The organism is Allobosea sp. OK403 (assembly GCF_900113835.1).
In the GTDB taxonomy this organism is placed as follows: domain Bacteria; phylum Pseudomonadota; class Alphaproteobacteria; order Rhizobiales; family Beijerinckiaceae; genus Allobosea.
Window position 1 is genome coordinate 1 of record NZ_FOQV01000001.1, and the last position, 56,754, is coordinate 56,754.

General features: G+C 66.0%; 50 protein-coding genes and 1 pseudogene (1 of these 51 only partly in view). 25 read left to right on the forward strand and 26 right to left on the reverse strand.

Annotated elements, in window-relative coordinates; all coding sequences use genetic code 11:
• The 3 genes from BMZ97_RS31690 to BMZ97_RS00020 all read right to left on the reverse strand — a co-directional run.
• On the reverse strand, positions 1–834 hold an 834-nt coding region (locus tag BMZ97_RS31690; protein ID WP_175525373.1), incomplete at its 3' end, for a hypothetical protein.
• 166 nt (positions 835–1,000) lie between these two features.
• On the reverse strand, positions 1,001–1,627 hold the full coding sequence (locus BMZ97_RS00015) for a transglutaminase-like cysteine peptidase (RefSeq protein WP_092164249.1): 627 nt from the start codon (positions 1,625–1,627) through the stop codon (positions 1,001–1,003).
• 596 nt (positions 1,628–2,223) lie between these two features.
• Entirely contained in the window at positions 2,224–3,132 is a 909-nt protein-coding gene (locus BMZ97_RS00020) for a LysR substrate-binding domain-containing protein (protein WP_092164250.1), read from the reverse strand.
• 97 nt (positions 3,133–3,229) lie between these two features.
• Here BMZ97_RS00020 and BMZ97_RS00025 point away from each other — a divergent pair, with 97 nt between their 5' ends.
• The 12 genes from BMZ97_RS00025 (at position 3,230) to BMZ97_RS00080 (ending at position 16,926) form a co-directional block, all read left to right on the forward strand.
• Positions 3,230–4,540 carry an aspartate aminotransferase family protein gene (locus tag BMZ97_RS00025; protein ID WP_092164251.1) on the forward strand — a complete coding sequence of 437 codons (1,311 nt, stop codon included), beginning with the start codon at positions 3,230–3,232 and terminating at the stop codon, positions 4,538–4,540.
• 475 nt (positions 4,541–5,015) lie between these two features.
• Positions 5,016–6,203, forward strand: a complete 1,188-nt coding sequence (locus BMZ97_RS00030) for an ABC transporter substrate-binding protein (protein ID WP_092166410.1) — start codon at positions 5,016–5,018, stop codon at positions 6,201–6,203.
• Between the two features lie 57 nt (positions 6,204–6,260).
• Positions 6,261–7,133 carry a branched-chain amino acid ABC transporter permease gene (locus BMZ97_RS00035; RefSeq protein WP_092164252.1) on the forward strand — a complete coding sequence of 291 codons (873 nt, stop codon included), beginning with the start codon at positions 6,261–6,263 and terminating at the stop codon, positions 7,131–7,133.
• Between the two features lie 160 nt (positions 7,134–7,293).
• A complete protein-coding gene (locus tag BMZ97_RS00040) occupies positions 7,294–8,280 on the forward strand; it encodes a branched-chain amino acid ABC transporter permease (RefSeq protein ID WP_092164253.1) in 987 nt (328 codons plus the stop codon).
• Entirely contained in the window at positions 8,277–9,047 is a 771-nt protein-coding gene (locus BMZ97_RS00045) for an ABC transporter ATP-binding protein (RefSeq protein ID WP_092164254.1), read from the forward strand. Before BMZ97_RS00040 ends, BMZ97_RS00045 begins: the two co-directional genes overlap by 4 nt.
• Positions 9,040–9,780 (forward strand): branched-chain amino acid ABC transporter ATP-binding protein, encoded by a 741-nt coding sequence (locus tag BMZ97_RS00050; protein WP_092164255.1) that lies wholly within the window; start codon positions 9,040–9,042, stop codon positions 9,778–9,780. Before BMZ97_RS00045 ends, BMZ97_RS00050 begins: the two co-directional genes overlap by 8 nt.
• Positions 9,781–9,854: 74 nt before the next feature.
• On the forward strand, positions 9,855–10,823 hold the full coding sequence (gene nac / locus BMZ97_RS00055; protein ID WP_092164256.1) for a nitrogen assimilation transcriptional regulator NAC: 969 nt from the start codon (positions 9,855–9,857) through the stop codon (positions 10,821–10,823).
• Between the two features lie 190 nt (positions 10,824–11,013).
• Positions 11,014–13,077, forward strand: coding sequence for a hydantoinase/oxoprolinase family protein (locus BMZ97_RS00060; protein WP_092164257.1), 2,064 nt, complete (start codon positions 11,014–11,016; stop codon positions 13,075–13,077).
• 11 nt (positions 13,078–13,088) lie between these two features.
• Complete coding sequence (locus BMZ97_RS00065) at positions 13,089–14,789, forward strand: hydantoinase B/oxoprolinase family protein (RefSeq protein ID WP_244546169.1); 1,701 nt, start codon at positions 13,089–13,091, stop codon at positions 14,787–14,789.
• A gap of 18 nt (positions 14,790–14,807) precedes the next feature.
• Positions 14,808–15,611: an SDR family oxidoreductase gene (locus BMZ97_RS00070; protein ID WP_092164258.1), complete on the forward strand. Its 804-nt coding sequence runs from the start codon at positions 14,808–14,810 to the stop codon at positions 15,609–15,611.
• A 16-nt stretch (positions 15,612–15,627) separates the two neighbouring features.
• The gene (locus BMZ97_RS00075; RefSeq protein WP_092164259.1) at positions 15,628–16,329 is read left to right on the forward strand and encodes an HpcH/HpaI aldolase family protein; all 702 of its coding nucleotides are present in this window, start codon (positions 15,628–15,630) and stop codon (positions 16,327–16,329) included.
• A gap of 285 nt (positions 16,330–16,614) precedes the next feature.
• Complete coding sequence (locus BMZ97_RS00080; protein WP_175525374.1) at positions 16,615–16,926, forward strand: hypothetical protein; 312 nt, start codon at positions 16,615–16,617, stop codon at positions 16,924–16,926.
• Positions 16,927–16,957: 31 nt separating this feature from the next.
• On the opposite strand, the pseudogene BMZ97_RS31435 reads toward BMZ97_RS00080, so the two are convergent.
• A pseudogene (locus BMZ97_RS31435) lies at positions 16,958–17,149 on the reverse strand (IS5/IS1182 family transposase); the annotation flags it as partial.
• 221 nt (positions 17,150–17,370) lie between these two features.
• Positions 17,371–18,393 (reverse strand): LacI family DNA-binding transcriptional regulator, encoded by a 1,023-nt coding sequence (locus BMZ97_RS00090; RefSeq protein ID WP_092164260.1) that lies wholly within the window; start codon positions 18,391–18,393, stop codon positions 17,371–17,373.
• A 162-nt stretch (positions 18,394–18,555) separates the two neighbouring features.
• Here BMZ97_RS00090 and BMZ97_RS00095 point away from each other — a divergent pair, with 162 nt between their 5' ends.
• The 7 genes from BMZ97_RS00095 (at position 18,556) to BMZ97_RS00125 (ending at position 24,643) form a co-directional block, all read left to right on the forward strand.
• Entirely contained in the window at positions 18,556–19,446 is an 891-nt protein-coding gene (locus tag BMZ97_RS00095) for a dioxygenase family protein (protein ID WP_092164261.1), read from the forward strand.
• Between the two features lie 10 nt (positions 19,447–19,456).
• On the forward strand, positions 19,457–20,203 hold the full coding sequence (locus BMZ97_RS00100; RefSeq protein WP_092164262.1) for an SDR family NAD(P)-dependent oxidoreductase: 747 nt from the start codon (positions 19,457–19,459) through the stop codon (positions 20,201–20,203).
• Positions 20,204–20,222: 19 nt separating this feature from the next.
• Positions 20,223–21,131, forward strand: a complete 909-nt coding sequence (locus tag BMZ97_RS00105; protein WP_092166414.1) for a beta-keto acid cleavage family enzyme — start codon at positions 20,223–20,225, stop codon at positions 21,129–21,131.
• A gap of 25 nt (positions 21,132–21,156) precedes the next feature.
• The gene (locus BMZ97_RS00110; RefSeq protein WP_092164263.1) at positions 21,157–22,173 is read left to right on the forward strand and encodes a quinone oxidoreductase family protein; all 1,017 of its coding nucleotides are present in this window, start codon (positions 21,157–21,159) and stop codon (positions 22,171–22,173) included.
• 5 nt (positions 22,174–22,178) lie between these two features.
• Positions 22,179–22,529 carry a cupin domain-containing protein gene (locus BMZ97_RS00115; RefSeq protein ID WP_092166416.1) on the forward strand — a complete coding sequence of 117 codons (351 nt, stop codon included), beginning with the start codon at positions 22,179–22,181 and terminating at the stop codon, positions 22,527–22,529.
• 31 nt (positions 22,530–22,560) lie between these two features.
• Positions 22,561–23,517, forward strand: coding sequence for a Bug family tripartite tricarboxylate transporter substrate binding protein (locus BMZ97_RS00120; protein ID WP_092164264.1), 957 nt, complete (start codon positions 22,561–22,563; stop codon positions 23,515–23,517).
• A gap of 112 nt (positions 23,518–23,629) precedes the next feature.
• Positions 23,630–24,643 carry an ABC transporter substrate-binding protein gene (locus tag BMZ97_RS00125; RefSeq protein ID WP_092164265.1) on the forward strand — a complete coding sequence of 338 codons (1,014 nt, stop codon included), beginning with the start codon at positions 23,630–23,632 and terminating at the stop codon, positions 24,641–24,643.
• 169 nt (positions 24,644–24,812) lie between these two features.
• Here the strand turns inward: BMZ97_RS00125 and ggt are convergent, their stop codons facing one another.
• The 4 genes from ggt to BMZ97_RS00145 all read right to left on the reverse strand — a co-directional run bounded on the left by ggt (position 24,813) and on the right by BMZ97_RS00145 (position 30,425).
• Complete coding sequence (gene ggt / locus BMZ97_RS00130; protein ID WP_092164266.1) at positions 24,813–26,408, reverse strand: gamma-glutamyltransferase; 1,596 nt, start codon at positions 26,406–26,408, stop codon at positions 24,813–24,815.
• A 106-nt stretch (positions 26,409–26,514) separates the two neighbouring features.
• Positions 26,515–28,101, reverse strand: coding sequence for an ABC transporter substrate-binding protein (locus tag BMZ97_RS00135; protein ID WP_092164267.1), 1,587 nt, complete (start codon positions 28,099–28,101; stop codon positions 26,515–26,517).
• Positions 28,102–28,205: 104 nt separating this feature from the next.
• Entirely contained in the window at positions 28,206–28,928 is a 723-nt protein-coding gene (locus tag BMZ97_RS00140) for a GntR family transcriptional regulator (RefSeq protein WP_092166418.1), read from the reverse strand.
• Positions 28,929–29,261: 333 nt separating this feature from the next.
• On the reverse strand, positions 29,262–30,425 hold the full coding sequence (locus BMZ97_RS00145) for an FAD-dependent oxidoreductase (RefSeq protein WP_092164268.1): 1,164 nt from the start codon (positions 30,423–30,425) through the stop codon (positions 29,262–29,264).
• A gap of 74 nt (positions 30,426–30,499) precedes the next feature.
• Here BMZ97_RS00145 and BMZ97_RS00150 point away from each other — a divergent pair, with 74 nt between their 5' ends.
• The 3 genes from BMZ97_RS00150 (at position 30,500) to BMZ97_RS00160 (ending at position 32,194) form a co-directional block, all read left to right on the forward strand.
• A complete protein-coding gene (locus BMZ97_RS00150; protein ID WP_092164269.1) occupies positions 30,500–30,955 on the forward strand; it encodes a MarR family winged helix-turn-helix transcriptional regulator in 456 nt (151 codons plus the stop codon).
• Between the two features lie 83 nt (positions 30,956–31,038).
• Positions 31,039–31,503, forward strand: coding sequence for an Rrf2 family transcriptional regulator (locus tag BMZ97_RS00155; protein ID WP_092164270.1), 465 nt, complete (start codon positions 31,039–31,041; stop codon positions 31,501–31,503).
• On the forward strand, positions 31,493–32,194 hold the full coding sequence (locus BMZ97_RS00160) for a class I SAM-dependent methyltransferase (RefSeq protein WP_092164271.1): 702 nt from the start codon (positions 31,493–31,495) through the stop codon (positions 32,192–32,194). The genes BMZ97_RS00155 and BMZ97_RS00160 overlap by 11 nt, the downstream gene beginning before the upstream one ends.
• 205 nt (positions 32,195–32,399) lie before the next feature.
• Here BMZ97_RS00160 and BMZ97_RS00165 read toward each other — a convergent pair whose 3' ends face one another.
• The 9 genes from BMZ97_RS00165 to BMZ97_RS31080 all read right to left on the reverse strand — a co-directional run bounded on the left by BMZ97_RS00165 (position 32,400) and on the right by BMZ97_RS31080 (position 41,996).
• On the reverse strand, positions 32,400–33,371 hold the full coding sequence (locus tag BMZ97_RS00165; protein ID WP_092164272.1) for an ABC transporter ATP-binding protein: 972 nt from the start codon (positions 33,369–33,371) through the stop codon (positions 32,400–32,402).
• Positions 33,368–34,450, reverse strand: a complete 1,083-nt coding sequence (locus BMZ97_RS00170; protein ID WP_244546170.1) for an ABC transporter ATP-binding protein — start codon at positions 34,448–34,450, stop codon at positions 33,368–33,370. The genes BMZ97_RS00165 and BMZ97_RS00170 overlap by 4 nt, the downstream gene beginning before the upstream one ends.
• Complete coding sequence (locus BMZ97_RS00175) at positions 34,447–35,991, reverse strand: gamma-glutamyltransferase family protein (protein WP_092164273.1); 1,545 nt, start codon at positions 35,989–35,991, stop codon at positions 34,447–34,449. The genes BMZ97_RS00170 and BMZ97_RS00175 overlap by 4 nt, the downstream gene beginning before the upstream one ends.
• On the reverse strand, positions 35,991–36,887 hold the full coding sequence (locus tag BMZ97_RS00180; protein ID WP_092164274.1) for a polysaccharide deacetylase family protein: 897 nt from the start codon (positions 36,885–36,887) through the stop codon (positions 35,991–35,993). The genes BMZ97_RS00175 and BMZ97_RS00180 overlap by 1 nt, the downstream gene beginning before the upstream one ends.
• A gap of 11 nt (positions 36,888–36,898) precedes the next feature.
• Entirely contained in the window at positions 36,899–37,684 is a 786-nt protein-coding gene (locus BMZ97_RS00185) for an SDR family NAD(P)-dependent oxidoreductase (protein WP_244546171.1), read from the reverse strand.
• A gap of 228 nt (positions 37,685–37,912) precedes the next feature.
• Entirely contained in the window at positions 37,913–38,764 is an 852-nt protein-coding gene (gene nikC, locus BMZ97_RS00190; protein WP_092164275.1) for a nickel transporter permease, read from the reverse strand.
• On the reverse strand, positions 38,761–39,687 hold the full coding sequence (locus BMZ97_RS00195; protein ID WP_092164276.1) for an ABC transporter permease: 927 nt from the start codon (positions 39,685–39,687) through the stop codon (positions 38,761–38,763). The genes nikC and BMZ97_RS00195 overlap by 4 nt, the downstream gene beginning before the upstream one ends.
• Before the next feature lie 6 nt (positions 39,688–39,693).
• The gene (locus tag BMZ97_RS00200) at positions 39,694–41,202 is read right to left on the reverse strand and encodes an ABC transporter substrate-binding protein (protein WP_092164277.1); all 1,509 of its coding nucleotides are present in this window, start codon (positions 41,200–41,202) and stop codon (positions 39,694–39,696) included.
• Positions 41,202–41,996: a GntR family transcriptional regulator gene (locus BMZ97_RS31080; protein WP_175525376.1), complete on the reverse strand. Its 795-nt coding sequence runs from the start codon at positions 41,994–41,996 to the stop codon at positions 41,202–41,204. Before BMZ97_RS31080 ends, BMZ97_RS00200 begins: the two co-directional genes overlap by 1 nt.
• A 570-nt stretch (positions 41,997–42,566) precedes the next feature.
• On the opposite strand from BMZ97_RS31080, the gene tagH reads away from it, so the two are divergent.
• Entirely contained in the window at positions 42,567–44,030 is a 1,464-nt protein-coding gene (tagH, locus tag BMZ97_RS00210) for a type VI secretion system-associated FHA domain protein TagH (protein ID WP_175525377.1), read from the forward strand.
• A gap of 175 nt (positions 44,031–44,205) precedes the next feature.
• On the forward strand, positions 44,206–44,715 hold the full coding sequence (locus tag BMZ97_RS00215) for a PAAR domain-containing protein (RefSeq protein ID WP_092164280.1): 510 nt from the start codon (positions 44,206–44,208) through the stop codon (positions 44,713–44,715).
• Positions 44,716–45,060: 345 nt separating this feature from the next.
• Here BMZ97_RS00215 and tssH read toward each other — a convergent pair whose 3' ends face one another.
• From tssH to BMZ97_RS00255, 8 genes are all read right to left on the reverse strand, one after another.
• Positions 45,061–47,823 carry a type VI secretion system ATPase TssH gene (gene tssH / locus BMZ97_RS00220; RefSeq protein WP_092164281.1) on the reverse strand — a complete coding sequence of 921 codons (2,763 nt, stop codon included), beginning with the start codon at positions 47,821–47,823 and terminating at the stop codon, positions 45,061–45,063.
• On the reverse strand, positions 47,820–48,863 hold the full coding sequence (tssG, locus tag BMZ97_RS00225; RefSeq protein WP_092164282.1) for a type VI secretion system baseplate subunit TssG: 1,044 nt from the start codon (positions 48,861–48,863) through the stop codon (positions 47,820–47,822). Before tssG ends, tssH begins: the two co-directional genes overlap by 4 nt.
• Positions 48,860–50,821 (reverse strand): type VI secretion system baseplate subunit TssF, encoded by a 1,962-nt coding sequence (gene tssF, locus BMZ97_RS00230; RefSeq protein ID WP_092164283.1) that lies wholly within the window; start codon positions 50,819–50,821, stop codon positions 48,860–48,862. Before tssF ends, tssG begins: the two co-directional genes overlap by 4 nt.
• Positions 50,822–51,061: 240 nt before the next feature.
• Positions 51,062–51,607: a type VI secretion system baseplate subunit TssE gene (gene tssE / locus BMZ97_RS00235; protein ID WP_244546172.1), complete on the reverse strand. Its 546-nt coding sequence runs from the start codon at positions 51,605–51,607 to the stop codon at positions 51,062–51,064.
• Between the two features lie 125 nt (positions 51,608–51,732).
• Positions 51,733–52,218, reverse strand: coding sequence for an Hcp family type VI secretion system effector (locus tag BMZ97_RS00240; protein WP_092164284.1), 486 nt, complete (start codon positions 52,216–52,218; stop codon positions 51,733–51,735).
• A 131-nt stretch (positions 52,219–52,349) separates the two neighbouring features.
• Positions 52,350–53,843, reverse strand: a complete 1,494-nt coding sequence (tssC, locus tag BMZ97_RS00245; protein ID WP_092164285.1) for a type VI secretion system contractile sheath large subunit — start codon at positions 53,841–53,843, stop codon at positions 52,350–52,352.
• A 77-nt stretch (positions 53,844–53,920) separates the two neighbouring features.
• Positions 53,921–54,442 carry a type VI secretion system contractile sheath small subunit gene (gene tssB, locus BMZ97_RS00250; RefSeq protein WP_092166424.1) on the reverse strand — a complete coding sequence of 174 codons (522 nt, stop codon included), beginning with the start codon at positions 54,440–54,442 and terminating at the stop codon, positions 53,921–53,923.
• A gap of 80 nt (positions 54,443–54,522) precedes the next feature.
• Positions 54,523–55,818, reverse strand: a complete 1,296-nt coding sequence (locus BMZ97_RS00255; RefSeq protein ID WP_175525378.1) for a type VI secretion system protein TssA — start codon at positions 55,816–55,818, stop codon at positions 54,523–54,525.
• Positions 55,819–56,148: 330 nt separating this feature from the next.
• Here BMZ97_RS00255 and tssI point away from each other — a divergent pair, with 330 nt between their 5' ends.
• A protein-coding gene (tssI, locus tag BMZ97_RS00260) for a type VI secretion system Vgr family protein (protein ID WP_092164287.1) crosses the window boundary here: on the forward strand, positions 56,149–56,754 show its 5' portion. 1,278 nt of this gene lie beyond the right edge of the window; 606 of the gene's 1,884 nt are visible here — the first part of the coding sequence; the start codon lies at positions 56,149–56,151; its stop codon lies beyond the right edge, outside the window.

Here is a 56,754-nt window from a genome sequence, read left to right on the forward strand (position 1 = left end):
GGCGGCCATGGCGGCGGCGGTCACGATGGCGGTGGCAAAGGTGGCGGCGGCCATGGCGACGGCGGCCACGATGGCGGTGGCAAAGGTGGTGGCGGCCATGGCGGCGGCGGTCACGGTGGCGGTGACCACGGCGACGGCGGCCATGGTGGCGGCGGCCATGGTGGCGGCGGTCATGGCGGCGGCGGCCATGGCGACGGCGGCCACGGTGGCGGTGGTCAAGGTGGTGGCGGCCATGGCGGCGGCGGTCACGGTGGCGGTGGCAAAGGTGGTGGCGGCCATGGCGGCGGCGGTCACGGTGGCGGTGACCACGGTGGCGGTGACCACGGCGACGGCGGCCATGGTGGCGGTGGTCAAGGTGGCGGTGGTCACGGCGGTGGCGGTCACGATGGCGGCGGCAAAGGTGGCGGCGGTCATGGCGGCGGCGGCCATGGTGGCGGTGGTCACGGCGGTGGCGGCCACGGTGGCGGTGGCCAAGGTGGCGGCGGCCATGGCGACGGCGGCCACGGTGGCGGTGGCCAAGGTGGTGGTGGCCAGGGCGGCGGCGGCCAGGGTGGCGGTGGCCAAGGTGGCGGCGGCCAGGGCGGCGGCGGTCACGGTGGTGGTGGCCAAGGTGGCGGTGGCCAAGGTGGCGGCGGCCAGGGCGGCGGCGGTCACGGTGGCGGTGGCCAAGGTGGCGGCGGCCAGGGCGGTGGCGGCCAAGGTGGCGGCGGTCACGGTGGTGGTGGCCAAGGTGGCAGCGGCCATGGTGGCGGTGGCCAAGGTGGCGGCGGCCAGGGCGGTGGCGGCCAGGGTGGCGGTGGCCAAGGTGGTGGCGGCCAGGGCGGCGGCGGCCATGGCTGAAAGCCGCAACTGCATCCGGTCAGGCTGGGGGCCTGACCGGATCACGCATTCCAATCACGCACGTTGATCACAGCCTCGGCCGGCAGCCGACGCAGACCAAGGCGAGCATGTCATCAGATGTCCGGCTTCCCGAAACAGGCATTCTCGACGATCAGGCCGCTCAGGGCCCATGCGGGCGCCGTGTTGCAGCGGTTACGCTGATCGTACCGCCATCGATCGACTCCCAGGCGCGCGGATTGGCTTGCGACATGCGGGTGAAGAACAGGTATCCGGTTTGCGACCAAGGCAGGACGCGGGAGGTCTTGTTGTCGAGAATGAGATCCCCCTCGGAGGTCGTCACCATCAGCACCGCGTGCCCCTCGCCGGCGGGCGTGGCGACGACCGCGATCAACAGGGTCGACGATGGCCAGCCACGCTCGATCAGCAGCTTGCGCTTCAGCAGCGCGAAATCCTCGCAATCACCCCGCCCGTCGGTCGGGATGATCCAGACATCCTCGCGGCCATAATGATCCCAGTCGGATACCTCGGATATCGTGGAGTTCACCCGCGCATTGATCTCCTGAAGGTCGCGCTGGTGTTCCGGTGTCAGCAGAACCTGCCGAGTCAGGGCGCCGGACCGGCGGCATTCCGCCGGGTAGTTGGCGCAGAATGTCAGGAATGCCGGCGGTGGCGAGGCCGGCCCGCGGGTCCTGGCCACGAGCTGATCGGCCTGGGCAGAACCTGCCAGGGTTCCGGCGAACAGAGCGACACCGAGAGTCCATGTCGCGACGGAGGCAAAGGTCGTCATAGCCGAAACCACATGGTCATGGTCCGCCTTGCGGGTTGCGAGATCGCGGGAAGGCTGCTGAAGGATGGCGGCCTTTGCTTAAGAAAGAAGGCAATTCTGTGATGAGAATTCGCGGGAGATTCGCATCGGCCGCATAAGTGCTTTGCGCAATTCGGCTCGCCCGCCAAGGCTGAAGACACCGCCGTCAACAGTGCGGTCCGCGGCGCAGCATCGCGTGCCGGGTGAGCCGCTCGCGTCAACGCACGGGTTTCGTTCGCCAAAATGGAGGGCTCTCCGAAGGCGGGCCCTCAGCCGCGAACATCGGGCGGCGGTTCACTCTTGGACGAGGAACTGCGGGTACCGGAAGCATCGACGCGTTGCAGGCCGGCCAGCGATCGCTTGCCTCCAACTTGTCCTGACACTGGAGCGTTTTCGAGCGAAGTGGATACCGGTTCGCGTGAAGAAAATGCGTTAAAACAATGAGCGTCGGCGTGCCGTCGCCCCGGTGAACGCTGCACGTCCGAAGCCGCTCCCGAATTGTCTGCGGTTTTATTCTGCTTATGCATCTGATTTTATTGATATAACTGGCGCGCAGAGCTCCCCGTTGACGTCTGCCTTTATAGTCCGCGCCAGGCCGGAGACGGAGATCCGGTGCGGGATATCGGGCGCGCATCGCCTGCAAGGGTAGGCAGCACGGCCGCGATGTGGTCGCCCAAGGCTCTTGCGGCGGATGATGGCCTAAGCTCCGCGAACTCCAGCGCAATCCCGATCGCGGGAAGCGCCGGCAATCCCGCCGAGACGATGTGCAGATCCGGCGGAACCGCGGTTTGCGTCAGGACGCTGATGGCGTGACCTGACCGGGCAATGGCGATGAGACCAGCCAGGCTGTTGCTGGCAAAAGCCACCCTGTAGCGACGGCCAGCGGCCTCCATGGCGTCGCAGGCCGCGCGATAGTCCAGCGTCATGGGGGCCGACAGCGCCAATGGCAGGACGGCCTGGTCAAGGATGTCCGGCTCGGCTGCGTTTGCGACCCAGACGAAGTTTTCTCTCCGGATGACCTCGGCGCCAGCCGGGTCGGGGAGGGAGACCAGCGCCATCTCGATCTGCCGCCGATGCAGCAGCGGGCGCAGTTCCGAGGTCGGCGCACAGACCATGCGCAGCTCGACATCGGGATGCAGGGCACAAAACTCCCGCAGCAGATCCGGCAGAAACGCGATCGAGTAATCCTCGGGACAGCCGAAGCTGACCGAGCCCTTGAGGCCGGTTCCGCGCATGTCGGCGAGGATCTCGTCATGCCTGGCCAAAAGGAATTCGGCATGGGCGAGCAGCTTGTCTCCCGCTGTGGTCAGGCGCACGCCCGAGCCGCTGCGGTGCAGGAGAGCCTGGCCTGTCAGCGCTTCCAGGCGCTGCATCTGCATGCTCAACGCCGATTGCGTCCGCCCGACCTGCGTTGAGGCGACGCTGATCGAGCCCGTGCGGGCGATGACGGCGAAGTTCCTGAGCAAGGCGAGGTCGAGCGTGCGCATGCCATCAATTTAATCGATATCGGATTGAAAGAGTATCAATTTGCGCAGTGCAACAGGCGCAACTAGCCTTCGGACACTCCCGCTTCCGAGGTGTCCCATGTCGCTGAACGCCGATCCCACCTTCTGGGCCGCCGCAAACACGCATCTGACACGCTATGGGCCCGATTTCGAAGCGATCATCGTCGAGCGGGCCGAGGGCAGTTTTGTCTACGACGCCGATGATCGCGCCATCCTGGACTTCACCTCAGGCCAGATGAGCGCCGTCCTCGGCCATACCCATCCCGACATCGTCGCGACGGTGGACCGGCAGATGCGATCCGTGGCGCATCTCTTCAGCGGGATGCTGTCGCGCCCGGTCGTCGATCTGGCTTCACGTCTTGCCGCGCTCGCTCCCGGTCTCGACCGGGTGCAGCTCCTCACCACCGGGGCGGAATCGAACGAAGCCGCCATTCGCATGGCGAAGCTGGTGACCGGTGGACATGAGGTCGTCGCCTTCGCACAGAGCTGGCACGGCATGACGGGAGCAGCGGCTGCGGCAACCTATAGCGCCGGCAGGCGGGGCTATGGACCGGTCGCTGCCGGCTCCTTCGTCATCCCAGCGCCGAACTCGTACCGCCCGCGCTTCACGCATCCCGACGGCTCCAATGATTGGCAGGCCGAACTCGACGACGCCTTCGCGCTGATCGACAGGCAGTCGACCGGCAACCTCGCGGCGTTCATCGCCGAACCGATCTTGTCGAGCGGCGGCATCCTCGAGCTCCCGCTCGGTTATCTCGCTGCGCTCAAGCGCAAATGCGAGGAGCGGGGCATGTTGCTGATCCTCGACGAGGCCCAGACCGGGATCGCCCGGACCGGCCACATGTTCGCGTTCCAGCGCGACGGCGTCACGCCCGACATTCTGACGCTGTCGAAAACGCTCGGCGCCGGCCTGCCGCTCGCGGCGGTGATGACCTCACAGGCGATCGAGGAGAAGGCGCACGAGCGCGGCTTCCTGTTCTACACGACCCATGTCTCCGATCCGCTCCCGGCCGCCGTCGGCGTGACGGTCCTCGACGTGGTCGAACGCGACGGCCTGGTCGAGCAGGCCATCGCGCGCGGGCAGCGGCTCCGTAATGGACTCCTGTCTCTTCAGCAGAAGTTCGAATGCGTCGGGGACGTGCGCGGCCGCGGTCTCCTTCTCGGGCTCGAGATCGTGACCGATCGGCAGAGCAAGGCGCCGGGCTTCGAGCTCGGGGCCAGGATCATGGAAGAGGCCATGCGCCAGGGCCTCAGCATGAACATCGTCAAGCTGCCCGGCATGGGAGGCGTCTTCCGGATCGCGCCGCCCCTGACGGTCTCGGAGGCCGAGATCGACCGCGGCCTGGCGATCATGTCGGACGCGATCGAAACCGCCATCGCCACGGGCTGACCCTGGCGACGGGCGATTTCAACCTGAACCGATCCGGCTGCGTCCTTGCGATCGTCGAACAATCGCCTCGGACGCTATGAGATGGGGTACTCCAACCCTCCAACCCCAAGCCAGTTTGCCGTGCGTTAGCGAAAGCGGGCCTCTTCGACACCCGCTATGGGGCAGGGCGCGAGCCTGGCTCGCGCGTGAACGGGCATCCCCTTGCTTGGTGGAAGCTCGTATCGACGCCGGAGGGGCCGTCGCGCGCGACGCGGCCCCTTACGATTTATCGTCGCGCCATGTCGCGCCATAAAGAAACGCTATGGCGGCAGAATGCAGTTGTGGTTCCCAGAGCGAGTCCGCCGAACCTAGAATTTTCTCCCATCGGGCCTGCAAATCGCGCCCGATCGGGTCGGATCGTTGCGTGCATGCGACGAAGCCGGTTCCGGCTAACCGCGACGCGATCGCGGAACACGATCAGGGAACGGAGTCGATCATGGCCAACACAGTTCACCGCAGGGCCTTCTGCCTTCTCGCATCGGCCTTCTGCCTTGCCGGCGCGCCTGCCTTCGAGACCTCCGCGCTGGCGCAGGACAGCAGCATCCGCCTCGGCATCGTCGCGCCGATGAGCGGCCCCAATGCCCGCTACGGCGCCTTCTCGCTGCGCGGCGCGCAGCTTGCCGCCAAGGACATCAACGCGGCCGGCGGCATCGATGGCCGCAAGATCCAGGTCTTCTCCGCCGACAGCCAGGGCACGCCGGTCGAGGGCGTCTCGGCGACACGGCGCCTGATCGACCAGGACAAGGTCGATTTCCTGATCGGCGACGTGTCGAGCTCCGTGACGCTGGCGATGCAGCCCGTCGTCGAAGATGCCGGCGTCCTGCTGATCAACGCGGCTTCGTCGAACCCCAAGATTACGTATGCGGCGGGCGTCGGCGGCTTCAAATGGAGCTTCCGCAACTACCCGACCGATGAGAACCGCGCCCTGATCGTCGCGCAATATGCCGCCGAGAAGCGCGGCTTCACCAAATTCGCCGTGCTCTCGGTCGACAGCGATTATGGCCGCTCGGCGATCGAGTTCACCAAGAAGTACCTGCCACGGTTCAAGGGCCAGATCCTGAGCGAGGACTACTACAAGGAAGGCGAGGTCGATTTCCGCAGCGTGCTGGCCAAGATCCGCGATTCCGGCGCTCAGGCGATCATCATGTACGGCCTTGCCGACACCACGCCGATCGTGGCGCGGCAGATGACCGAGGTCGGGCTCGCCGGCAAGGTGCCGCTGATCGGCAATGGTGAGTTCAACACCGAGAAGACGATCAAGTCGGCGCCGAAGGCGCTCGAAGGTGCCGTCGAGGCCGCGGCCTGGCTGCCGGGCTGGGACAGCCCCAAGAGCAAGGGTTTCGTGGCCCGGTTCACGGCCGAATATCGCGAGGCGCCCAACAACCACGCTTATGTCCATTGGGAGACCGTCAACCTGCTCGGCAAGGCGGTCGAGGCGGCCAAGAGCACCGACCGCGCCAAGGTCCGCGATGCGCTCGCCAAGATCAAATATGACAGCGCCGTCGGCGAAGTGACCTTCGACGACCACAACCAGGCGAAGCTGCCGATGATCCTGTTGCAGATCGAGGACGGCAAGCCGGTGGTCAAGGGCGCCTATTCCGCCGATATCGACTATCCGCGCTGACCGTCCCGCGGACGCAATGGCGCGGGGGTAAGCGCGCGGGCTTAAGGGGAGGGCGGGATGCTGTTCCAAATCTCAGAGCAGATCGTCAACGGCATCGTCACCGGGGCCGTCTACGCCCTGGTCGCCGTCGGCATGACGATGATCTTTGGCGTCCTGCGGGCGATCAATTTCGCCCATGGCGAATATTACATGGTCGGCACCTTCGGGGCCTGGGTCGCGATCGAGTATTTCGACCTGCCCTATCCGGTCGCCATCGTCGCCGGCGTCATCGCCACGGCCTTCGTTGCATTGGTCATCGGGCAGTTCGTGATGCGGCGCATGGTCGGGGCGCCGGCCGAGGCTGGCGTCTTGGCGACGCTGGGCATCGCGCTCATCCTTCAGAACAGCGTCATCCTGCTCTTCGGCGGTGGCTACAAGTTCTTCGAAGGCGGCTATATCGAGCCCGTCACCATTCTGGGCGTATCGCTCGCCGAGCAGCGCCTGCTGATCATCGCGGTCGCCGTGCTGGTCTTCTTCGGGCTCGAGCTCCTAGTCACCTATAGCCGCATGGGCAAGGCGATGCGTGCCGTGTCGCAGAATGTCGAGTGCTGCGCCGTGGTGGGCATCGATGTCCGCAAGGTCGTGGTGAGGACCTTCGTCCTGGGGGCGGCGCTCGCTGGCCTGTCAGGGGTGCTGACCGCCCCGGTCAATGTCAGTGTCTATGGCGGCATGGGCGAACTGATCACTTTCAAGACACTGCCGATCATCATCATGGGCGGCCTTGGAAATGTCCGTGGCACCTTCTTCGCCGCGATGATCCTGGGCATCGCTGAGAGCCTGGTCGCCACCTATGTCGGCCTGCAGTTTCGCGACACGGTCGGCTTCGCCACGCTGATGCTCGTGTTGATGTGGCGCCCGCACGGGCTGTTCTCCGCCCAAGCCCGTTACTGACCTAGAGCCGGATGACTTAAGACGGAATCACGGAGTGATCCCATCTGAAGTCTGAATCCGTCTCTCATCAAAGAGTTAGAGCAGGATCAATGCGAAAACCGGTTCCCACTTTTCGCATCCTGCTCTGGCGGCCCCCAGCCAATCTGTCCGAGGATCGACCATGTCGCTGAACGAGAGCTCGCTTCCGCTGCCTGGCCGCGACCTGAGGCTGCCCTTCGGGCTCGCCGTTGTCGTCCTGGCCTGTTGCGCACCGCTTCTGCTTGGCAATTACGCGCTGCATGCGGTGATCATCTCGCTGATCTTCTTGCTGCCGGCCCATGGGCTCAATCTGCTCGTCGGCTATACCGGCCTGCTTTCGCTCGCACAGGCCGCCTTCTTCGGCGTCGGCGCCTATGTCTCCGCCCTGATGGCGGTGCATTGGGGCACGCCGTTCTACGTCAACCTGTTCGGCGCCGGCCTCGTTGCCGGGGTGCTTGCGCTGCCGCTTGGCATCCCGGCTCTCAGGTTGCGCTCGACCTCATTCGTGATGTGCACGCTCGGCTTCGTCATCATCGGACAGGCGGTCGCCAAGAACTGGATCAGCCTGACCCGCGGCGACATGGGGCTGTCGGCCATCCCCAAGCCCTATTTCGCGCTCGGACCGGCCTCCTTCGCGGTTTCGGGGACGGTCGGGTTCTACTATCTCGTGCTTGCCATCGCCGCCCTGGCGACCTTCGTCGTCTGGCTGATCGTCACCTCGCCGGCCGGCCGCAACATGGTGGCGATCCGCGAGAACGAGACGCTGGCGGAGTCCGTCGGCGTGCCGACCTGGCGCTACAAGCTGGTCGTCTTCATGATCAGCGCGACCTTCGCCGGGTTCGGCGGCAGCGTCTACGCGCATTATCTGACCGTGGTCAGCCCGCTGACATTCCAGATGTCGAATTCGACGCTGATGCTGATCATCGTGCTCGGCGGCGGGCCGGGCACGATTTCGGGTGTCGTCTTCGGGAGCCTGCTCTTCGTCGGTCTGTCCGAGGCGCTTCGTATCGCTCCCGAGCTGCGGATGGTGGCCTACGGCTTCTGCCTGCTGGCGCTGGTCTTCTGGTTCCCCAAGGGCTTTGCGCCGCTGATCACCCGCTTCTGGACCATGCTCAGGGGGCGCTCATGACCGGTCTACCGATCCTGGACATCACTGGCCTCAGCAAATCCTATGGTGCGATCCGAGCCGTGGACGGTGTCGATCTGCAGGTCCATCGCGGCGAGATCTGCGGGCTGATCGGACCCAATGGCTCGGGTAAGTCGACCTTCTTCGACTGCACATCCGGCCTTGCTCGCCCCAATGCCGGCTCGGTCAAGCTCGATGGGCAAGACATCACCGGCTGGTCGTTGAATCGCATTGCCCGGGAAGGCCGCATGCTGCGGTCGTTCCAGAAGACGGTCACCTTCGGTGCGCTCGATATCGAGGAGAACCTCGTCATCGCCGGCCAGATGTTCACCTTCCCGAGCGTGGCCTCGACCTTCGGGTTCGGTGCCCGTTCGCGCGCCCGGGTCGACGGCCTGCGCCAGCGTGCGCGCGAACTCATCAGGCTGTCGGGGCTCTGGGATGTCCGAACCCAGCCGGCGGGCAATCTCTCGGGTGGCCAGCAGAAACTGATCCAGTTCGCCTCGATGCTGATGCCCGAGCCCAAATTGATCCTGCTCGACGAGCCGATGGCGGGGATCAATCCCAAGCTGATCGAGCGCGTCGTCGAGGCGATCCGCTACGCCAATGAACAGCTCGGCGTCAGCTTCCTGGTGATCGAGCACAACATCGACGTCATCACCAGCATTTGCCAGCGCGTCGCCGTGCTCGACCAGGGGCGTAAGCTCGCTGAGGGTACGCCGGCCGAGATCATGCGCAACCAGGCGGTTCGGGAGGCCTATCTCGGTGGCTGAGACCAGTCTTTCGATTGCGGGCCTGCGTGCCGGCTATGGCTCGCTGGACATTCTCAACGGCGTCGATCTCGACGTACCGCAGGGCCAGTTCGTCGCGCTCCTGGGCCCCAACGGCGCGGGCAAATCGACCCTGCTCAAGACGCTCTATGGCATGACGACCATCAAGGGGGGCGCCATACGCTGGCAGGGCCGGGACATTGCCGGGCTGGCCTCGCGCGAGATCCTGGCGCAAGGCGTTTCCTTGGTGCCCCAGGGCCGCTGCAATTTCCCGCTCATGACGATCGACGAGAACCTGCAGATGGCCGCCTATACCCTGCGCGACGCCAAGGTGAAGGCCGATCGCGACTATGTCTACGAGCTCTTCCCGATCCTCAGGAAGCGCCGCGCGACGCTCGCCGGCAATATGTCGGGCGGCGAGCAGCAGCTTCTGGAGGTGGCGATGGCTGTGCTCCAGCGCCCGCGCATCCTGCTGGTCGATGAGCCGTCGGTCGGATTGTCCCCGGCCGCGATCGGCATCGTTTTCGACGAATTGCTGCGCATCAATGCGATGGGCCAAACCATCCTGCTCGTCGAGCAGAACACCAAGAAGGCGATGGAGGTGGCGCAGCGCGCCGTCATCCTGCGGCTGGGCAAGGTGATCTGGGATGGCAAGCCCACCGAGATCAGCCATGACGAGCTCGGCGAGCTCTTCATGACAGGTAGGATGCGCGGCGAGACGGACGTGCAGCACTGACGGCGGTGCAGCCGGTCGGTTTCGCGTCGCCGGGGAATAACCTAACCTCGCGACCTGTGGAGGCGGCCAGGTCGATGAGTGTCGATTTCAAGAAGTTGAAGAGCTTCGTGAAGGTGGTGGATGCCGGTAGCGTGTCTCGCGCCGCTGGCATGCTGCGCACGGCTCAGCCGGCACTCTCCCAGCAGATCGCCGCGCTGGAGAGCCATTTCAAGCACAAGCTCCTCATCCGCAGCAATCATGGCATCGCGCCGACCGAAGCCGGGCTGATCCTTTACCGCCATGCCCAGCTGCTGCTGAAACAGGTCGAGCAGGCGCGGATCGATATCGAACAATCCTCGCGCTCGGTCGCAGGCCGTGTCTCGATCGGGCTCGCCACCTATTCGGCGTCGAGTGCACTGTCGCTGCCGCTGCTCAAGGCGATGAAGACGCGCTACCCCGACATCGTCGTCCATATCAATGACAGCTTCGGCCATGTCCTGAGCGAGCTGATCATGACCGGCAAGATGGATATGGCGGTCATCTATGGATCGAGGCCGATCAAGGGCGTCGTCCTGCACCCGTTGTTCCGGGAGGAGCTTGTCCTGGTGTCGCCGCCGGGCGCAGCCATCGGGACGGTTGAAGGTGAGGCACTCCCGCTCTCGGCTCTGGCCGAGGTCGACCTGCTACTGCCGAGCCGAGGCCATTTCCTGCGCCAGATGATCGATGAGTCGCTGGCGCGCGCTCGTGTCGCGCCGCGTGTCTCCGCCGAGATCGAATCAGTCTCGTCGCTGGTCGCAGCCGTCATGGACGGTCTGGGGTCGACGATCCTGCCGGGATCTGTGGCAGCCAGCGCCGCAGGCTTTCGCGGCGCCGATGTCCGACCACTGATACGGCCCGCGATGACGGCTACGGTTTCCCTTTGCGTGTCCGACCATCTGCCGATGTCGGAGCCCGCGATTGCAGCGCGCTCCGTGCTGATCGAAATCGTTCAGGCCTTGATCCGGGAGGCGCCCCTCGGGTTGAAATCGGCTGGCGAGGCCGGGCGTTCCCAGAGTGCGCTATAAACGTCGCACCATAAGCGTCGTGCCATAAACGCCGCGCCATAAACAAAGCCTATAGCGGCAGACCGCAGTCCTGTTGGCCAGTTGCGCGTGGCTGGCTCTACCCTTCCTGTGTCGTCGCGGTGAAGGGCTTAGCGGTCGGTTCGCTGGCCGCAACCTCCGCGACCTCCGCAAGGCAGGCTCAGAGGACATCATGGCCAAGCTGGCATTCGACACCGGTGGAACCTTCACCGATTTCGCGCTGCTCGACGATGCAGGCGAGGTGCATCTGCATAAGGTGCTGAGCACGCCGTTGAACCCGGCCGAGGCCGTGGTTCAGGGCGTCACCGAGCTGCTGGAGGCGTTCGGCGAGGTTATCGATACGGCCAAGCTGCAGGTCCTGGGCGCCACGACGGTCGTCACCAATGCCGTGCTGGAGCGCAAGGGCGTCGAGACCGGCTTCGTCGCGACCGCCGGCTTTCAGGATATGCTGCGCATCCGCAACGAGGGTCGCTACGATCTCTACGATCTCAACCTGCGCTATCCCGACCCGCTGGTAAGCCGCGCCAACAGTTTCGGCGCCCGCGAGCGCATCGCGGCCGATGGTGAGATCGTCACCGAGCTGGATGAAGATGTCGTGCGCGAGATCGCCGGGCGGCTGCGCGAAAAGGGAGTTCGCTCGGTCGCGGTCTGCCTGCTTCACGCCTACAAATACCCGGCGCATGAGCAGCGGGTCGCTGCCCTGCTGAAGGACGAATATCCCGATATCTTCGTTTCGCTCTCCTCTGAGGTCTGCCCAGAGGTGCGCGAGTTCGACCGTGCCTCGACGACGGTGGTCAACGCCTATACGCGGCCCCAGATGGCCGGCCATGTCGCCCATCTCCAGCGCGAATTCGCTGGGAAGGGCATCGATCGGCAGGTGCTGTGGATGACCTCCTCGGGCGGCCTGGTTCCCAGCCAGCGCGCAGCCGAGCTGCCTGTGCGCCTGATCGAGTCCGGCCCTGCTGCCGGAGCTGTCGCTGCCGCCGAGTTTGGCCGCATTGCCGGGGAGGGCAGTGTGCTCTCCTTCGACATGGGCGGCACCACCGCCAAGCTGTGCCTGATCCCCAATGGCGAGCCCACGGTCGGCACCGATCTCGAAGTCGCGCATTACCAGCGTTTCCGGAAGGGTTCCGGCTTCCCCCTCAAGATCCAGTCGATCCAGATGATCGAGATCGGCGCGGGTGGCGGCTCGATTGCCGTCAAGAATCCGCTTGGATTGCTCGATGTCGGCCCGCGCTCGGCGGGCGCCTTGCCGGGGCCGGCCGCCTATCAGCGCGGCGGCATCGAGCCGACCGTCACCGACGCCGACATCCTGCTCGGCTATATGGGGACGGAATCCTTCGTCGGCGGCTCGTTCAAGGTCTCGAAACAGGCCGCCCATGATGCGATGGCGCGCCTGGCCGCTGATCTCGGTGTGGGCGTCACGCGCTGCGCCTGGGGCATCCATGACCTCGTCAACGAGTCGATGAGCAAGGCGGCTGCGATGCATGCGACCGATCTCGGCGTCGATCCCCGCTCCCTGCCCATGGTCGCCTTCGGCGGCGCCGGGCCCGTCCATGCCTATGGCATCGCTCGCAAGCTCGGCATCAAGCGCATCATCTGCCCGACGGGAGCGGGCGTGACCTCCGCGATCGGCCTGATCATCGCTCCCGTCGCCGTCGACCTGTCCGCGAGCTTCCCGATGGGCCTGGCGGCTTGGGATGCGGCGCAGATGCGCCGGCTGCTCGGTGGCCTCGCGGCTCAGGGGGCCGAGGTCGTGTCGGCTGCCGGCGTGCCCAAGGAAACCATCGAGAACCGCTATACCGTGGACATGCGCTATGTCGGCCAGGGCCACGAGATCACGGTCGCGCTGCCCGAACTCGACCTGCCGCAGGAGGATTTCCTGGCGCAGCTCACGGCCAATTTTACCACGCTCTATCGCGAGCTCTTCGGCCGCACCGTCAATGCCGGCCTTGAGGTGATCACCTGGCGTTTGCGGGCCGGAGGGCGGAAGGGCAAGGTCACGCGCCCTCATGGCACGACGGCGGCAGAGGCCCTGAAGGGCCGGCGCGACGTCTATTTCCAGGAACTGGGCGCTGCCGTCGAGACCCCCGTCTACGACCATTACAGCCTGCCGGTCGACGAACCCGTGAAAGGTCCCGCCATCGTCGAGCAGCGCGAGTCGACAGCCGTCATCGGCCCGAGCGGGACAGCCCATGTCGATGCGCATGGCAACCTCGTCATCAACATTCTCTGAGGACGATTCCGATGTCCAAGATCTCGATGTCCAAAACCTCGACGGCCAAAGCCGCCACGGATTTCAACGATCCGATCAATCTCCAGGTGATGTGGAATCGCCTGATCTTCATCGCCGACCAGGCCGATACGGTGTTGGGGCGCACCGCCTTTTCGCCGATCGTGCGCGAGAACCACGACTACGTCACCGTGCTGCTCGACAGTCGCGGGCGGGCGCTGGCCCAGTGCACCTGGTCGATCCCAGTCTTCATCACCTCGCTGCCGGTTGCCGCACAGAGCTATTTCCTGCCGAAATTCCCGCCCGAGACGTTGCAGGACGGCGATGTGCTCGCCACCAACGATCCCGAGATCGGCACCGGCCATCTGCCCGACGTCACGATGATCACGCCGATCTTCAAGAACGGAAAGATCGTCGCCTATGCCGGCTCGATCGCGCATCTGCCCGATATCGGGGGCGCGCCGCTGCATTCGGAAGCCAGCGACATCTATGAGGAAGGCATCCGCTTCCCGATCGTGAAGCTGCACCGCGCCGGTGTGCCCAACCAGGACGTCCTCGACATCATCGCAGCGTCCGTGCGGCTTCCCACCGAAGTGCTGGGCGATCTGGAATCCATGGTCGCGGCCAACAACGTCATGGGCCGCGAGCTCGTGAAATTCCTCGACGAATACGGCCTCGACGAGGTCGATGGTCTCGCCGACGCGATCCATTCGCGCTCGGAAGCCCAGATGCGCAAGGCGATCCGCGCCTGGCCCAATGGCCGCTATGAGGCTGAAGTCCTCCTCGACGGATACCATGACGACATCACGCTGAAGGCCGCCGTCATCGTTGCCGACGAGACGATCCATGTCGACTACACCGGCACGTCCGACCAGGTGCTGCACTCCATCAACTGCCGCACCAACTACCGCTATGCCCACTCCGTCTATGCGCTGAAATGCCTGCTCGATCCCGAGACGCCCAATAATGAGGGCTGCATCACGCCGGTCACGGACGAGGCGCCGCTCGGCTCGATTCTCAACCCCGAAGCCTGGACGGCGGGCAACTCCCGCAATCTCATCGGCCACGTCATCCCATCGCTGATCTTCAAGGCGCTGGAGGGCATCGTCCCCGACAAGGTCATGGGCGACAGCGGAGGGGCGCCGATCTGGGCGGCCAATTGTGTCGGCCGGCGCGATGACGGTTCGCAATATGGCTCGGTCCAGAACTTCCATGGCGGCCAGGGTGCGCGAGCCGAACTGGACGGCCTGGATACGCTGAGCTTCCCCTCCAACTGCAAGGTCACGGCGATCGAGATGTTCGAGATCGCGGTACCGGTGCTGACGGAGTGCAAGGAGCTGATCGCGGATTCAGGCGGGGCAGGGCAGCATCGCGGCGGGCTCGGCCAGCGCGTCATTCTGCGCAATCGCGCCAAGGCGCCGATGAACATCTATCTCGCGACCGAGCGCGTGCGCCACCCTTGCTTTGGCGTCGTGGACGGACAGTCGGGCACGCCCGGCAAGGTCGCCAAGAATGGCGAGGCGCAGTTTCCGAAAGGCAAGGTGGTCCTCCAGACGGGCGATCGCCTCGAGGTCGAGACGCCGGGAGGCGGCGGCTGGGGACGCGCTGCGGCGCGCTCAGTCGAGCTGATCGCGCTGGATCTTGCGGAGGGGCTTGTCAGCCCCGATGCAACGCGACGTATCTACGGCAAAGCCTTCGCGGCGGCGGCTGAGTAGGGCGAGTAGGGAGAGACCATGGCACTGCTCAAGGGCAAGATCGCGCTCGTCACGGGGGCCGGCACCGGGATCGGGCGTGAGAGCGCCATCCTGCTGGCGCGCGAGGGGGCAACCGTGGTGCTGACTGGGCGGCGAGCCGGTCCGCTCGATGAGGTCGCCAAGCTGATCGTGGACAATGGCGGGCAGGCGGTCAGTCGCACTCTCGATATCGCCGACCGCAGTGCCATCGTCGCGACTGTCGCGGCCATCGAGGCCGAGCTCGGGCCGATCGATATTCTCGTCAACAATGCCGGCAGCGCCAGCAAGGTCCTGAATGCCCGCTTCCTGTCCGAAGAGGAGTGGAACGCAACGCTGAACGTCAACCTGACCGCGGTGTTCTCGCTGACGCAGGCGGTGCTGCCGGCGATGATCGCGCGCGGCGAAGGCACCATCATCACGGTTTCGTCGCTGGCGGCGCTCAATCCCAATCTGCTGGGCGGAGCGGCCTATGGCGCGGCCAAGGCCGGCGTGAAGAACTTCATGGGCTTCCTGCACAACACCTATCGCAACCAGGGCATCCGCGCGACGACGATCCTGCCGGGTGAAACCGATACGCCGATCATGAACAACCGGGCCCGGCCGCCGCTGGCGGAAGAACGCGCCATCATGCTCGACGCCCATGACGTGGCGCGCGCCGTGCTTCTCTGCGCCAGCCTTCAGCCCGGCGCGATGATCCCCGAACTGCACATCTGCCCGACGCGGATGCGCGACACCTCCGCCGATATCGAGACCGCGCGCTGGGTCGGCGCGCCCGACGACACGCCTGACAAGCCCAAGCGCTGAGACCGAGGACAAGACGATGAACGGAGCGAAGCTGCGCGGCAAATTGAGCCGGGGCGAATGCGTCAGCATGCTGACGACACATCATCTCTCCCCCGGCCATGCCGTCAGGCTGACCGAGCTGGGCGCTGATGCGATCTTTCTCGATTGCGAGCACGGCACCTGGAGCTTCGAGGATGTCCGCCTCACCGCCCAGGCGATCCGGGGCGCGGGCGGTGCCGCGATCGTACGGCCGGATTGCCACCAGCGCTCGCTCCTGATCCGCTATCTCAACGCAGGCGCGGACGGGCTGATGGTGCCGATGATCGATACGGCCGAGCAGGCGCGCGGCGTGGTCGATGCCGTTCGCTATGGCTGCTTTGCTGATCACGAGAAGCGGCTCGTTGTCGGCATGATCGAGACCTTGGAGGCGATCGAGGGCATCGATGCGCTGCTCGCCGTCGAGGGGATCGACGTCTTCTTCATCGGCCCGGGAGATCTCTCGCAGAACATGGGCTATCCGCCCGCGCCGTCTTTCGGCCAGCCGCGCCCGCAGGCGGTCGTCGACAAGGTCGCCGAGGCTGTCAAGGCAATCCGGGGGGCGGGCAAGGTGGCCGGCACATTGGCAACGGCGGATGAACTGCCGTTCTGGCGAGACAAGGGCGTGCAGTATTTCTACGTCCATTCCGACCCGTTTCTCCGTATCGGAATGACCCAGCTGGCCGGCTTGCTCGCAGGATAACGCCAGAGCGTTTTCGAGCGAAGTGGACACCGGTTCGCGTGAAGGAAACGCGTTCAAGCAAAGAAATGGAGCAGTTCCAGATCCAATTGGATCGGGAACTGCTCCAGAGCGTTTTCGAGCGAAGTGGACACCGGTTCGCGTGAAGAAAACGCGCTAAGACAATGACCTTGAGACGCTTTCCGAAGCCAGGGGATCGGAAAGCGTCTCTCGCGAACAGCGTCGCTCAGCTGGCCATCCCTTCGATATGTCGGTACCTCTTGTCTCGCGAGCGAAGAATATGCGCTCGTGGCAGAGCCCGTCGAGCCTGAAATCGAAGCCGCTCGCCTCACATACCGGCGAAAACTTGCGCGGGTTTTCGAGATGATCATCGAACAAGGCATACGCGATAGCGAGTTTCCGGCGCAGGATGTCCAGGCCTCCGCGGCCTGTATCGTCGGGTCGCTCTTCGAGGGGGTGGTCGGCCCTTTGGCCTCGGACAGCCTGTCCACGGATGTGGAGCGTCAAAACCCGGCGAAATCGATTGCCGGCTTCTGTTTGCGCGGCGTCAGCGGCAGGATTGAGAGCCTCCCGCTGGACGATCTTCGCGGCCAAGCTTGAGTGGGGGCACACGGGGAGGGGCCTCGCAACGATCGGCCAGCGCGACCCGGCTGCCCGGCGAGGCCGCGACCTTGGCTTCCATGGATTGGAGCCACCGCATCTGTTCGCACAGATAGCGGGCGATGTGGTCGGCCACCTGCTCCAGGCGCTTCTTGAATTCGTAGGCGGCGACGTTCCTGTCGTGGGTGTTGACCGCCTTGAACGTGCTGCCGTCGACGGCGACGACCCGACTTAGCCCCGACGCGCTTCACGCGATCCTTGCTTCGCGCGCGGCGTAGCTCGACCCAAACGGCTCGATTGCGGGTACCGCCCGATCAGGGCGCGAATTCGAGCTGGGATCGTTCGACGACCATTTCAACGCCACGAGCATCATGGTCAAAACCGGCCACCGGCCCTTCAGTTGATACAAACCGCGCCGGGCTTGCCCCTGGCCGATTTGAGGCGTCAGCGGCTTGGCGGCACGCTCGAGCCACGCACTACCAGCTCGGGTTGGGTCACGATCTGCGTGATCGCGTCTCGGGCGCCGGTGATGATGTCGAGCAATAGCTGGCCGGTGCGCTCACCCATCTCGCGATGGCTGATGCGGATCGTGGAGAGTGAAGGGCTCACCATGTCGACGAGGGGCATGTCGTTGTGACCGATCACCGAGACGTCATCCGGGCAGCGCCGGCCCTGTTCGCGCAGTGCTTCGTAGACGCCTAGCGCCAGCAGGTCGTTGGCTGCAACGACGGCCGTCGTGTCCGGGCGCCGTTGCAGGAGCTCACGGGCGGCCGGCAGCCCGGCTTCACGGGTAAAAGCCGTCGCTTCCACGATGGCGTCGCTGCCAACCGGGAGACCGGCCGCTGCCATCGCCTCGATGAAGCCGCGACGGCGCAGCGAGCCGGTCGAGAGCGATTGCGGGCCCGCGACATGGACGATGGCGCGATGGCCGAGCCCAACCAGATGCTCGACAGCGAGCCGCATGCCTTCAATATCGTCGGAAACCACAGAGGGGACGCGCGGGGCCGTCTCGGCGCGGTTGACCAGCACCACTGGCACCTGCCAGCGCAGGCACCGCTCGACGGCATCGTCCTTAAGCGAAACATTGGCGAGGACGAGTCCGTCGACGCGGCGGGCGACCAGCATCTGCAGGATGTCGGGCTGGATGGGCCGGTCCGGCGGCTGGTCGACGACGATCAGGGCGTAACCACGCGCGGCCAGCACCCGCTCGAGCCCGCTGATGATCGGCGAGAATACCGGATTGGCGATGTCGGGAACGATGATGCCGACGAGATGGGAGCGCCCACTACGCAAGCTGGCCGCCGCCGTATCGGGCCGGTATCCGAGCCGCTCCACCGCCTCGAGGACGCGCTGCACGATCGATGGGCCGAGCCGGTCGCGCTGAGACGGATCGAGCGCGCGCGAGACCGTCGAGGGGTGAACACCGACCTCGCGCGCCACGTCCTTGATTGTCGTCAACCCCGCCATGTCGCGCTTGTAGCCGCTGCGCTTGACGGCGGCAATCGCGCCAACTATGCATGCGCAATCGATTGCACAATCGATTGCGCATGCATAGTCGGTGCAATGGGATGGCCGGCCCCTTCATGGGGAAGCCGGAGCCGGCCGTCGTTTCGATGGAGTGGAGGCTCGATGATCATTGCGCGTCAGGAGGATGTGACCGAGGCGGTGCTCGTCGCCATGGACGGAGCCGAAGATGCACGGCTGCGCAATGTCATGGCCGCCTTCATCCGCCATCTGCACGCCTTCGCACGTGAGGTTCGGCTGACCGAGGCCGAATACGAATATGCGATCGACATGCTCAACCGCATCGGCCAGGCCACGAACGACAGCCACAACGAGGGGGTTCTGTTTTCGGACGCGCTCGGCCTGTCGACGCTGGTCTGCCTGCTGAACAACGGCCAGAACGGCGCGACCGAAACGGCCGCGGCCTTACTCGGCCCGTTCTGGCGGGCGAATGCGCCGCTGACCGAGAATGGCGGCTCTATCGTTCGTTCGCCGACGCCGGGTCCACCGCTCTTCGTCGATTGCCGGATCCGCGATGCGCATGGCCTGCCGCTTGCGGGCGTGCGGGTTGATGTCTGGCAGGCCTCGCCCGCCGGCATGTACGAAAACCAGGACGAGACCCAGGCCGACATGAACCTGCGCGGTGTCTTCAAGACCGACGCGGAGGGGCGCTTCGCCTTCCGCACCGTCAAGCCTGCCGGCTATCCCGTGCCGACCCATGGGCCGACCGGCGAGATGCTGGCGGCGCAGAAGCGCCATCCCTATCGCCCGGCGCATCTGCATGTGCTGGCCTTCAAGCCCGGCTTCAAGACGCTGATAACCCAGGTCTTCGTCGACGACGACGAGCATCTCGAAAGCGACGTCGTCTTCGGCGTGACGCAGGCGCTGATTGGCGATTTCCGCAAGGGAGCGGGGCCGGCGCCGGCTGCCGATGTCGCGGGCGAGTGGTTCAGCCTCGCCTACACCTTCGTGATGGAGCCGGGCGAAGCCGTGCTTCCGCAGCCTCCGATCAAGTGAGTCAGGTCCGATGACGCAAATTCTCTCCGGCAAGGTCGCGGTGGTCATCGGCGGATCGGGCGGCATCGGCGCGGCAGCGGCCAGGGCGCTCGCGGCCGAGGGCGCGACACTGGTCGTGACCTGGCGCTCCGACGAGGCTGCGGCGAGGGCCGTCATCGCCGGCCTCCCGGGCTCCGGCCACATGGCGCGGCACTCTACCGTCGAGGACAGCGCAACACTGGTCGCGCTCGCGGCTGATGTCACGGACACGCTCGGGCGCTGCGACATCCTCGTCAACAGCGCCGGCTACACGAAGCCGATTCCGATTGCCGATCTCGATGCGCTGACCGACGAATTCATCGACGATATGTTCAAAGTGAACTGGCGCGGCCAGTTCGCCGCGATCCGCGCCTTCGCACCGCTGCTGAAGACATCCGGCGACGGGCTCGTGGTCAACGTCTCCTCGATCGCGGGGCTGAATGGCGTGGGCTCCAACCTCGCCTATGCCGCGATCAAGGCCGGCATCGACACGATGACGAAGTCGCTGGCGCGAGCCCTGGCCCCGGCGATCCGGATGATGTCGGTTTCGCCGGGCGTCGTCGCGACCGATTTCGTGCCGGGGCGCGATGCGGCGGCCCTGGAGAAGGTTGCCACGACAATACCGCTGAGGCGCGTTGCGACCGCCGAAGACGTCGCGCGCGCCATCGCGGCCTGCGCGACGCATCTGACCTATTCGACCGGATCGATCCTGATCGTCGACGGCGGCAGGGCGTTGTGAGGCGATGACGATGCGCACCATGCTCGATAAGGTCGTCATCACCTGCGCGGTCACCGGAAACCTGACGCGTCCCGATCAGACCCCGCATCTGCCGGTCACGCCCGAGGAGATCGCCGACGCTTGCCTGGGAGCGGCGGAGGCAGGGGCGGCGGTCGCCCACATCCACGTCCGCGAACCCGGCACCGGCGCGCCGTCGATGAAACTGGAGTACTATCAGGACGTCGTCGCGCGCATCCGAGCACGCGACCGCGCGCTGATCTTGAACATCACGACCGGTCCGGGCGGGCGCTTCGTGCCCTCGCAGGACGATCCCAAGATCGCAGCCGCCGGCACGACGCTGATGAATCCGGAGCAGCGTGTCGCCCATATCGCGGCGCTGAGGCCCGACATCTGCACGCTCGACCTCAACACGATGAATTCGGGCGGGCAGGTCGTCATCAACACGCCCGGCAATGTCCGGCGCATGGCCAAGGTCATCCGCGAGGCCGGCGTGAAGCCCGAGATCGAACTGTTCGACTCCGGCGACATCGCCTTGCTGCATGATCTGCTGGCCGACGGCACCCTGACGGGGCCGGCGCTCACCTCCTTCGTGATGGGCGTGAAATACGGCTTTCAGCCCTCGCCCGAGACCGTGCTCTACGCGCGCGGCCTGCTGCCGGCCGGCGCCCATTTCACCGCAATCGGGATCGGCCGCTCGACCTTTCCGATGGTCGCTCAATCGGTGCTGGCCGGCGGTCATGCCCGTACCGGGCTCGAGGACGCTGTCTACGTCGACCGCGGCACGCTCGCGCCTTCAAACGCCGCAATGGTCGAAAAGGCGCGGCTGATCATCGAACAACTCGGCGCCCAGATCGCGACGCCGGCACAGGCGCGGGCGCTCTTCGACCTTCCCTTGGCCGGGTCCGAGCCGGGACGGACGCCCGCATGACACGCAGGCAAGCGAGAGATTGGAAATGAACGCACCGGCGAAGATGACCTCGATCATGGCGACGACTGTCCGGCTGCCGGCCAAGGCCGATGGGATCGAGGCGGTCGCGCCTGTGATCGAGCGGCGCTCGCTGGCACTTGCCAACGCTGGCGACGCGATTGTCGAGATCAGGGCGGCGGCTGTGAATCCGTCCGACGCCAAGGCCGCGATCGGGATGATGCCCTATGCCATCTTCCCACGCACACCTGGTCGCGATTTCGCGGGCATCGTCGTTGACGGGCCGGCCGCTCTGATCGGCAAGGAGGTGTTCGGCTCCTCCGGTGACCTCGGCATACGGCGCGACGGCACTCACGCGTCCCATCTCGTGGTCGAGGCGGACGCGTTGATCGAGAAGCCGGCCGGGATCACCCTTGCCGAGGCGGCCGGCATCGGTGTTCCCTTCGTCACCGCGCAGGAGGGCTTTCGCCGTTGCGGAATGCCGAAACCCGGCGAGACGGTCCTGATTCTTGGGTTGAACGGGAAGGTCGGTCAGGCAGCGGCGCAAATCGCCTCCTGGCAGGGCGCACGTGTCATAGGCGTGGTCCGCAAGGATGAACCCTATGCCGGCCACGCCCAAGGCGTCGTCACGGTGATCAATTCAAGTCGGGAGGACGTCGCCGGGACGGTCCGCGAACTCACCGACGGCAAGGGCGCCGACATCGTCTACAACACGGTCGGCGAGCCCTACTACGAGGCCGGCACGAAAGCGCTCGCGATCCTCGGCCGGCAGATTTTCATCGCCGCCCTGAAGCAGACGGTTCCGTTCGACATCTTCTCCTTCTATCGCGGCCGGCACACTTATGTCGGCGTCGACACCCTATCCCTGTCCTCGATCGCTACCGCCGACATCCTGCGCGACCTCGTTCCGGGCTTCGCCACCGGCGCCCTGCGACCGTTCCCGATCCCTCCCGGCGCGACCTATCCGCTCGAGCGCGCTCGTGACGCCTATATCGCGGTGCTCGGTTCCTCGCGCGACCGCCTCGTCCTCCTGCCGAACGGATGATCGCCATGCATGTCGTGCGACTGAACGATGCCCCGCGCTACGAGGCGCCTGGCCACAGCGACATGCGGATGTTCCGGCTGCAGGGCCGCGAGGCCGGGCCTGCCGACGTGATGTGGCTGGGAATGAGCCAGATCCTGCCGGGCGGTGGCATCGCCCCTTCGGCCTCTCCGGAGGAGAAATTCTACCTCGTGCTCGAAGGCGAAGTGACCTTCGAGACGCCGGACGGTGTCGTCATGCTCGGGATCTGGGATTCCTGCCGCATCGCCCCCAACGAAATGCGCTCCTTGCGCAACGAGACCAAACGCCCGGCCACGGTTCTGCTCGCCATGCCGCTGCCCAACACCGCCAGAGGCTGAAGGCCCGGCTTGTCCACTGGGAGGAACGTCGATGGATCGCCGTCAGTTCATCATCCGAGCCGGCCTTGCTGCCGGTACAGTGCTTGGCGCCCGCAGCGCTCTCGCCCAGAGCTATCCCAATCACCTCGTGCGGCTCGTCGTGCCATTCTCAGCCGGCAGCATGACCGACATCCTCGCGCGCGCGGTCGCCGAGAGGCTTTCGCCGAAATGGAAGCAACAGGTGATCGTCGAGAACAGGCCGGGTATCGCCGGGACCAGCAGCGTCTCGCGCGGCCCGGCCGATGGTTCGCAACTCCTGCTGACTTCGAACGGTCACAGCGTTATCGGCGTCGTCAACAAGAATGTCGGCTTCGACCCGGTCAAGGATTTCGCTGGGATCGGTCGGGTTGCGACCACGCCCTTGCTCCTGATCGTGCCGCCCAATGCACCCTTCAGGACATTGGCCGAGTTCATAGCGACCGCCAGAGCAAAGCCCGGCGATCTGAGCTACGGCTCGGCCGGCGTCGGAAGTACAACGGGAATCGCCGCCGAACTGTTCAAGCAACTGACCAACACGCAGATGGTGCTGGTACCGCATCGCGGCCAGCCGGAATCGCAGATCAGCGTGATGCGTGGCGATACCGCCATGGCCTTCACCTTCTTCACTGTCGGCGGCGACCTGATCCAGTCCGGCCAGCTGCGCGCGCTGGCCGTCACAGGGGCGTCGCGCCTCCCGCAGCTCCCGGATGTGCCGACCTTCGCGGAGGCAGGGCTGCCGAGCTTCGTCTACGATAGCTGGTTCGGACTGCTCGCACCCGCGGCCTTGTCGCGCCCAATCATCGGCCAGATCGGCAGGGACGTCACCGAGGTCATGGCCGATCCCGCAACCGTCGGGCGCTTCGCGGCGCTAGGCGTCGAGATCACGACCTCGACGCCCGACGCCTTCGATGCGGAACTGCGCGGCGATGCCGAGCGCTACGGCAAGCTCATAGCGTCGGTCGGCGGCTGAGCCGCTTGCGGCCTGTAAAGGTGCCGGCGAGCAGGGAGATGCGTGGGACGTAACCCGGCGGGACGATCACGCCCGCTGACCGCACGGTCAACGAAAGCCAGGGAGAACGCCAATGACAACGGAATGGGGCTTCACACGCCGTGCCGCTCTCGCCGCTGGTGCAGCCATGCTCGGCTGCGCCGGCGCGCCGGCACAGGACGCAAGACCGATCAGGCTCGTGGCCTTCGCCGGCGCATCGAACTGGCCGATCTGGATCGGCCAGCAGAAGAGCTTCTTCGCGGCGGAGAGGCTCCAGGCGTCACTCGAGATCACGCCGAACTCGCGCCAGATGGCGGCGGACGTCTTCAGCGGTAAGTTCGACGTCGCCCTGACCGCGATCGACAACGTCGTCGCCTATGTCGAGGACCAGGGCGAGGCGCAGTTGCCGGGGCCCGCCGATTTCGTGGCCTTCATGGGCGTCGATGACGGCATGCTCTCGCTGATGGCGGTGCCGGGGACAAAGTCCGTCAACGACCTCAAGGGCAAGGAGCTGTCGGTCGACGCGCTGACGACGGGATTCGCCTTCGTGCTGCGCGACGCCTTGATGAAATCGGGCATCGGGGCCGACGAGGTCAAGTTCGTCGCCGTCGGCGGTGGAGCCCAGCGGCTGGCGGCCCTGCGCGAACAGAAACAGACCGCCACCCTGCTCAATTCGCCGCTCGACCTGATCGCGGAGAGCGCCGGCTCGGTGCGGCTGGCCGAGATGCACGCGCTGATCGGCCCCTATCAGGGCATTTGCGGCATGGCGCGCCACGCCTGGCTCGCCGAAAACCGGGACACGGCCAAGGCGTTCGTGCGCGCCTTTCACGCCTCGGTGGCCTGGCTCGTCGACCCGGCAAGCAAGGACGAGGCGATCGCGATTCTGCGCGAGCGCGTGCAGGGCACGTCGCCGGAACTGGCGCAGAGGATCCATGCCCGGCTCACCCATCCCGAGCGCGGCATCAAGCGCGACGCAGCGATCGACATCGAGGGTCTCCGCACGGTCCTGCGCCTGCGCTCGACCTACGCGGCCGCTGGGCGGACCCTCAGCGATCCGTCACGTTATCTCGATTCAGCCCTGATCGGTGAAGCCCTTGGCCGAAGCTAGTGGCAGCTCCTGATAGTGCCGACTTTGAAATGGGTTCCCGCGCGGCCCGCCATGTCCTTGATCTCACGCCAGTTCGTTATGCTTACAGTCCTGCATCGTGCCCGGGGCTCACCCTGTGTTGAGCCATCCGGGCACGCCAGGTCGATTACCTGCCTCCGGCTGCTCCTGATCAGATACCGAGCGCGCAGCCGTCCTTGCGCGGGTCGGAGCCGCCGAGCAGCGTGCCGTTCTCCCAATCGATCCAGATCGCCTGGGCGCCGCCGATCGGCGTCTTGGCCGGCTGAACCTTGAAGCCCCGGCTTTCGAGCGCGGATCCGCAGGAGGCCAGCAGCCGGCCTTCGAGCTCGACGGTTGCGGTGCCCGGCAGCGGGAACAGGCGCGGCAGGTCGATCGCACTTTGCAGGTCGAGGCCGTGGTCGAACAGCTTCGACAGGAAATGGGCATGGCCCATCGCCTGGTAATGCCCACCCATCACGCCGAAGGAGAGGCAGACCCGGCCATCCTGCGCGAGCATGGCGGGGATGATCGTGTGCATCGGGCGCTTGCGCGGGCCGACCGCGTTCGGATGGCCCTGTTCGAGCACGAAGCTCTGGCCGCGATTATGGAGCAGCACACCCGATTTCGGCGTCAGCAACCCGCTGCCATAGGGATGGAAGATCGAGTTGATGAAGCTGACCGCATTGCGGTCCTTGTCGACGACGGAAATGTAGACCGTGTCGCGATGCTCGGCTCCGCCTGTCAGGGCAGGCAGCGGCGCGGTCGCGCGCGCCGGGTCGATCCGGGCGGCAAGTTCATCGGCAAGCGCGTCCGAGAGCAGATAGTCGACCGGCACAGGACTGAGCGCCATGTCGGCGACGAACTGGTCGCGCGCGGCATAGGCCAGACGCGTTGCCTCGACCTCGATATGCAGGTTCTCGACAGTGAGCGGGTCGGGCTTCGGCGTGAAGCGCTCAAGGATCTTCATGATCATCAGGGCGACGATGCCCTGGCCGTTGGGCGGGATTTCATAAACGGTGCGGCCGCGGAACTGCGTGCTGATCGGCGTGACGTATTCGCCCTCTGCCGTGGCGAAATCCTCCAGCGTATGCAGGCCTCCCGCCGCCCTGAGATAGTCCACGGTCTCGGCGGCGATCTCGCCGCGATAAAACGCGTCCCGCCCCTCGCGGCCGATCGCCTCCAGCGTCGCTGCCAGCTGGGGCTGGTGCTGGACCGTGCCGGCAGCCGGCGCCTCGCCATTGACCAGGAAGGTCGCGGCTGCGTTGGCATCCTGCCGCAGCAGGTCGCGCTGGTTGCCGAGATCATAGGCGACGCGCGGCGTGATCGCGTAACCGTCGCGGGCGAGCTTGACCGCCGGCTGCAGGATCTCGGCAAGCGGCATTCGGCCGTGATCCTTGACCAGTCGCGTCCAGGCGTCGACGGCGCCCGGCACCGTCACGGCATGGGGGGAGCGCCGTTCGATCGTGGTGATTCCAGCCGCGCGGTACCAGTCGAGCGTGGCGGCGGCGGGTGTGCGGCCCGAGCCGTTATAGCCGCGGATATCGGTGCTGCCGCCCTTCGAGATCAGGGCGAAGCAGTCGCCGCCGATGCCGGTCGAACCCGCCTCGACCACGCATTGCACGGCGCAGGCGCCGACGGCCGCATCGACCGCATTGCCGCCGGCGCGCAGGATGTCGATGGCGACGAGCGTCGCCGCCGGATGCGAGGTGGCGGCCATGGCCTCGCGGCCGATGGCGAGGGAACGTCCGGGAAGCTCGAAGTCACGCATGGCAGGCCTGATCTTGGTTGGCCGTAGGCATCGACGCCGACGGCGGTGGGTTCATCATGACGGGCTCGCCCGGAAGGCAGCGTAGCTGCCCTCCGGGCCTGCGTTGTCAGCCCTTGCGCAGATTGGTGAAGACGGGAACGCCGTTCAGCATGCCGGTCAAGTTCTTGCGATAGGCGACGGGCTGGAAATACTGCCCGGCCGGGACATAGGGCACATCCTGCATCGCCTGCAGTTCGATCTCGCGGGCGATCGCTTTCTGCTCTGCCAGAGTTGCCGCCTCGAGCCAGCGGGCGCGCAGCGCCTCGATCTGCGGGCTTTCGGGCCAGCCGGGGCCAGCTTTTGGACCATTGCCGCGCAAGGGCGAGCTCGTCGCCGGCGAGCCGAGATCGAGTCCCGACCAGTAGGTGACGTAGCAGCTCCAGCCACCTTGCTCGATCGGGGTGCGATTGGTGATGCGCTGCAGGACCGTGCCCCAATCGGCCGCGACGAAGTCGACATTCGCACCGATCTGACGCAAGGCGTCGGCCGCAACATCGCAAACCAGCGAGATGCGCGGCACGTCCTGGGCCGCGAGGAAGACGATGCGCTCGCCCTTATAGCCCGCGTCGGTCAGCTCCTGCTTGAGCTTTCCGAAATCCTTCGGCCCTTTCAGTGCCGACGCCACGGCGTCCGACGCCATCGGCGAGTTGCTGGGAAAGAAACCCATGCTGCTGCGCTCTACCTTGGGATCGCCGCCGCAGACCGCGTCCATGCAGGCCTGCTGGTCGAGAGCCTTGAGGATCACGCGTCGGATGGCCGGGTTGTTGAACGGCGCCTGGCTATGGTTGAGGCGCAGTTGGCCGGCCATGCCGCTCGCATCCTTGACCTCGACGACGATGTTGGGATCCTTCCGCAGCAGCGGCAGCAGGTCGATCAACGGCTGCTCGATCCAGTCCACGGCTCCGGTCTGGAGCGCTGAGACCGCGGTCGCAGCGTCCGGCATGACGTTGAACTCGATGCGATCGAGATAGGGCGTGCGCGGCCCCGCCGTGAAGCTCGGCGTGCCGCTGGGACGCGGCACATAGCCCTGATGACGGGCATAGACATGGCGAGCGCCCGAAACGCGCTCTTCCTTGACATAGCGGAACGGGCCAGACCCGATCGCCTCCGGGATCTGCTTGAACGGGTCGGTCTCGGCCAGGCGCTCGGGCATGATCGCGGCGACGAGCGCGCTCGGGCGCGCCAAGGCCGCCGGCAGCAGCGGGAACGGCTTCCTCAGCCGGAAGACGATGGTGCGGTCGTCAGGTGCCGAGAGCTCGTCGGTCACCGCCATCAGCGCCTGGCCGAAGGCATCGCGCGCGCCCCAGCGCTTGATCGAGGCGACGGCGTCGCGCGCCAGCACCTTGGCTCCGTCATGGAAGACCAGGCCCGGCCGCAGCGTCAGGGTCCAGCGCTTGCCGTCATCATCGACGACATGGCCTTCGACCATCTGCGGCTGCGGCTGCAGGGTCTCGTCGAGCCCATAGAGCGTGTCCCAGACCAGGAGCGCATGGGTGCGCGTCGAATAGCCGGTCGTCCAGATCGGATCGATGATCGCGACATCGGAATAGGGCACGAAACGCAGGGTTTTGGCGTCCTGCGCAAGCGCGACATGCGGCGCCGCAGGCAGGAAGGTTGCAGCGGCGGAGGCTTTCAGAAACTGGCGTCTGTCCATGTCATTCCCCTGTAGTTGATGTCTTGTGCTCGGCGTGCAGGCCGCTGCGGGCCCTTGTCGCGCCTGAAATCGGATCGCCTTGGCGAGCCCCTCCCGATATGTGGCTAAGGCAGCTGCACTGCGCTCGAAGCCGCCTGGCCGGCGCGGCGCGGCGTGCCGGTCGCGAGATTGCCGCTGCGCAGGAACTCGGCGAGCCTTTGCGCCGTGCGCATCACATGGTCGCGCATGGTCTGCTCCGCGAAGGCGGCATCGCCCGTCTTCATAGCGTCGACCACGACATGCTGGGTCTGGGTGGCGGTGCGCGGCCGGTCGATATGGTGGAGCCAGACGCGCATATAGGGCTCGACGGCGATATGCAGCGCCGAGATTTGCCGCACGAGCTTCGGCCGGCCGCTGAGTCTGCAGATATATTCGTGGAAGGCCTGGTGATGGCTCAGCCAATCGCCGCCGCCGGCCTCGCCGCTGCGTTCCATCCGCTGCATGAAGCTGTCGAGTTCGGCCAGAACCGCGGCATCGACGCGCGGCATGGCGAGGCGGACCGCCAGCCCCTCGAGCACCGAGCGGATCTCGAAGCTCTCGAAGATCTCATCGATGGTCAGGCCGGACACCACACAGCCGCGGTTGGGCCGGATCATGACGAGCCCTTCATTGGCGAGGCGCTGGAACGCCTCGCGCACCGGCATGCGGCTCATCGCCAGTTCCTGCGCGATCGTCTCCGGGATTAGCCGCTCGCCCGGCTGATAACGCCCGACGCGGATGGCCTGGAGAATCGCGAGATAGGCCTCCTCCTGCGCCGTGGCGGCCGAAGATGTCCGTCCAAAGCTCATGGACCGGCTCCCTGCGAGAGCGCCGCCAAGGACGGCGGCGCTCGATTGCATCACTGTATCCAGTGATGCAATCGAAGGGGAGAGAAGGCAAGCGCCTGGCCTGCTGCAATGCTGCGCAACAGTGCCTGAACTTTTGACCTGTCTGTGTGAGCTGCCTTCAGCGCGAGCGGTCGGGGGGCGGTTGTGTCGTGTTCTGCAGGGAAAAGTGGTGGCGGGAGTGCGGCATGCAGCTTGGCGACAGGCCAATCCATGGCGCTCACCATGCGTTCGAAATGGCTCTCGGACGTCTCCATCGCTTCCGCGCCATGGCAGCCGCTCGCTGCGCGGCCACTCTCAGCTCGGTCCGGCGCCTTCGCGGCGGAGGCGGACGTGTCCTGCCAAATGTCGCAGGGTGAGTTCGAGCCCGATATGCGAGAACTCGGTTGCTGCGGCCTCTGCCGCCTGTTCGGCGGGCTCCACGAGGCGCGCGAACATCGCGGTTTCGTAGGCTCGCACGGCGTTCTTCCAGTTCCCGTCTTCGATGAGGTGGCGTGCAAGCTCGGCCGCATCGAGCATGGCGGCGTTCACGCCTTCACCTCCGAAGGGCGACATGACATGGGCGGCATCGCCGATGAGGGTTATGCCAGCCCGGTTGGGCCAGTGGTGGCCGACCGGCATTGCATGGATCGGCCGGGGAACGATCTGGTCGTTGCTGGCCCAAATGAGATCGAGCACCTCCGGCGCCCAGCCCTCGAATTCGGCGGCGAGGCGGGCGCGAGCCGAGGCCGGCGAGGCGAAGTCGAATGTCGTCGTCGCCCAGTCCGGGGGCACGCGGAAGATCGCATAGCCCCGCAGATGGGCGTCGCCGTTTCGCTGGACGATCAAGGCCCGGCCATCGCCCTGGATGTCGGCCTTGCCACGCCCGACCAGGCGGGACAGTGCCGGGTGCCGCTCGTCGACCGCGTCGATGCCGAATTCGATGAAGGTCAGGCCGGAATATTGCGGCTTGTAGGCCGAAACCAGAGGGCGAACGCGGGACCAGGCGCCGTCGGCGCCGACGACGAGATCGAAGGGGCCGACGGTCTCGTCGTCGAAGACGAGATCATAGGCGCCATCCTCACGCGCCTGCACCTCGCGCAAAACATGATCCCAGCGGATGGACCCGGCCGGCAGCGAAGCCAGCAGGAGCTCGCGAAGCGCGGTCCGGTCGACCTCCGGCCGGTCGCCGTCGGCAGCCTTGTCATCGGCGAACAGCAATGCACCTGTCTTGTCGTAGACGCGGCTGCCCTGGTCTTCGTAGCGCGCGATCAACCGAAACCCGTCCGTCAAGCCGGCGCGTTCAAGCGCGAGCTGGCCTGAATCGGCGTGAAGATCGAGCGTTCCGCCTTGCGCCCGTGCCAGCGCATGCGCGTCCCGCTCGAACAGGGCCGTAGGAATTCCGTCGAGATGGAGGAGGCGGGCCAGCATCAGGCCGCCGGGCCCGGCGCCGATGATGGCGATGCGGGGGATTTGGATCATGGACAGGGTTCTCATGCTGATTTATATAGGTAGCTATATAGATAAACATAGGTGCCAATGCAAATGAGAAGGCCATGACCGATTGGGACCTGTTCGCGACGCCTGCGCCCCTCATCAACATGGCATCCCGCAGCTTCGCGCGGCTCGCCGAACGCCGGATAAAGGCTCTTGGATTCAGCGCCGGCCAATTGCCGGTGCTCTATCTTCTGAGGGACGGCTCGGCGATGTCGCAAAAGGACCTGACGCTGTTTGCAAGGATCGAGCAGCCGTCGATGGCGCAAATGCTGGCGCGGATGGAGCGTGACGGGCTGATCCAGCGTACGCCCGATCCGAATGATGGCCGCAGCAGCCTTGTCTCGCTGACCGAGGCTGCCCTGGCAAAGCTCCCCATGGCACGCGAGGCCTTGAAGGAAGGCAGCGAGGCTGCCTTGGCCGGCTTCAGCGACGACGAGGTCGCAAGCTTGATCGGTTTGATGCGGCACCTGAACCAGAACCTGGACCGGATGGTGGCGGCGGAAGTCGCCTCGTAGGAGCGGGCATCCGCCAACTGCCGGGCAGGGCATGTTCGCTGCAGCCGTTGACGATTGCCATATCACGCACTATTTGAAGTTACATGAAGCGTGACAGTCGACTATCCGGTGTGCTCCATGTGCTGCTACACATGGCGGAACATGATGGCCTGGTGACCTCGGAGGTGCTGGCAAGAGCGATGGGCACCAATCCGGTCGTGGTCCGCAGGGTCATGGCCGGCTTGCGCGAGCAGGGCTATGTGCGCTCCGAGAAGGGGCATGGCGGCGGTTGGACGCTGGCGCGGGATCTGGCCGAGATCACGCTGCGCGATATCTATGATGCGCTTGGCCGCCCCACGCTCCTGGCGATGGGCAACCGCACGGAGGCGCCGGGCTGCCTTGTCGAACAGGCCGTGAATGCGGCGCTCGACACGGCCTTTCGAGAGGCGGAGGCGCTTCTGCTGTCCCGCCTTGGCGGCGTCACGCTCGCAGCGCTCAGCGCCGATTTTCACGCCCGTCTGACTGCGCGCCCGGGCTTATCCCGAACGGAGATCGATCATGCCGGTTAAGGATGGCGCCCAGCACTTCTTGGAGGTCTTCTCCGATCCCGAGCGCGTCGCCCGCTATGTGGACGGTCCCCGTCGCTATGTGCCTGGCCTTGCCGATCTTCACCGCATGACGGGGATCCTGCTCGCGGAGCGCGCGCCGCGAGATGCCAGGGTTCTCGTCCTGGGGGCAGGCGGTGGGCTGGAACTGAAGGCTCTGGCGGAGGCGCATCCGGAATGGAGCTTCGTCGGTGTCGATCCATCCGCGGAAATGCTGGGGCTGGCAGCCCATACGCTGGGTCCGCTGGGCGCACGCGTGGAGCTGGTTCAGGGCTATATCGAGGATGCACCGCCAGGGCCTTTCGACGCGGCGACCTGCTTGCTGACGCTGCATTTCCTCGCTTCCGACGAGCGGCGGCGGACGGCGAGCGACATGCGGCGCCGGCTCAAGCCGGGCGCGCCGCTCGTAGTGGCCCATGGCAGTTTTCCGCAGGGGCAAGACGGGAGGGCGCTCTGGTTGTCGCGCTATGCGGCTTTCGCGATCACGTCGGGCGTCGACCCAGACCAGGCGAATGCGGCCCGAACCGCGGTCGACACCAGCGTGAGCATGCTCAGTCCGGAGCAGGACGAAGCGATCCTGCGCGAGGCCGGGTTTGCGGATGTGGCGCTGTTCTTTGCCGCCTTCACATGGCGCGGCTGGATCGCGCATGCGTGACGATGAAGGATAGCGTCGGGCGTTGCGACCGGGCCTTGCTGTTTATCCTCGGAACCACGCCGTCATCCTGGCCGTAGCGAAGCGGAGCGCCGGGATCCATCGGAGGCCCATCCTTTGACGGGGCTGGCTCTACGATGGATCCCGGGACGACCTCCGGTCGCCCAGGATGACCGGGTGGTTCCGGGGAGAAGCGATATCGGGACGCTTACGCCGCCCGGACGAAGCAGGCGGCCTGGGTTCCAGATTGCGCGTCTTTCAGGGCAGGGCGCATTGTTGCGCAGATATCGACGCGGATCGGGCAGCGGCTGATGAAGGGACAGCCCGGCGGCGGCGAGAGCGGGCTCGGCAGGTCGCCGGTCAGGATGATCTTTTCCCTGCGGCGCTGCAGGACCGGGTCCGGCAGCGGGATCGCCGAGAGCAGCGCCTGGGTATAGGGGTGCCGCGGCGCCTCGAACATCGCGTCGATCGGCCCGCTTTCCGCGACCGTGCCGAGATAGAGCACCATCGCCTCGTCGGCGACGTGCCGCACCACCGAGAGATCATGCGAGATGAAGAGATAAGCGAGATCGAGCTCGCGTTGCAGCTCCAATAGCAGATTCAGCACCTGCGAGCGGATCGAGACGTCGAGCGCCGAGACCGGCTCGTCGAGGATCAGGAGGCGTGGCGACAAGGCAAGCGCGCGGGCGATGACGACGCGCTGGCGCTGGCCGCCCGAGAGCGCGCTCGGCAGGCGCTCGCTGAAGGCTGCGGGCAAGCCGACCCGGTCGAGCAGTTCGATCACCCGCCTGCGCCGGTCGTTTCGCGACCAGCCGGCGATGGCGAGCGGCTCGGCGATGCTGTCGCTGATGCTCATCTTTGGGTCGAGCGCGGCGCTGGGGTCCTGGAAGACGATCTGGATCTCCTGCGCCAAGGCCGCCCGGTCGCGGCCTTTGAGCCCGGTGACGTCGCGCCCGTCGAACAGGATCGTGCCGCCTGTCGCCTGCTCCAGCCCGATCACGGCATAGGCGGTGGTCGACTTGCCGCAGCCGGATTCGCCGACCAGCGCGAGCGTGCGCCCGGCATGGACGTCGAAGGAGACGCCGTCCACCGCCTTGACCACGCCGCCGCGCGCGCCGACGCCCTGGCGCAGCTTGAAATGGACCTTGAGGTCGCGGACCTGCAGCAGCGGCGCGCTCATGCCAAGGCCTCGACGCGGGCCGAGTGCCAGCAGGCGGCGGCATGGCTAGAGCATGTCCGCGTTTCTCCGAAGCGCGGAAATGCTCTGCTTTCTTGTTTTATCGCATTGTCTTCACGCGAACCGGTGTCCACTTCGCTCGAAAATGCTCTGGCCTCGACCAGCGCCAAGGGCGGCGCCTCAAGGCAGGCCTCGTCGGCGAGCGGGCAGCGCGAGCGGAAGCGGCAGCCATCGGGCCAGGCGCCGGCGCTCGGCACCATGCCCTCGATGGTGCGCAAAATCGCCTTGCGCTGGCCCTGCAAGGTCGGGATCGTCGCCAGCAGCAGCTTGGTATAGGGGTGGCGCGGCGCGGCGAAGATCGGCTCGACCGGTCCGCTCTCGACGATGCGGCCGCCATACATCACGCAGACATCGTCGGCGAGATCGGCGACGACACCCATGTCATGGGTGATCAGCACGATCGCGGTGCCGACCTCCTCGCGCAGGCGGCGCATCAGATCGAGGATCTGCGCCTGGATCGTCACGTCGAGCGCCGTCGTCGGCTCGTCGGCGATCAGCAGGGCCGGGCGGCAGATCAGGGCCGAGGCGATCATGATGCGCTGGCACATGCCGCCGGAGAGCTCGAAGGGATATTGCCGCGCCCGCCGCTCCGCATCGGGAATGCCGACACGGGTCATCATCGCGATGGCTTCCGCGCGCGCGGCCTTCCCCGAAAGTCCGCGGTGCAGGATCAACGCCTCCTCGACCTGCTCGCCGACGCGCATCAGCGGGTTCAGCGAGGCGACCGGCTCCTGGAAGATGATCGTCGCTTCATTGCCCCGCACCTGCGACAGAGCGGCCTCGCCCAGGCCGGTCAGGTCGCGCCCGTTCAATCGGATCGCGCCCTGCTTGATCCGTGCCGCCTTCGGCAGCAGGCCGAGCACCGACAGGGCCGTCAGGCTCTTGCCGCAGCCGGATTCGCCGACGATGGCGAGGATGCGGCCGGAGCCGACCGCAAGCGAGACATGGTCGACGATGCGGTTGCCGTCGATCTCGATGACGAGATCGTCGATCGCCAGGACGTGAGCGTCGGTCGTCATCATGCCGTCGCTGCGACCACGGCGGCCCAGGGGCTGGTCGGATGAGCCATGCCGATGAAACCGCCCGTGGGGGCGGCCATCACGGCCGAGGGAATCGAGAAATTCACCGGATAGAGCGTGTCCTCGACGATTTCGACCGGGAAGGCGGTGGCGACGGTCGCGGCGACATCGGCCTCGGCACGCGCATCGATCTTGATGCACGGCGTCGAGGCGTCAATGCGCGGGCGATGGAAGGCCTCCTCGAGCGAGAGGCCGAAATCGGCAAGGCCGGAGATCAATTGCAGCACCGTCGGGAAGATGGTGCGCCCGCCCGCTGCCCCGATGGCGAGCACCGGGCGGCCGTTTTGGCTCAGCACCAGCGGGCACATATTGGCGAGCGGCTTTTGGCCGGCCGCGATGCTGTTGGGCTGGCCGGGACGGGGATCGAACCACATCATGCCGTTGTTCATGAAGATGCCGGCATTGGGCAGCGCGACCTTGGCCCCGAAGCGCGAGAGCAGCGTGTTGGTCAGCGAGACCATGGTGCCGTTGCGATCGACCACGCTGACATGGGAGGTGCAGCCGGCTTGCGGTGTCGCGGCATGGCCGAGCGTGGTCAGGCGCGTCGCATAAGCCTCGCGGATCGCGCTGGCATAAAGCAGGGCGGTCTGGGCCGGCGTGGTCGCGCGCGAGAGCGGGCCGTTTTCGAGCCGGTTGGCTGCGTCGAGAAAGCTCGGCCCGCCGCTCAGGCCGGGCAGTGCCGCGATGTCGAAATCGCGATAGCGGCCGGCGAGCGCCGGCGCCCAGGCGACCTCATAGGCGGCAAGGTCACTGGCGCGGATCGGCGAGCCGCCGGCTTCGAGATCGGCCGCGATCATGCGGGCACTCTCGCCCTCGTAGAAATCGCGCGCGCCGGCCTTGGCCAGCCGTCGCAGCAATGCGGCCTTGCGCGCCATCGGCTTGAACCGTCGCGTATCGGCCCCGGCCTTGGGCGGGTGCCCGTTATCCAATAGCAGCGCCGCCGCAGCCGGATCGCGGGAGAGGCCGGCCGTGTCGATCGCGATGCAGAGCGCTGCGAACCAGTCGATCTCCAGCCCGCGCTCGGCATGTTCGATCACCGGCTGCAGCGCCTCTTCCCAGGAGAGCGTGCCATGGCGTGCGAGCGCCGCCGCAAAGCCCGCGATCGCGCCGGGCACGCAGATCGCGCCATAGCCCGAGACGTTGCGCTCGTCGACGACTGCCGGCCAGGCGAACCAGTTGCCGCTCTGGCCATCGGTCAGCGGATAATCGGCCGGATCTAGCCCGGCCGCAGCGCGGACATTGAAGTCGAGCGTCTCGGTGGCGCCGGTCGCGCCATCGGCATGGACGAGAAAGCCGCCGCCGCCGACCCCAGACAGCCAGGGCTCGACGGTGCTCAGCACCAGCGCCGTGACGACGGCGGCATCCATCGCATTGCCGCCGCGCGAGAGCACCGCGGCTCCGGCCTCGGCCGCATGACGGTTCTGTGCGGCGACAAGCCCATGGGGCGAATGGACGGCGGGCCTCTGGACGGTGAAGGTCTGCATCAGCGCGGGGCCTTGAAGCGGAGCGGGCCGCTGGGCTCGGGCAGCCGCAGCGGCACGCTGAAGCGCTCGGCATTGCTGCTCGCGGCATGATGGGCGGCGAGATCGCCGACGGTCGCGATCCAGACGCCGTCCGAGGTGGTGACGGCGTCGAGCAGCTTTTCCAGCATCCGGACCCGGCCGGCGCGGCCGGAGATCCAGTCATGGATCGTCAGCATCATCATCCGGCCCTCGCGATGCAGCACCTGCCATTCGTCGAGCCAGGCCTCGAGGACGCCGCCTTGCGGGGAGGGCGGGGCGCGGTCTGTCGGGCTGCCGGTGAAGCGGAAATAGATCGCGTCATCGACCGCCCAGAGCACCGGCACCTGGGTCACGCCGTCGATCGTATAGGGATGGTCGAAGCCCATCAGCGAGGAATCATAGAGCCCGCGCCGCTTCACCTCCGCCAGCATGGCCGGCGTCATCTCCCAGGCCGGCGAGCGGAAGCCCTTCGGCACGATACCGGCTTGGGCTTTGAACAAGGCAAGCGATTCATCGAGCGCGCGGGCGAATTCATCCGGACCGGCCTCGGTCGCGATCTCATGGAAATAGCCGTGCAGGCCGATCTCATGGCCGCGTTCGACGAAGGCCGGCAGCAATTCGGGATGGTTTTTCGCCACCAGGCCCGGCACGAACATCGTCGCTTTGACGCTGTAGCGGTCGAGCAGATCGAGGATGCGCCAGATGCCGATGCGCGGGCCGAACAGCCGCTGCTCGATCTGCCCGAGCGTGGCGGGGGCGTCGGCAGCGAGGTTCCACTGATAAGGGCTTTCGGCATCGACATCGATGCTGAAGCAGAAGGCGCTGGTCTTGCCGGCAGGCCATTCATAGGCGGCGCGGGGGAAGGTCGCTGGGGTCATCGACGCCTCCTTCAAAGCGCGCTCTTCTTGTCCTGATGGACCGCGAGCGAGCCGATTGAATTGCCGCCATCGACCGTCAGTGTTGCGCCGGTGACATAGGATGACAGATCGCTGGCGAGGTAGAGCAGGGCGTTGCCGACATCCTCGCGCGAGGATGGCCGGCCGAGCGGGATCTGCGAGATCGTGCTCTGGATATGCGCGTCGGTCAGTCCGCTGACCTTGCTGCCGGCGGCGAAGCCCGGTTCGAGCGCATTCGAGCGGATGCCGTATTCGGCGAGCTCGACGCCGAAACCCTTGGTCAATCGGTCGAGTGCCGTCTTGGAGGTGGAATAGACCGCGGCCGTGCGGCGCATCTTGCGCGAGGCGCCCGAGGAGATGTTGATGATCGAGCCCTTGACGCCCTTGCGCACCATCTGCGTCGCGATCTCGCGGGTCAGGATGAAGGGCGCGCGCAGATTGACCGAGAAGATCCGGTCGAACTCCTCCGTCGAGGTGTCGAGCAGGAAGCCGCTGGGATAGATCCCGGCATTGTTGACGAGGATATCGACCGCCCCCCAGCGCTGGCCGATCTCGGCGGCAAGCGCCTTGATCGAGGCCTCGTCGGTCAGGTCGGCGGGCTTGGTGAAGCTGTCGGGACCGAGGTCAAGCGAGGCAGCCAAGGCGTCGAGCTCGCCGGCTTTCGCATCGGTCAGAGCCAGCGTCGCTCCGGCCTCGTGCAACGTCTGCGCGATCCAGCGCCCGATCACGCCGCAGGCGCCGGTGACGAGCGCGCGCTTTCCCTTGATGTCGTCGAACATGGTCATGATCCTCATAGGCGTGACGGAAAATACAACCGCGCCGTCGTCCCGGGCGACCGGAGGGAGACCCGGGATCCATTCCTGAAGCGTTCCGGAATGGATCCCGGGTCTACGCGGAGTTTATCCTTGGGCCGATCGAAGATCGGACCCGAGGGCTCCGCCCGGGACGACGGCACGGTTTGATCAACGGCCATTGCGATTGAAATCAGGAGCTGCACGGCATCATGCTCAGCGGAAACGGGGGTCGAGGCGGTCGCGCACGGCGTCGCCGGTCAGGTTGACGGCAAGCACGAGCACGAACAGGCAAAGCCCCGGAAGGGTCGCGACCCACCAGGCGGTGGCGACGTAGTTGCGGCCCGTCGAGAGCATCGCGCCCCAGCTCGCTGTCGGCGGCTGGACGCCCAGGCCCAGGAAGGAGAGCCCGGCCTCGAACAGCACCATCAGCCCGAATTCGAGCGTCGCGACGACAGAAACCGCGCCGATGATATTGGGCAGGAGATGGCGGAAGAGGACGCGCGGCGCGCTGGCGCCCATCAGCGCCGCAAGCCGGACATAAGGCATGGTCGCGATCGAGAGCGTCTGGCTGTAGGCGACGCGGGCGTAGCGCGGCCAGCGCGTCAAGGCGAGCACCAGGACGACATTGACGAGGCTCGGCCCCAGCACCGCGACGGTGATGATTGCCAGCAGCACGGCTGGGATCGAGAGGAAGACGTCGACGACGCGCATCACCGCGACCTCGATCCAGCCGCGCCGGTAGCCCGCGATCATGCCGAGCGTGGTGCCGACCGTGCCCGACAGGATGACCGAGGCGAAGGCGACGATCAGCGAGACGCGCGCGCCATGGATGATGCGGCTGAGCAGATCGCGGCCGAGCTCGTCGCTGCCGAGCCAGTAATGGAAGCTGCGCGAGACCGTGCCGGGCGGCTTCAGGCGGCCGACCAGGTTCTGGGCATTGGGGTCATAGGGCGCGAGCCAGGGCGCCAGGATCGCAGCCAGTGCCACCAGAGCGACGATCGCCAGCGGCCACCAGCGCCAGAGCTGGCGCTTGCGGCGCGCAGGCGAGGCAGCAACAGCGCTCATCGCCCGCCATCCAGCACGATGCGCGGATCGACCAGGCTGTAGAGTAGGTCCGAGATCAGGTTCAGCGCCACGGTGACGAAGGCGCCCATCAGCACGACGCCCTGCACGATCATGAAATCGCGCGCCAGGATCGCCTGCACGGTGACCTGCCCGATGCCGGGCCAGGCGAAGACCGTTTCGACGATGACGGCGCCGGCGAGCAGGTTCGAGATTTCGAGCGCCGCGACCGTGATCAGCGGGATCGAGGCGTTGCGGGCGATGTGGCGGAGGAGCAGGCGCCCGGTGCGGACGCCGCGCGAGCGGGCGGTGCGGGCATAATCCTTCGACAATTCGTCGAGCAGGGCCGAGCGCGTGATGCGCGCGAAGGTCGCCATCGAGAGCAGGCCGAGCGCGAAGGACGGCATCACCAGATGCGAGAGGTCGCCGGTCGAGGAGGGCGGCAGCCAGCCGAGCAGCACCGAGAAGACCAGGATCATCAGGATGCCGCTCCAGAAGGTCGGCATGCTCTGGGCCGCGAGCACGAAACCGGCCGCGAGCTTGGCGATCGGCTTGTCGCGGAACACCGCAAGCAGGATGCCGATCGGCACGCCGATGCCGCAGGCGACGAGAAGCGCGCCCGCCGCCAGCATCAGCGTATAGGGCAGGCGCGAGGCGATGATCGTCATCACCGGCACGCGCTGCACGACGGACTGGCCGAGGTCGAAGCGGGCGAGATCGGCCAGGAAGTCGAGATACTGGATCAGCAGCGGCCGGTCGAAGCCCATGGCATGGCGCAGCGCGTCGACATCGGCCTTGGTCGCCGTCTCCGGCACCAACAGATAGGTCGGGTCGCCGGTCAGGCGCTGGACGAAGAAGATCAGCGTCACCACCCCGATGATGGTGGCGAGCGCCTGTCCGGCACGCCTGAGCAGGAAGCCTTGCACGATACCTCAGTCCGTCCAGCTCATGCGGTTGAGGAACATGCTTTCATTCGGCGTCGGCTTGAACTGCAGGTTCTTGGTCGCGCCGTAGATCACCGCCGCCTGGTAGAGCGGCACCAGCGGGGCTTCCGCGGCGATGATCTCGTGGACCTGTTTATAGGCGGCAAGCCGCTTGTCCTTGTCGAGCGTCTGGCGCGCCTCTTCGAGCAGGCTGTCGGCCTTGGGGTTGCGATAAGCCGACCAGCCGCTGCTCTTGTGGATCAGCGGGAAGAGCACGCCGTCGGCATCCTGGCAGGCGCAGGACCAGCGACCGAAGCTCAGCGTCGAGGTCGCCTCCGGCCCCGCCTGCGAGCGCTTGAGGTAGCTCGCCATGTCCGACATCGCGATCTTGACGTTGAGGCCGGCATCGTTGAGCTGCTGCTGGATCGCCTGGACGATGCGCTGGTCGAAGACCGGCGAGGTCGAGAGCTCGATCTCGGCCTTCGCCGCCGGGCCGGCCTCAGCGACGAGCGCCTTGGCCTTGGCGAGGTCGTAGCCCGGTCCTTTGAGGCCCTCGATCCAGCCGAAGCTCGCCGGCGTCAGCAATTGCGAGACCGGCTTGTCGAAGCCGCCGAGCAGGCCGTCGACCAGCCCTTCCTTGTCGATGGCATAGGCCGCCGCCAGCCTGAGCTTGACGTTGTCGAAGGGCGGCTTGACCGTGTTGAGGCGCAGATAGGCGACGCGCTCGGTCAGGCCGATCAGGGCCTTGGCCTTGGTCGCGGATTTGAGCTGGCCGGCCTGGTCTGAATCGAGCGTCACACCGAGATCGCTGGTCCCGGCCTGCAGATTGGCGAGCCGCGTCGCCCCGTCCGGCACGGCGCGGAAGATCACGGCCGGGAAGGGGCCTTTGTCGCCCCAATAGGCGTCATTGCGCACAAGCGAGACCTGCACGCCGCGCTGCCAGTTTTCGAATTTATAGGGCCCGCTGCCGACGGGTTTCAGGTTGAAGGCGTCCTTGCCGACCGCCTCGACGATGGCCTTGGGCACGATCGAGAGTTTGACCAGCTGGGCGAGCAGGGCGGGATAGGCGCCGTTGGTGGTGAGCTTGATCTTGGTCGGCGAGAGCGCGGTCGCATCGGTAATCTTGTCGAACTGGCCGAGCTGCGGGCTGCCGAATTTCGGATCGGTGATGCGCTTGACGCTGTAGGCGACGTCATCCGCCGTCAGCTTCGAGCCGTCATGGAAGGTGATGTCGGGCCGCAGCTCGAACTCGATTTCCGTGTCGGAGAGGTACTTCCAGCTGGTGGCCACCTGCGGGACGATCTCGCCCTTGTCGTCGCGGGTGACGAGATTGTCGAAGATATTGCGGTAGACATAGTAGCTGTCGGGGTTCCACTGCACCTGCGGATCGAGCGAAGACGGCTCGTTGACGAGGTCGACGACGAGCCGCTCCTTCGAGGCCTGGGCCGGAGCAGCACCGAGCGCGAGCACGGCGGCCAAGGCGGCCGCGACATGAGTGGTCCGCGAGAGAATGCTCATCACTGCTGCTCCTTCGAGAGGGGGATCGGGAGAGGGATCGGAGTGTCCGTGGTTGCGGTCGCGGACCGCGCCGTGCGCCGGCGCGCCGAGCGGGCCGCCGGCTGCGCCAGGCGAGCCGACATCGCCATGAAGCCATGGGCGAGGGCATTGGCGAAGCGCTCGTTCTCCTGCGTGATCGCGAAGCGGGCAGCGTCCGCATCGCCCGCGATCAGCGCTGCCGCCAGCGCGCGCCGATCGGGCGGCGCGACGGGGTGGCCCGCGAGCTCGAGCAGGCGCAGGATGCGGTCGGTGTGGTCCCAGATCTCGCCGAGCCAGCGCCGGGTGAAGGCGCCGGCGCTGATGACGAGCAGATCACGCAATTGCCGCTCGGCCAGGCGCGCCGTCGCCAGGGCGGCGGGCTCGCTACGGCCAAAGACCGATTCCATCACGCCGAGCAGCGAAATCAGCAGGTCGCGCGCCTGTCCGTTGAGGCGCTGCGCCGCGAGCGACGGCTCGAGCCTGCGGCGGCCATCCAGCATCGCCTCGATCAGCGCGCCGTCCACCGGAGCGATGCGCCAGCCCTGCCTGGCGTGCCGGCTGACGAAGCCCTCGCCCGACAAGGCGGTCAGCGCGACGCGGATGCCGGCCCGGCCGAGGCTGAAGCGCTCGACCAGGGCAGCCTCGTGGATGAAATCGCCCGGTGCGAGTTCGCAGGCGATCACCGCCTTGCGCAAACGCCGGGTCGCGACATCCATCCGCGCCTCGGCGGCGGGCAGGGTCACAGACGGGGCGAAGGGGGAGGAGGTGTCGAGCATGTCGGCAATCTGGAATGGTTTGTGAGATTTCACAAGTGGCTTGTGACATCTTAATATCGGCGCGGAAGACCGCTGTGCGTGGGGCCAAGACCCGATTTGGTCACGTGAGCCCTTATCCTGAGGAACCGCGTCAGCGGCGTCTCGAAGGATGTTCCAGATGGTTCCAGAGCCTCCTGGATCATCCTTCGAGACGCGCTTCCTGCGGAAGCGCTCCTCAGGATGAGGGCTGAGGGCTAAGTGCGCAGCCTTGCCCGAAGGGAGAGGGCAGGGTGAGAGGGCTGCCGTTCGGCGCTGTGGCCGTGACCTCACTGCTGCTCCATCGTCATTGCGAGCGCAGCGAAGCAATCCAGGGGCGGCAGAGCTCGACGTCCCCCTGGATTGCTTCGCTGCGCTCGCAATGACGGCAAGTCGGCCATCCGATCTGGCCATCCCGATGCTTGCCGTCGCGATGCTTGCCTTGGACGTAAGGATTCTTTGACCTTTCCTTACGTCGCACTATGATTTTCGCGTCGAGCCGTACGATACTTGCGTAGGATTACGTCCGGGCTTTGTGTGAACGGGAAACTGCGCGTGCCGTCGCTTACGCTGTCGATACAGAACGTGGACCGGCTGCCCGATGGCGGCCCGCTCCAGATCACCATCAAGGGCCAGCGCGGGCTTGATATCGGCCGCGACCAGTATCTCGACTGGACCTTGCCCGACCCTGGCCGGATCGTCTCCAGCCGGCACTGCGAGGTGCGTTTCCGCGACGGCGCCTATTGGCTGCACGACGTGTCGAGCAACGGCACCTTCGTCAATGGCAGCGAATTGCGCATGTCGGGGCCACACCGCCTCAAGGATGGCGACCGGCTCGAGATCGGCCACTACATTATCGGGGCGAGCGTCGACAGCGAAGGTGCGTCGGACACCGCCCCCGAGGCTGCCGCGCCGTCCTTCTCGCGGCCGGAGGAGATGTGGGACAGCGCCTCGACAGAGCCGCCGATCCCGGCCTCCGAGCTCAGGCCACCGCGCCCGGCGACTGAGCAGAACGACCTGATGAACTGGTATGTCGATATCCCGGATATCGATGAGCCGGCGCGCCGCAACGAACCGGCCTGGCTGCCGCCGGACCGGAGCGCTGCCCCCGCCGCGCCTCCCCCTGTTCCGCCGCCGGCGCCGAATGCCGAAGTGCCGGGCTTCGAAGCCTTGCCGCCGATGACCGCGCCGCTGCCGGCGCCACGCGGCGACTGGTCGATCCACCCCATTCCCGATGCGCCCGAGCCGGCTCAGCCTTCGCCCGAGCCCGTGCCGTTGGGCGGCTACATGACCTCGCCGCCGGCCGCGATCCTGGCGGCCAAGGCCGCGCGCCCGGCTGCCGCTGTCGCCACGGCACCCGAGCCGCCGCCGGCCGCTCCGCCGACCCCGGTCAAGGCTCCGTCGGCCCAGACTTCGGCCCAGGCGCAGATCGGCAATCAGCTCGCAGCGAGGATGGCGCGCGGCGCTGGCGTCAGCGAGGACATCTTCAACCGCCGCTCGCCCGAGGAGATGGCCGAGCTTGCCGGCCTGCTGCTCAGGATCACTTGCGAGAACGTCAAGCAGATGCTGCAGGCGCGGGCCGAGACCAAGGGCCTCGTGCGCAGCACCAACCAGACCATGATCCAGGCGCTGGAGAACAACCCGTTGAAATTCTCGCCGACCGTCGAGGACGCGCTGCGGATCATGTTCGGGCCCAGCACGACGAGCTATCTCGACGCCAGGCGGGCGCTCGAAGACAGCTTCAAGGATCTGAAGACCCACCAGATGAACACCTACTCCGCCATGCAGCAGGCGTTGAAAATGGTGGTGGAAGATCTGGATCCCACCGTCATCGAGGCCGCGACGGACAAGGAAGGCGGGCTCGGCGGCCTGATGGGCTCGCGCAAGGCCAAGCTCTGGGACCATTTCGTCACGCGCTGGAAGGCCAAGACCGAGCGCCACGACAACGGCCTGGTCGATGCCTTCATGCTGTATTTTTCGGAATGCTACGACAGGTTGGCGAGCAAGCTGCGCTCCTGAGCAGCCGGTTTGGAAACTCCAACCCCATCCTAAACTCCAGCCCTCATCCTTCGAGACGCCGCTGCGCGGCTCCTCAGGATGAGGGCTGGAATGTCCAACGGGCTCCCGAGCAGCCTTGTGGGTTTACCACGCAGGATCTAGGATTCCCCTGCGTCATCTTGCGGAGGGATAGGCCATGCCGACCGGACCGGCTGCCCGTATAACCGATCCCGTGCTGCACCCGCTGCCGCCGGTCCTGCAACCGGGGCCGGGCAGCGCCAATGTCCTGATTGGCGGCCTGCCGGCCTGGCGCGGCATCGGCGGGGCCGGTGCGGCCGCTGTGCAGGCCGCAAAGCAGGCGTCGGACACCACGCTCGCCGCGGCGAAAGCGGCGACGGTCGCTGCCGCCCCCACCCCGGGCGCAGCGGCAGCGGTTGCGGCCGAGGAGGCCGCCAAGACAGCGGCGTCCGCCGCGATGAGCGCGACGATCACCGGTGCGGCAGCAGGCGGTGGCGGGGTCGACATCCATATCTGCGCCACGCCCTTGCCGATCCCGCCGCATGGACCCGGCGTCGTTGTCGATGGCTCGACGACCGTGATGATCAACGGCTTGCCGGCCTGCCGCATGGGCGACACCATCGTCGAGGCGCTCGGGCCGCCCAACAAGATCATGATGGGCTGCCCGACTGTGATCATCGGCGGCTGAGCGCCCGTTTGAAATGTCCGATAGCCTTTTCCTGAGGAGGTATTCCCCGGGGAATGCCTCCTCAGAGTCTGACCTGAAATGAACCGAGCGATATCGGAGACTTCCGATCGCTCGACATCCCCGCGCCGTCATCCTGGACAAGCCGCGAAGCGGCGCAGCTCCGGATCCATCGGAGGGCTCCGGAGCTCTACGATGGATCCCGGGTCGAAGCTTCGCTTCGCCCAGGATGACGGCGCGTCGGTGGCGAAGACAGAGCCATTGAAATCTTTGGGTTCATTTCAGGCCAGCTCCTCAGGATGAGGGCATTTCCAACCGACGCTGGGCGCTTTTATTCGAACCACGGCTCTACGCGACCTCATAGGCGAACTGCCCGTCCGCGATCGCGACCTTGGCGCTCTTCACCTCGGTTTTCTCGATCGCCTTGTTGAGGAAGGCGCGCGAGAGCGCCGGCAGCAGCGTGTTGGTGATGATGTTGTCGATCATGCGGCCGCCGGAATCCGGGTCGTTGCAGCGCGAGACGATATGCGCGACCACCGCGTCGTCATAGATGAAAGCGGCGTTGTGGTTCTCGCGGATGCGCTTGCCGATGCGGTCGAGCTGGAGGCGCACGATGCCGCCCAGCATGTCGGGCGAGAGCGGGTAATAGGGGATCGTGACGATGCGGCCGATCAGGGCCGGCGGGAAGACCTGCAGCAGCGACGGGCGCAGCGCCGCCGAAAGCGTCTCGGCGTCGGGCTTGGCTGACGGGTCGCGCGCCATGTCCATGATCACATCGGTGCCGACATTCGAGGTCAGGATGATCAGCGTGTTCTTGAAATCGATCCGGCGGCCGGTGCCGTCCTCCATCTGGCCCTTGTCGAAGACCTGGAAGAACAGCTCGTGCACATCCGGGTGCGCCTTCTCGACTTCGTCGAGCAGCACCACCGAATAGGGCTTGCGGCGTACGGCTTCGGTCAAGCGGCCGCCCTCGCCATAGCCGACATAGCCGGGAGGTGCGCCCTTCAGCGTCGAGACCGTGTGCGCCTCCTGGAACTCGCTCATATTGATGGTGATGATGTTCTGCTCGCCGCCATAGAGCGCCTCCGCCAGCGCCAGCGCCGTCTCGGTCTTGCCGACGCCTGAGGGCCCGCAGAGCATGAACACGCCGATCGGCTTATTGGGGTTGTCGAGCTTGGCGCGGTTGGTCTCGATGCGCTTGGCGATCATCGCCAGCCCATGGGCCTGGCCGACGACGCGCTTGTTCAAGGTCTCGGCCAGGTTGAGGATGGTCTCGATCTCGTCCTTGACCATCCGGCCGACCGGAATGCCGGTCCAGTCCGAAACGATCGCCGCGACAGCCTGCTCGTCGACATGGGCGTAGATCTTGCGCTCGTCGGGGTTCAAGGCTTCGAGCGAGGCGTTCCTGTCCTTCAGCGCGGCGAAATCGGCTTCTGCATCGGGGGGAGCCGCTTCCGCATCCTCGCCGATCGGTGCGGCGGCGGGTGCTGCGTCGTCATTGGCTGCGTCGTCGCTGGCCGCGTCCGAGCCGGCGGCGGGAGCTGCCTTGGCTGCTGCTGCCTTGTCAGCTGCGGCCTTGGCAATCTTCTCGCGCAGCGCCTTGATCTCGTCGACGATCGCCTTCTCCGAGGCCCATTCGGCTTCGAGCTTCGCCAGCTTCTCCTGCAGCGTCGCGGTCTCGGTCGCAATCTCGGCGAGACGCTCGCTCGCGTCGGTGCCGATGTCGCGATCGGTCTCCAGCGCGGTCTTTTCCTTGTCGAGCGCGGCAATAGTGATGCGCGTATCCTCGATCGAGGCCGGCGTCGTGGTCTGGCTGATCGCGACGCGGGCGCAGGCCGTGTCGAGCAGGCTCACCGCCTTGTCGGGCAATTGCCGCGCCGGGATGTAGCGATGCGACAGGCTCACCGCCGCGACGATCGCCGCATCCGAGATGCGCACGCCATGGTGCTTCTCCATCGGCCCCAGAATGCCGCGCAGCATGGTGCAGCAGCGAGCGATGTCGGGCTCGTCGATCTGCACGGGCTGGAAGCGCCGGGTCAGCGCCGGATCCTTCTCGAAATAGAGCCGGTACTCGGCCCAGGTCGTCGCCGCGATGGTGCGCAAGGTGCCGCGCGCCAGAGCCGGTTTCAGCAGGTTGGCGGCATCGCCCGTGCCGGCGGCCCCGCCTGCGCCGATCAGCGTATGCGCCTCGTCGATGAACAGGATCACCGGTGTCGGCGAGGACTGCACTTCGTCGATGACCGAGCGCAGGCGCTGCTCGAACTCGCCCTTCATCGAGGCGCCGGCCTGCATCAGGCCGATATCGAGCGAGCACAGCCTGACGCCGCGCAAGGGCGGCGGCACGTCACCCGAGGCGATGCGCTGGGCAAAGCCCTCGACCACGGCGGTCTTGCCGACGCCGGCCTCGCCGGTGAGGATCGGGTTGTTCTGGCGCCGGCGCATCAGCACGTCGATGATCTGGCGGATCTCGTCGTCGCGGCCGGTGATCGGGTCCATCGTCCCCGAGGCCGCCTTGGCGGTGAGATCGATCGAGAAGCGGTCGAGAGCGGTCGAGCCCTTGGCTCCGGGCGCGGCCTCCGCGCCCGGCGTACCGGCCGCGCGCAATCCCGAACCGTCCATCGGCTGCAGCGATTCCTCGTCCGACTGGGCCCAGACGGTGCGGTACTCGCCGGCCAGCGTGTCGACCGGGATTTTCGCGAATTCCTTGGAGGCGTCGACCAGGGCGCGGCGGACATCGAGCGATTTCAGCGCCGCGACCAGGACATGGCCGGAGCGGATCTGGGTCTCGCCGAAGAACAGCGTCGCATAGTGCCAGCCGCGATCGAGCAGGTCGGTGACCTGGTTCGAGACGCCGGGCATCTCGGTCTCGTTGCGCTTGAAGCCGTTCACGACCGCGCCGATCTCGGCGAGCATGCGGGCGCGGTCGAGCTTGTAATGGTCGATGGTGATCGCGATGTCGGATTTGTCGTTCTGGAGCAGATGCAGCAGCCAGTGCGCCACCTCGACATTGCGGTTGCCGCTGCGTTTGGCTGCGCGCAGCGCCTGGATGAAGGCGTCGTAGCCCAGGCGATTGAGCTTGCCGGTAATGGCCTCCAGACTGATCTCGCTCATGACGGCCCCTTCGTCTTGTTGGTTTTCGGCGGTTTTTTCGGCTGTGGGGCGGTCTTTTGCCCCGGCTGGAAGCGCGCATCGCAACGGATCTCGCTGGCATCGACATCGCGCTTCGGTGAGAGCCATGAGGTCCAGCCGAGCTGGCCCGAGCGCGACAGGCGCATCGGTTCGACCTTGCTGGCGGGGATGGCGAGCTCGATATCCCAGGTGATCTCGTGGCCGACGACGAAGAAGATCGCGTCGTTCAGGGCCTGGCAGATGTCGCCGCTCGGCAGGAAGCGCCGGTATTCGTCGAGATCGGCCGTATGCAGCCGCACCACGATCTTGTCCTCGATGCTGAAGACGCCGGCGCCGATCAGCATGTCGACGCCGAGCCGGGCATGGCGGCCGCCGAGGCTGGAGCGGTCACTTTCCTCGAATTCGATCTTCATGCCGACGAATTCATCGATCTCGACCTTGAGGTTGAACATCCCCTCGAGAAAGCCGCGCAGGCGCGCCGCCGATTTCGCCTGCGCGCCGAGCAGGCCGGAAAAGCCGGCCTTCAGCGCGTCCGGCGTGGCGTCGAGCCCGCGATAGGGCGCGCTGCCCAGTCCGATGCCGGAGCCGACGAAATCGAAGAAGCGGTCATGGTCGAGGCTGTCATGCTGGGCCACAGGCCTGGCATCGGCCCAGCTGCGGAAAAACAATTGCAGGAAGCGGTTCTGAAACAGGTCGAGAAAGCGCGGAAAGGCGTCGTCGCCGGCGAGCAGCCAGCCATGGGCTTCCTCGGTCGTGGCATAGGGCAGGGCACCCTGCGGGCCGAGCAGGCCGAGGAACTTGACCAGGATGCGCATGCGCCCGGTCGCGTCCGCCCCGGCCTTGGCCAGGGTCGAGGCCGGGAAATCCATATAGGGGTCCTGGCCCAGCGCGACATAGTCCTCGCGCGTCGCGCTGGAATTGCCGATGCGGGGCTGCTTGGGATTGGCGCGCTCCAGCCGCCGCAGCGTCTCGTAGAAATCGAAGCGCCAGGGCTCCTGGGTCAGGTCCTCGAGGAAGCTCACAGCACCCTCCTCGATCCGGCGCGGGGCGGCCAGCGCGCGATCTCGCCGCGCTCGACCGTGCGGATCACGGTCTGGGTGAAGTGGTTCATGCCGGCATATTCGGCGAAGAAGCGGTCGAGGATGGCTCCCAGCAGGAAGGCGCCCGAGCCCTCGAAGGCCTTCTCGTCCAGGGTCACGGTGACCTCCGTGCCGCGCGCTGCGCCGAGCCCCGCGCGATGGCGCACGCGCCTGACCACAGGGCGGCTGTCGAGCGAACGCGTCCCGCGGATGCGCCGTTCGGTGGCGGCGTCCGCGAGGTCGGCGAAGAGGGCGAGCGTCTCGCGCAGCGCCCGCCCGTCCTTGCCGCCGCCGCGCTCGAGCAGGCCGAGATGGTTGAGGCTGAGCATGTTGATCAATCGCCAGGTCACGGTCCCGGTATGGGCGGTCTCGCCGCGGCTGCGCAGATAGGAGGCGACGGGCTCGCGCGGCGCCGTCGGCCCCGCCACGCAGACGATGTCGAGCGTCTGGTCCTCGGGCAGGCGGAAATCGGCGCCGCTGCTGCCGACCGGCAACTGCTCGGCCAGATGCCGGTTACTGCAGAAGGCGCGGATGCTGAGCTCGACGACGCGCGCTGCCAGATCCGTGCCCGGCTTTTCCGTCAGCGAGATGAACATGTCCGTGCCGATATAGTCTGAAGCCGCGCCGCGCTGCTTCTCCTCGATCGAGCGGCGCCGGGGCAGGCGGCGGATGGTGTAGAACAGCCCGGATTCATCGCCGCTTTCGAGCGAGGAGGAATAGAGCGGGCGCACCGGCACCTTCTCCCGCCCGCCGGCGAAATGCGCGAAGACCTCGACGATGCGGTGCGGTTCGAATTCGAGATAGCGGCTGCGGTCCGGCACGACATGGTGCTCGTGGACATTGGTCTTCATCGGAATGCGGTCGGTGCCCATCTCGAACAGGTTCACCGCAGGGCTCGTGTAGAGCGAGAAGGTGTTGCCATCGACGATGCTGCCGAGCCGCGGGCTCGCCTCGTCGAAGACCATGACGATCTCGATATTGCGCGCCGCGAGCGACTGGCGGACGGCTTTCAGCCCGCCCAGCGTGAAGCCGAGGAATTTGCGCGGGAACATGAAATATTCGCGCAGCAGGTCGAAGCCCCGGAAGATCCGGGCATCATGCGGCAGCAGCGCCTCTTCCTCCTCCATGCCGATCTGCCGCAGGCAATCCTGCGGCAAGGGCACGGCGACCGGATCGCCGAACGGATCGAGATAGCGCAGGAACACGCCGATGCAGCGCGCCATGACGTGCTCATAGAGGGCGTGGGCATCCGGTTCCGCGCCGGTGAGATAGAAGGGCAGGGTCTCGAGCTTCGTGCCGGAGAACCAGCATTCGGGCTTCGCCTTGGCTTCAGTGTCGGAAGGCTCGTCGTCGCGGCGCGGCGTGGTGCGGTGGGTCAGGCCGATGCGCAGGCCCGCCAGCGCCCGCCGGTCGATCGGGATGCCAAGGCCCTGCAAGGCGGCGGGCGTCGCGAAATACTCCGCGCCGGTGATCTCGAAGGGCCAGAGCGTGACGTCGGAGGCGAGCCGATAGCGGCAGGCGACACGGCGGCCGCGCTGCTGATAGGTCGCGTCGATATAGCTGCCCTTCGCGATGGCTTTGCCTTCGCGCAGCGCCGTGTCGCCGAAGGCGGGCTGAAAGCGCGCCAGGATGCAGGACGGTGTCGGCGCCAGATAATTCGGCACCAGCTGCTCGAGCAGATTGGAGGTGAATTCCGGGAATTCATGCTTCAGCTTGAGCTGCACGCGCGCCGCGAGAAAGGCGGTGCCCTCCAGCAGTCCCGACACCATCGGGTCGATGCGGTCGCGCACCAGGCCGCCGAGGCGGTCGGCAATGCCGGGATATTCGTCGCCGAACTCCTTGGCCTGCTGGTAGAGCAGGTCCAGTTCGCGATTGTAGAGGTCGAGGAATTCGCGATCCATGGCGGCTAGAGTGTCGTATCGAAACGCGGAAGCCGATCCCTGGGCGACATCATGCCCTCATGCTGCGATGAGCGCCGGAGCGGGCCGGGATGATGTCTGGGGTCGTCATGGGCGTATTCCCGAAGGTCGAAACGAACTCGTCTGCCGAGGTAACCTGAATGGACAGGGCGCGCTGCCTTAGTCTTTTGTTTTTACGCGTTTTCTTCACGCGAACCGGTATCCACTTCGCTCGAAAACGCTCTAGAGGCGGCTGACCATGATCTTGCCCGAGCCCGCCTGCATCTCGGCGAAGAACTCGACGGGAACATTGACCGGGTCCGCCACCATGTCGGCGCGCACGATGAAGCGGACCGCCAGTTCATGCACGGCGATCGACTTGTCGCGCTCGACATGCAGCGATTGCCGGACAAGCCGCGGCTCGAAGAGCAGCAGCGCGTCCTTGATCTCCTGGTCGATATTCTCGATGCCCGCCTCGTCGATCGTGCGATGGGCGATGTCGGGCAGGCCGTAATTGAGGATCGACCGGCGAACGGCTTCGTTGGAGCCGAGATCGAAGGACGATTCCAGGTTCACGGTGTTCAGCAGAGTGCCGAGATCGCGCGACAACTCGCTGCGCAATCGGCTCTCCGAGATCGCGGCCCGGCCGGTCACGAGACGGCCAGCCAAGACGCGCTCACCGGCCTCGTCACGCAGATCGACAGCCTTTCTGGCATCCTTTGCCTCCGCTCCGGCGCGGAAGGCCGACATCAGCGGAATCCGCAGGCTGACCGATTTCTTGCGACTCATCGCCTACTCCGCAAGCCAAGCACAGGCGGAAGCCGCGCGGAGCGCGGCCGCCGTGATCTCGCGCGGCTGCAAAAGGCCGCGACACCGCTGACCCGAGGGCTGGTGCTGCAGACCGCCGCCGCTGATTACGCCGCGTCGACCTTGGCGATGTCGTATTTGAACGAGGGCTCCTTGCCCTTGTTGCCCTTGGCGTCCTGCGCCGCGAACTTGTACTCGAATTTGGCGAAATTCAGCGCGAAGGACACGGTGGCCTCATCACCTGAGCCGCTCAAACTGACATTGCTGACGATGATCTCTTCCATGATCAGCGTGACGAAATCGAGCGGCTTGTCGCCGGCCTTGCGCTGGATCAGCGTGCCCTTGCCGATATGGGTGCCTTTCGCCAGGAACTGCAGCAGGGTGACGGAGGCGGTGTCCGCCCTCATGAAGCATTGCACGTCCCCGAAGGAGGATTTGCCTTTGCCGCCACCGGTCGCCTCATGCATCGAGGCGCTCTGGCTTGCACCGAAGCTCCAGGATTGGAGCGCGAGCTCCTTTTCATGCCCTTTGACGGTGCTGTCGCCTTCGACTGACGGCGATTCGAGCTTCAGGTGGATGTCTTCGGCTGCCATAGTGGATTCTCCATTGCCAGTGCAGACTAGGCGCCGTTGCCCGCCCGGGCTTCCGGTGCCACTCCCAACCCCGGTAGAGAGGCTGTCGTTGCAGCCACGCTACCTGGAGCAATCCGAGTTCAGACGGCCTCTCAGGACTTCTGCGGGAGCCGCGACACCAGGCTGAGGCTCACATCCATGCCCTCGAGCTGGTAGTGCGGCCGCAACAGGAAGCGCGCCGAGTAGTAACCTGGGTTTTCCTCGTCCGGGCGAATCTGGACGCTGGCTGCCGCCAGCGGCTTGCGCGCCTTCGTTTGTTCGGTCGAGGTCGCTGGTGCGCCATCGACATATTGGTTGATCCATTCCTGCAGCCAGACGGTGAGCTGCTCCTGCTCCATCGTCGAGCCGACCTTGTCGCGCACCATGCATTTCAGGTAATGCGCGAAACGCGAGACCGCGAACATGTATGGCAGGCGGGAGCGAAGGTTTGACGACGCCGTCGCATCGACGTTGTTGTCGTATTTCTTCGGCTTGTAGAGCGATTGCGCGCCGATGAAGGCTGCCTTGTCGGAATTCTTGCGGTGGATCAGCGGGATCAGCCCGGCCTTGGCGAGCTCGGCCTCGCGCCGGTCGCTGATCGCGATTTCGGTGGGGCATTTCAGGTCGACGCCGCCATCATCGCTCGGGAAGGTATGGGTCGGCAGGTTGATGACTTCGCCGCCCGACTGGACGCCGCGAATGCGCGTGCACCAGCCCCATTCCTTGAAGGCCCGGTTGATGTTCACCGCCATCGCATAGGAGGCGTTCATCCAGGCATAGTTCGAGCCGGTATGGCCGTCGGTTTCCTCCTCGAAGCCGAATTCCTCGACAGGGTCGGATTTCGCGCCATAGGGCAGGCGTGACAGCACACGCGGCATGCACAGGCCGGCGTAGCAGGAATCGTCGGAATCGCGCAGCGAGCGCCAGGCGGCATAGTCGGGCGTGTCGAAGATCTTGCCGAGATCGCGCGGATTGGCGAGCTCGTTCCAGGAATCCATGCCCATCAATGTCGGGCCTGCGGCCGCGAAGAAGGGCGCATGCGCGGAGGCCGCGACCTTGCTGATGTCGCGCAGCAGCTGCACGTCCTGCGGCAGGTGGCTGAAATAGTAGTCGCCGATCAGGCAGCCATAGGGTTCGCCGCCGAGCTGGCCGAACTCATGCTCATAGACCTTCTTGAACAGCGGGCTCTGGTCCCATTTCGCGCCGGGATAGAGCTTCAGCGTGCGCGACAGCTCGTTCTTCGAGATGTTCATCACGCGGATCTTGAGCTGAACGTCAGTCTCCGAATTCATGATCAGGTAGTTCAGCCCGCGCCAGGCGCTCTCGATCTGCTGAAATTCCGGCGCGTGGATGATCGCGTTGACCTGCTCGGAGAGCTTCTTGTCGAGTTGCGCGATCATCTCCTCGATCGTGTCGAGAACGTCGTCCTTGACCAGCGACTGATCGGCCAGCGCCTGCTGGACCAGCGTCGAGACGGCATTCTCGACCTCGGTCGCGGCGCGTTCGCTGCGCGGCTTGAAGCTCTGCTTCAGCAGCGAGGCGAACTCATCGACATCGCGCGTTTCGGTCTGCCCGGTTTGGGTAGCGGATTTGAGCTCGGTAGCCATGATGACCGTTCCAAAAAGCGAAGTGGCGCGTCGTAGGCGTGCTCAGGATTGTGGGCGTGCCTAGGATTTGGGCGTGCTTAGGATTTCTCGTCTTCGGAGGCTGGTTTGGCGCGCTCGCTCAGCGCGGCCATCAGTTTCGGGTCGCTCAGCAGTTCACGCAGCTTGGCTTCCGCGCCCGCTTTCCCGTCCATGTAGCTCTTGAGGTTGGCGAGCTGCTCGCGCGCCTCCAGCAGCTTGGCGACGGCCGGCACCTGGCGCGCCACCGCGGCGGGGCTGAAATCGGCCATCTTCGAGAACCGCAGCGCGACCTGGAGCTTTTCGCCCGATGGCGTGTCGCCGAGCTTGTTGTCGACCCGGAAGGTGACGCCAGGCTCGATCGCCGCCATGCGGTTCTCGAAGTTGTCCATGTCGATGTCGAGGAACCCGCGATCCGCCACGTCGGGTTTTTCTGCGCCGGCATAGTTTCCGGACAGATCCGACATCACACCCATGACAAACGGAATCTCGATCTTACGATTGGCATCGTAAGGGTCATCGTAACTGATATGAACCCGAGGCGCTCGGTTGCGTCGGATGAACTTCTGGCCGCTGTCGGACATGTCAACCCCCGAGGCTGCTTCGCTGCGGAAATGAAGCAGAAACACTACATTTCAAAACGGCCGTAAGGTCAACTCCATGATCAACTTTCGTCGAGATTTCGAAATGCACGTTCCGGTAGCATTTCTCTTAAAAGTGACATGAAATCGCGTTCGGCCATCGCACGAGCACGCTCGCACAGTAACGGAATGGCGCTCGAGGGCTCCCGCACGCGCAGATGCGTGGCGACCTGCTGAAGGATGTCGAGCGCCTCGCGCCGGCTGCCTGCGGCGGGCGGATCGGCTTCTGCGTCAACAGTTTCGCCATCGGGCCCGGCCTCGATCAATGTGGCCAGGCGCTCGATCGGCAGGTCGAAGACCATGCGGCCGCCGACATTGATGGTCGCATCGCTGGCATGGTCGGGGACCAGGAGCTGAACGCTTTCAGCGAGCCCCTTGCCGACGAGCTGGCGCGCCTGGGCGACCAGCAGGAGCGCCGGGCTCGACGGTTCGCAGGTCCGGAAATAGAGCTCGGCGCCGAGCAAGGCGCGGCGGATGCCGGCCGGCGTGTCGAGCGGGATGGAGGGCGTGGGGCCGGCCGCATCCGGGGCTGCGCCGTTCGCCTCCGCGCCGCCGGCGGCCTGCGGCGCCAGCGCGGCGCCCGGGTCGCGCTTGAGGATGGCGCCGTCGAGCTCGGCCCCGATCTTGTCGAGCGTGGGCTTGAGTTTTCCGAGGCTGAGGCTGCCGGCGTTCTGCTCCTCGACGCAGGCTTCCATCTCGGCCAGCGCGGCTGTGGCAGCGACGACGAGGTCGCGGTTCTGGGCCAGCCCCGCCATGTCGCCGTCGCTGAAGGCTGTTTCCACGGCTTGCAGATCCGGCGCCGGCTCGCCCTCGCGGGCGGTGGCCTCGCCCCTCGCGATCTGGACCATCCGATAGTTGACCGCGCCGATGCGCCGGCTGACGGTCAAGGGGGCGTGCAGCAAGGGCATGATGATGCTGGTCGTATCGTCGAGCGACTCGATGACCACGATGCGCAGGCTGAAATCGCCTTCCTCGGCGGCGGGGTGGACGTGCTCCCAGCGCGTGCGCAGCAAGGCCGTCATCGCCGTCAGGGCCGCGACGAAGCCGCCGAGATCGCGGTTGAGGATGCGCAGCTTCGCGAGCAGGACGAGCAGGCGCAGATCGCGGGTGCGCCCCAGGAGGGTCTCGACGGCGCTGCTTTCTTTCGCCAGGTCGTTCTTGGTCCGGTCGAAGTCGAAGAAGGATTTCTCCGGCAGCAGGCCCTCCGCCCGCGCGACGAACAGGCTGTAATCGGGGTCATAGGCGAGGTCGAGATCGGGGCCGCAGGGGGCGTCCTCCTCGATCGCTTCGCTCAGGGTCGTGGCGAGGTCCGCTGTCATCTCGATGTTCCCCGATCCATGTCCCTCATCCCGCATTCCTGGCGTGCCGGCGTTCTTGAATCATGCCGTAGCGTCGGTATGTGACAAGGCGTCCATGAACGCCTTGTTTCCCATGCGTTGCGCGATCTTACAATGATCGCCTGGCTTTATGGTGGATCGAGATCAATTGCGACCCGGCTAAGAACCAGGCTGAATTGCGGTGTCGTACCGGTTGAATTGGCGGAAATGTCGGCTTGCTTTTGGTCAGCCGGTCTCTGTGCTAGACCGTGATGCCGGCGGACTATAGGTTTCGCCTGGTTAGCGACCGCCATATTGGACATGCGAGCCGACATGAGCCGAGAACTTAGTCAGGCCAACCGACCCGCGATCCTGAAGACGCCGTTCGGCGGCGATGTTCTGGCCTTCCGGCGGCTCGACGCCAATGAAGGCCTGAGCGAGCTGTTCGAATACCGCATCGAGGCCTTGAGCGCGAAGGACAACCTGGATTTCGACGCTGCGCTCGGCCAGCAATGCCATCTTGAGATCAATGTCGTCGAATACGACGGCACCGTCGTCGTTCGCAAGAAGAAGCGCTACTTCAGCGGTATCCTGGTCGAGGCGCAATGGCTCGGCATGCAGGAGGATTTCTATCTCTATCGCCTGACGTTGCGGCCCTGGCTCTGGCTGCTGGGGCAGACCGCCAATTGCAAGATCTTCCACAACCAGACGGTCGACAAGATCATTGAGAAGGTCCTGCGCGACGGGCAGCTCGGCGAGCTCAGGCTCGACATCAAATCCTATCCGCAACTCGAATATTGCGTTCAGTACCGGGAGACGAATCTCGCCTTCGTCAGCAGGCTGATGGAGGAGTACGGCATCTGCTACTACTTCGAGCACGAGGCCGGGACTCATCGGCTGGTGCTGGCCGATCAGGCCTCGTCGCACAAGCCGATCCAG

Excerpts from the sequence above, each read along its gene's own strand:
- BMZ97_RS00155 (WP_092164270.1), top strand. The coding sequence starts at position 31,039 with ATGAAGCGTGACAGTCGACTATCCGGTGTGCTCCATGTGCTGCTACAC.
- BMZ97_RS00060 (WP_092164257.1), top strand. The coding sequence starts at position 11,014 with ATGGCCAAGCTGGCATTCGACACCGGTGGAACCTTCACCGATTTCGCG.
- BMZ97_RS00110 (WP_092164263.1), top strand. The coding sequence starts at position 21,157 with ATGAACGCACCGGCGAAGATGACCTCGATCATGGCGACGACTGTCCGG.
- ggt (WP_092164266.1), bottom strand. The coding sequence starts at position 26,408 with ATGCGTGACTTCGAGCTTCCCGGACGTTCCCTCGCCATCGGCCGCGAG.
- BMZ97_RS00240 (WP_092164284.1), bottom strand. The coding sequence starts at position 52,218 with ATGGCAGCCGAAGACATCCACCTGAAGCTCGAATCGCCGTCAGTCGAA.
- BMZ97_RS00255 (WP_175525378.1), bottom strand. The coding sequence starts at position 55,818 with ATGACAGCGGACCTCGCCACGACCCTGAGCGAAGCGATCGAGGAGGAC.
- BMZ97_RS00140 (WP_092166418.1), bottom strand. The coding sequence starts at position 28,928 with ATGAGCTTTGGACGGACATCTTCGGCCGCCACGGCGCAGGAGGAGGCC.
- BMZ97_RS00145 (WP_092164268.1), bottom strand. The coding sequence starts at position 30,425 with ATGATCCAAATCCCCCGCATCGCCATCATCGGCGCCGGGCCCGGCGGC.
- BMZ97_RS00095 (WP_092164261.1), top strand. The coding sequence starts at position 18,556 with ATGATCATTGCGCGTCAGGAGGATGTGACCGAGGCGGTGCTCGTCGCC.
- BMZ97_RS00175 (WP_092164273.1), bottom strand. The coding sequence starts at position 35,991 with ATGCAGACCTTCACCGTCCAGAGGCCCGCCGTCCATTCGCCCCATGGG.
- BMZ97_RS00015 (WP_092164249.1), bottom strand. The coding sequence starts at position 1,627 with ATGACGACCTTTGCCTCCGTCGCGACATGGACTCTCGGTGTCGCTCTG.
- tssE (WP_244546172.1), bottom strand. The coding sequence starts at position 51,607 with ATGAGTCGCAAGAAATCGGTCAGCCTGCGGATTCCGCTGATGTCGGCC.
- BMZ97_RS00135 (WP_092164267.1), bottom strand. The coding sequence starts at position 28,101 with ATGGACAGACGCCAGTTTCTGAAAGCCTCCGCCGCTGCAACCTTCCTG.
- BMZ97_RS00035 (WP_092164252.1), top strand. The coding sequence starts at position 6,261 with ATGCTGTTCCAAATCTCAGAGCAGATCGTCAACGGCATCGTCACCGGG.
- BMZ97_RS00030 (WP_092166410.1), top strand. The coding sequence starts at position 5,016 with ATGGCCAACACAGTTCACCGCAGGGCCTTCTGCCTTCTCGCATCGGCC.
- BMZ97_RS00040 (WP_092164253.1), top strand. The coding sequence starts at position 7,294 with ATGTCGCTGAACGAGAGCTCGCTTCCGCTGCCTGGCCGCGACCTGAGG.
- tssB (WP_092166424.1), bottom strand. The coding sequence starts at position 54,442 with ATGTCCGACAGCGGCCAGAAGTTCATCCGACGCAACCGAGCGCCTCGG.
- BMZ97_RS31080 (WP_175525376.1), bottom strand. The coding sequence starts at position 41,996 with ATGCTCGACACCTCCTCCCCCTTCGCCCCGTCTGTGACCCTGCCCGCC.
- nikC (WP_092164275.1), bottom strand. The coding sequence starts at position 38,764 with ATGAGCGCTGTTGCTGCCTCGCCTGCGCGCCGCAAGCGCCAGCTCTGG.
- BMZ97_RS00200 (WP_092164277.1), bottom strand. The coding sequence starts at position 41,202 with ATGAGCATTCTCTCGCGGACCACTCATGTCGCGGCCGCCTTGGCCGCC.
- tssF (WP_092164283.1), bottom strand. The coding sequence starts at position 50,821 with ATGGATCGCGAATTCCTCGACCTCTACAATCGCGAACTGGACCTGCTC.
- BMZ97_RS00180 (WP_092164274.1), bottom strand. The coding sequence starts at position 36,887 with ATGACCCCAGCGACCTTCCCCCGCGCCGCCTATGAATGGCCTGCCGGC.
- BMZ97_RS00170 (WP_244546170.1), bottom strand. The coding sequence starts at position 34,450 with ATGATGACGACCGACGCTCACGTCCTGGCGATCGACGATCTCGTCATC.
- BMZ97_RS00150 (WP_092164269.1), top strand. The coding sequence starts at position 30,500 with ATGACCGATTGGGACCTGTTCGCGACGCCTGCGCCCCTCATCAACATG.
- BMZ97_RS00075 (WP_092164259.1), top strand. The coding sequence starts at position 15,628 with ATGAACGGAGCGAAGCTGCGCGGCAAATTGAGCCGGGGCGAATGCGTC.
- BMZ97_RS00100 (WP_092164262.1), top strand. The coding sequence starts at position 19,457 with ATGACGCAAATTCTCTCCGGCAAGGTCGCGGTGGTCATCGGCGGATCG.
- BMZ97_RS00160 (WP_092164271.1), top strand. The coding sequence starts at position 31,493 with ATGCCGGTTAAGGATGGCGCCCAGCACTTCTTGGAGGTCTTCTCCGAT.
- BMZ97_RS00215 (WP_092164280.1), top strand. The coding sequence starts at position 44,206 with ATGCCGACCGGACCGGCTGCCCGTATAACCGATCCCGTGCTGCACCCG.
- BMZ97_RS00125 (WP_092164265.1), top strand. The coding sequence starts at position 23,630 with ATGACAACGGAATGGGGCTTCACACGCCGTGCCGCTCTCGCCGCTGGT.
- BMZ97_RS00090 (WP_092164260.1), bottom strand. The coding sequence starts at position 18,393 with ATGGCGGGGTTGACGACAATCAAGGACGTGGCGCGCGAGGTCGGTGTT.
- BMZ97_RS00065 (WP_244546169.1), top strand. The coding sequence starts at position 13,089 with ATGTCCAAGATCTCGATGTCCAAAACCTCGACGGCCAAAGCCGCCACG.
- tssH (WP_092164281.1), bottom strand. The coding sequence starts at position 47,823 with ATGAGCGAGATCAGTCTGGAGGCCATTACCGGCAAGCTCAATCGCCTG.
- tssC (WP_092164285.1), bottom strand. The coding sequence starts at position 53,843 with ATGGCTACCGAGCTCAAATCCGCTACCCAAACCGGGCAGACCGAAACG.
- BMZ97_RS00115 (WP_092166416.1), top strand. The coding sequence starts at position 22,179 with ATGCATGTCGTGCGACTGAACGATGCCCCGCGCTACGAGGCGCCTGGC.
- BMZ97_RS00025 (WP_092164251.1), top strand. The coding sequence starts at position 3,230 with ATGTCGCTGAACGCCGATCCCACCTTCTGGGCCGCCGCAAACACGCAT.
- BMZ97_RS00165 (WP_092164272.1), bottom strand. The coding sequence starts at position 33,371 with ATGAGCGCGCCGCTGCTGCAGGTCCGCGACCTCAAGGTCCATTTCAAG.
- BMZ97_RS00120 (WP_092164264.1), top strand. The coding sequence starts at position 22,561 with ATGGATCGCCGTCAGTTCATCATCCGAGCCGGCCTTGCTGCCGGTACA.
- BMZ97_RS00045 (WP_092164254.1), top strand. The coding sequence starts at position 8,277 with ATGACCGGTCTACCGATCCTGGACATCACTGGCCTCAGCAAATCCTAT.
- BMZ97_RS00070 (WP_092164258.1), top strand. The coding sequence starts at position 14,808 with ATGGCACTGCTCAAGGGCAAGATCGCGCTCGTCACGGGGGCCGGCACC.
- BMZ97_RS00105 (WP_092166414.1), top strand. The coding sequence starts at position 20,223 with ATGCTCGATAAGGTCGTCATCACCTGCGCGGTCACCGGAAACCTGACG.
- BMZ97_RS00020 (WP_092164250.1), bottom strand. The coding sequence starts at position 3,132 with ATGCGCACGCTCGACCTCGCCTTGCTCAGGAACTTCGCCGTCATCGCC.
- BMZ97_RS00185 (WP_244546171.1), bottom strand. The coding sequence starts at position 37,684 with ATGTTCGACGACATCAAGGGAAAGCGCGCGCTCGTCACCGGCGCCTGC.
- nac (WP_092164256.1), top strand. The coding sequence starts at position 9,855 with ATGAGTGTCGATTTCAAGAAGTTGAAGAGCTTCGTGAAGGTGGTGGAT.